At 70.6% G+C, this 57,671-nt stretch carries 27 protein-coding genes and 1 tRNA gene; 10 read left to right on the forward strand and 18 right to left on the reverse strand.

Translation table 11 applies throughout. From position 1 onward, the window contains the following. Positions 1-179: 179 nt before the first annotated feature. The 5 genes from ACFOGJ_RS12205 to ACFOGJ_RS12225 all read right to left on the reverse strand — a co-directional run bounded on the left by ACFOGJ_RS12205 (position 180) and on the right by ACFOGJ_RS12225 (position 30,102). Positions 180-377: a CsbD family protein gene (locus ACFOGJ_RS12205; protein WP_379900696.1), complete on the reverse strand. Its 198-nt coding sequence runs from the start codon at positions 375-377 to the stop codon at positions 180-182. 103 nt (positions 378-480) lie between these two features. Next, entirely contained in the window at positions 481-13,560 is a 13,080-nt protein-coding gene (locus ACFOGJ_RS12210) for a hypothetical protein (protein ID WP_379900698.1), read from the reverse strand. Positions 13,561-13,723: 163 nt separating this feature from the next. Next, positions 13,724-28,942, reverse strand: a complete 15,219-nt coding sequence (locus ACFOGJ_RS12215) for a hypothetical protein (RefSeq protein ID WP_379900700.1) — start codon at positions 28,940-28,942, stop codon at positions 13,724-13,726. A 447-nt stretch (positions 28,943-29,389) separates the two neighbouring features. Beyond that, positions 29,390-29,465: transfer RNA gene (locus ACFOGJ_RS12220), tRNA-Ala, on the reverse strand. Positions 29,466-29,778: 313 nt separating this feature from the next. Beyond that, on the reverse strand, positions 29,779-30,102 hold the full coding sequence (locus ACFOGJ_RS12225; RefSeq protein WP_379900702.1) for a TIGR02300 family protein: 324 nt from the start codon (positions 30,100-30,102) through the stop codon (positions 29,779-29,781). A gap of 317 nt (positions 30,103-30,419) precedes the next feature. Here ACFOGJ_RS12225 and aroA point away from each other — a divergent pair, with 317 nt between their 5' ends. The 6 genes from aroA (at position 30,420) to ACFOGJ_RS12255 (ending at position 37,641) form a co-directional block, all read left to right on the forward strand. Then, entirely contained in the window at positions 30,420-31,823 is a 1,404-nt protein-coding gene (aroA, locus tag ACFOGJ_RS12230) for a 3-phosphoshikimate 1-carboxyvinyltransferase (protein ID WP_379900704.1), read from the forward strand. 10 nt (positions 31,824-31,833) lie between these two features. Continuing rightward, a complete protein-coding gene (locus tag ACFOGJ_RS12235) occupies positions 31,834-32,550 on the forward strand; it encodes a (d)CMP kinase (RefSeq protein ID WP_379900706.1) in 717 nt (238 codons plus the stop codon). 183 nt (positions 32,551-32,733) lie between these two features. Next, complete coding sequence (gene rpsA / locus ACFOGJ_RS12240; protein ID WP_379900708.1) at positions 32,734-34,521, forward strand: 30S ribosomal protein S1; 1,788 nt, start codon at positions 32,734-32,736, stop codon at positions 34,519-34,521. A 170-nt stretch (positions 34,522-34,691) separates the two neighbouring features. Continuing rightward, positions 34,692-35,141, forward strand: a complete 450-nt coding sequence (locus ACFOGJ_RS12245; protein WP_379900711.1) for a hypothetical protein — start codon at positions 34,692-34,694, stop codon at positions 35,139-35,141. An 11-nt stretch (positions 35,142-35,152) separates the two neighbouring features. Next, positions 35,153-35,563 (forward strand): pyridoxamine 5'-phosphate oxidase family protein, encoded by a 411-nt coding sequence (locus tag ACFOGJ_RS12250; protein ID WP_379900713.1) that lies wholly within the window; start codon positions 35,153-35,155, stop codon positions 35,561-35,563. Then, on the forward strand, positions 35,560-37,641 hold the full coding sequence (locus ACFOGJ_RS12255; protein WP_379900715.1) for an adenylate/guanylate cyclase domain-containing protein: 2,082 nt from the start codon (positions 35,560-35,562) through the stop codon (positions 37,639-37,641). Before ACFOGJ_RS12250 ends, ACFOGJ_RS12255 begins: the two co-directional genes overlap by 4 nt. Positions 37,642-37,753: 112 nt before the next feature. Here the strand turns inward: ACFOGJ_RS12255 and ACFOGJ_RS12260 are convergent, their stop codons facing one another. The 8 genes from ACFOGJ_RS12260 to ACFOGJ_RS12295 form a co-directional block, all read right to left on the reverse strand. Beyond that, positions 37,754-39,013 (reverse strand): acyl-CoA dehydrogenase family protein, encoded by a 1,260-nt coding sequence (locus ACFOGJ_RS12260; RefSeq protein ID WP_379900717.1) that lies wholly within the window; start codon positions 39,011-39,013, stop codon positions 37,754-37,756. Between the two features lie 19 nt (positions 39,014-39,032). Beyond that, entirely contained in the window at positions 39,033-40,154 is a 1,122-nt protein-coding gene (locus ACFOGJ_RS12265) for an acyl-CoA dehydrogenase family protein (protein ID WP_379900719.1), read from the reverse strand. A 109-nt stretch (positions 40,155-40,263) separates the two neighbouring features. Beyond that, entirely contained in the window at positions 40,264-40,653 is a 390-nt protein-coding gene (locus ACFOGJ_RS12270) for a VOC family protein (protein WP_379900721.1), read from the reverse strand. 56 nt (positions 40,654-40,709) lie between these two features. Then, positions 40,710-41,450 (reverse strand): haloacid dehalogenase type II, encoded by a 741-nt coding sequence (locus ACFOGJ_RS12275; RefSeq protein ID WP_379900723.1) that lies wholly within the window; start codon positions 41,448-41,450, stop codon positions 40,710-40,712. 55 nt (positions 41,451-41,505) lie between these two features. Beyond that, complete coding sequence (locus tag ACFOGJ_RS12280) at positions 41,506-42,570, reverse strand: energy transducer TonB (protein ID WP_379900725.1); 1,065 nt, start codon at positions 42,568-42,570, stop codon at positions 41,506-41,508. Positions 42,571-42,583: 13 nt separating this feature from the next. After that, complete coding sequence (locus ACFOGJ_RS12285; RefSeq protein ID WP_379900727.1) at positions 42,584-43,090, reverse strand: ExbD/TolR family protein; 507 nt, start codon at positions 43,088-43,090, stop codon at positions 42,584-42,586. Positions 43,091-43,098: 8 nt separating this feature from the next. Continuing rightward, positions 43,099-43,548, reverse strand: a complete 450-nt coding sequence (locus ACFOGJ_RS12290) for an ExbD/TolR family protein (protein WP_379900729.1) — start codon at positions 43,546-43,548, stop codon at positions 43,099-43,101. After that, complete coding sequence (locus ACFOGJ_RS12295; protein ID WP_379900731.1) at positions 43,545-44,162, reverse strand: MotA/TolQ/ExbB proton channel family protein; 618 nt, start codon at positions 44,160-44,162, stop codon at positions 43,545-43,547. Before ACFOGJ_RS12295 ends, ACFOGJ_RS12290 begins: the two co-directional genes overlap by 4 nt. 219 nt (positions 44,163-44,381) lie before the next feature. Here ACFOGJ_RS12295 and ACFOGJ_RS12300 point away from each other — a divergent pair, with 219 nt between their 5' ends. Continuing rightward, the gene (locus ACFOGJ_RS12300; RefSeq protein ID WP_379900733.1) at positions 44,382-44,777 is read left to right on the forward strand and encodes a DUF427 domain-containing protein; all 396 of its coding nucleotides are present in this window, start codon (positions 44,382-44,384) and stop codon (positions 44,775-44,777) included. Between the two features lie 173 nt (positions 44,778-44,950). On the opposite strand, the gene ACFOGJ_RS12305 is transcribed toward ACFOGJ_RS12300, so the two are convergent. Then, positions 44,951-45,607 carry a pyridoxamine 5'-phosphate oxidase family protein gene (locus ACFOGJ_RS12305; protein ID WP_379900735.1) on the reverse strand — a complete coding sequence of 219 codons (657 nt, stop codon included), beginning with the start codon at positions 45,605-45,607 and terminating at the stop codon, positions 44,951-44,953. Positions 45,608-45,732: 125 nt separating this feature from the next. Between ACFOGJ_RS12305 and polA the strand changes: the two genes are divergently transcribed. From polA to ACFOGJ_RS12320, 3 genes are all read left to right on the forward strand, one after another. After that, positions 45,733-48,573 carry a DNA polymerase I gene (gene polA, locus ACFOGJ_RS12310; protein WP_379900737.1) on the forward strand — a complete coding sequence of 947 codons (2,841 nt, stop codon included), beginning with the start codon at positions 45,733-45,735 and terminating at the stop codon, positions 48,571-48,573. A gap of 82 nt (positions 48,574-48,655) precedes the next feature. Continuing rightward, positions 48,656-50,107 (forward strand): adenylate/guanylate cyclase domain-containing protein, encoded by a 1,452-nt coding sequence (locus ACFOGJ_RS12315; protein ID WP_379900739.1) that lies wholly within the window; start codon positions 48,656-48,658, stop codon positions 50,105-50,107. A gap of 55 nt (positions 50,108-50,162) precedes the next feature. After that, positions 50,163-51,206: a helix-turn-helix domain-containing protein gene (locus ACFOGJ_RS12320; RefSeq protein WP_379900741.1), complete on the forward strand. Its 1,044-nt coding sequence runs from the start codon at positions 50,163-50,165 to the stop codon at positions 51,204-51,206. Between the two features lie 13 nt (positions 51,207-51,219). Here the strand turns inward: ACFOGJ_RS12320 and ACFOGJ_RS12325 are convergent, their stop codons facing one another. The 4 genes from ACFOGJ_RS12325 to ACFOGJ_RS12340 form a co-directional block, all read right to left on the reverse strand. Next, a complete protein-coding gene (locus tag ACFOGJ_RS12325; RefSeq protein ID WP_379900742.1) occupies positions 51,220-52,566 on the reverse strand; it encodes an NAD(P)/FAD-dependent oxidoreductase in 1,347 nt (448 codons plus the stop codon). Then, the gene (locus ACFOGJ_RS12330) at positions 52,532-53,887 is read right to left on the reverse strand and encodes a glutamine synthetase family protein (RefSeq protein ID WP_379900744.1); all 1,356 of its coding nucleotides are present in this window, start codon (positions 53,885-53,887) and stop codon (positions 52,532-52,534) included. The genes ACFOGJ_RS12325 and ACFOGJ_RS12330 overlap by 35 nt, the downstream gene beginning before the upstream one ends. Positions 53,888-53,939: 52 nt before the next feature. Next, entirely contained in the window at positions 53,940-55,739 is a 1,800-nt protein-coding gene (locus tag ACFOGJ_RS12335; protein WP_379900746.1) for a hydantoinase B/oxoprolinase family protein, read from the reverse strand. Between the two features lie 159 nt (positions 55,740-55,898). Next, on the reverse strand, positions 55,899-57,632 hold the full coding sequence (locus ACFOGJ_RS12340) for a sensor histidine kinase (RefSeq protein WP_379900748.1): 1,734 nt from the start codon (positions 57,630-57,632) through the stop codon (positions 55,899-55,901). Positions 57,633-57,671: the final 39 nt, after the last annotated feature.

The following is a 57,671-nucleotide window of genomic DNA, read 5'->3' on the forward strand; positions in this document are numbered from 1 at the left end:
GGCCGGGCGCTCGAAAGCGCGCTTCTTTTCGTCCCTTGTGCCGACCTTGCGGGCCACCTCATGGCCGGCGCGGCCGCCCTGGGACACATTGCCCTTCTCGCCCAGCGCCGGATCCTCCTCCAGCACCTCCTGGCGAAAGCCCTTGCGGGCCCGGGTCTCGTTGGGTGCGTCCTTCATGATCACATCCGGGCGAGCCAGAGATCGACGTCGCGCTTCGCGTCCTCGCGCGACTGGCCATAGCGCTCCTGGATCTTGCCCTCCAGCTTCTCGCGGTTGCCGCCGACCTCATGCACTTCGTCGTCGGTGAGCTTGCCCCATTGCTGGCGCACCTCGCCGGTGAACTTCTTCCAATTGCCTTCGACCTGGTCCCAATTCATGACCGTACTCCATATCTGTGCCGCCGGCCTTCCGGCGGTCTGCAGGCAGGGAACGGCACCGACCGGCGCACGGTTCCGAGCGCAGCGGCGGGGAGGGCCGGGATCAGACCAGGAAGTCGTCTTCGGTCAGGATGCCGAGAGCGGTGTTCTCCAGGATCAGGTCGGTCTGGCTGTCACCGTCGAAATCGAAAGTGATGTCGTTGCCGGTCTGCATGGCGAGCGAAAGTGCCTCGGCAGGGGAGGCGAACAGGTTCAACGCGGTCAGGTCGATCGTGTCGTCGCCCTCGTCGCAGAAGTCTGCAATGGCTTCCCCGGTGGCGACGGGATCGCCGTAGAAGTCGAATACCGGATCCGCCAGGCTGGACAGGTCCATGCCATCGATGACGAAGATATCGTCGCCCTCGCCCCCGATCATCCCGTCCCAGCCTGCACCGCCGGAGATCCGGTCGTTCCCTAAGTCTCCGTCGATATAATCTCTGCCCTGACCGCCATCGAGACTGTCGTCGCCATCGCCGCCGTACAGCTTATCGTCGCCGGCACGGCCATCGATCAGATCATTCCCCGACTCGCCCGAAAGCGCATTGTCGAGGCTGTCGCCAAGCAACGTGTCGTCGTGGGAAGTCCCCACGATATTCTCGATGCCTGTGATGGTGTCGCCGGTGGCGCCGCCCCCCGTCGTGCCCGCTTCGAGATCGACAGCGACCCCCTCCAGGAAGTCGGCGAAACGGAGCTGATCGATGCCCGCCCCACCGTCGAAGTAATCCGATCCGTCGCCGGGAACGGGAAGGTAGTCGGCACCGGCCCCCCGCGCTTTCAGATAGTCATCGCCATCGCCGCCGAGCAGCGTATCGTCACCGGCACCTTCGGACAGAAAGTCGTTCCCCGCCCCTCCGTCGAGCAGGTTGTTGCCGGACCCGTCGGACAGCTGATCGGAGAAGTCCGATCCCAACAGGTTCTCGATACCGCTCAGGACGTCGCCCGACGCTTCGGTACCGCTGGGAAACTGCGCACCTGCATTCCCAAGGTCGACATGCACACCGGTCGTACTGCCGGCATATGAGGCGGTGTCGATGCCCTCCCCGCCATCCATCGTGTCGGCGCCCGGTCCACCGACCAGCGTATCGTCGCCGCCCAGCCCGTTCAGCACGTCGTCACCGCCGGAACCGTCCAGAAGATCGGCATCGGCGCTGCCGGTCAGGGTTTCCGGTGTCCAGTCATAGGTCGGCAGCACCACGCCGCTGACAATGAAGTCGGCGGCTGCAAGGGCTTCCAGCACTGTGTCCTTCAGGACCAGGTCGACGATGCCGTCACCCTGGAAGTCGAACACGACGTCCGTCCCCTGTTGGACACCCGTCAGGGCGACATCGGCGGAGGTCGCAAAGTACTTCGCCTCGCGAAGGTCGATGACGTCATCGCCATCCTGGTCGAAGTCGAAGACCGTCATGGCCCCGACCGTCTCGCTCGCGGCGCCGGACCCGCCACGTTCGACTGACGTCCGGCCGTAGACGAACCTGTCGTCGCCCGCCCCGCCGGTCAGGCTGTTGGCGCCGACATCCCCGACCAGAACGTCGTTGCCAGCGCCGCCGGCAAGGGTGTCGTTCCCCGACCCGCCCGACATGGTGTCGTCCCCGCCACCGCCGGAGAGGGAATCGTCGCCGGCATAGCCGATGATCAGATCGTCTGTGGCCGACCCGGCCAGGGTGTCGCCATGCGCGCCGCCGCCGAGCTGCTCGATGGACCTCAGGGTGTCGCCTGCGGCGAAACCGCCCGTGACACCGCTGGTCAGATCGATGAAGACCCCGGCGGTCGCGGAGGCGAAGTAAAGATAGTCCGTCCCCTCGCCGCCGTCGTAGAGATCGTTGCCATTGCCGAACCCGGCGATCTCGTCGTCGCCACTGCCGCCATAGACCCGGTCGTCGCCGTCCATTCCCCAGAGGGTGTCGTTCCAGACCCCGCCGAGAATGGTGTCGTTGCCGTCATGCCCCTTCATGAGGTTGGCGGCCGCACCGCCGACGAGGCTGTCGTCGCCGTCAAGTCCGTAATAGTACCGTCTGTCAGCGGTGAGGGCGGACCCGCCGGGATCGTCATCGCCGATGATCGTATCGCCGAAGTCGGTACCATGGACCTTCTCGATGCCCAGGATCGTGTCGCCCAGTGCGGCACCGCCATGGGCACCGCCCTGCAGGTCGATCGTCACCGCCGCGTCGGCGAACTCGTAGGACAGCTGGTCGCCGCCACCGACCCCGCCGTTGTAGTGGTCGGCGACGCCGTCGCCGGAATCGGCGAAAAGCATGTCATCGGAGCTTTCGCCGCCAAGCAGGGTGTCGCTACCGGCGCCGCCATACAGCCAGTCCCGGCCATATCCGCCCCGGATCACATTGTCCCCGTCATCGCCGGTCAAGGTATCGCGATGGTTCGATCCGATCAGGTTGGAGATCCCAAGGAGGCGATCACCTGCCGCCTCGCCGGTCCCCACCTGGACCGCCAGTTTCAGGTCGACAGCGACGCCTGCCGTTGCATCCGCGTAGGTCGCCGTATCCGTCCCCTCGCCGCCATCCAGCAGATCCGCGCCTGCGCCGCCATTGAGCAGGTCGTCGCCGGACAGGCCGGAGAGGCTGTCATCGCCCGCCAGGCCTTCGAGATAGTCAGCCGCAGAGGTACCGTCGCGCAGGTCGGCCCCGGCCGTCCCCGGCGCACCGAAGTCGTAGACGGCGGAGAGCGGCGCACCGCTGACGATGTAGAAATCCTCCACCTCCAGCGCACCGATGGAGGTGTTCCGGAGGATCAGGTCCGTGCTGCCGTCGCCGTCGAAGTCGAAGGCGACGTCCGCGCCCTGCTGGCTGCCCGCGGCGAGGGCAGCGGCGGAATCCTCCAGATAGCCCAGGGCGATCAGGTCGATGACATCCGTGGCGCCGAAATCCGTGACGATGTCGGTACCGGATGTGTAGACGAACCGGTCGCTGCCTGCGCCACCCGAGAGAATGTCGTCGCCCGCGCCGCCCTCGAGGCAGTCGTCGCCGTCGGCGCCGGACAGGCTGTCATTGCCGTCCCGGCCGCGCAGCGCGTTGTCCAGGCTGTCGCCGGTCAGGGTGTCGGAATGAGCGGAGCCCAGCAGGTTCTCGATCCCGGTCAGGATGTCGCCCGTGGCACCGAGGCCCGTGGTTCCGGCGCCAAGATCGACCTGCACGCCATAGGCATTGTCCGCATAGCTGGCCAGGTCGGTGCCGGCCCCGCCCGTCAGGCTGTCGCCGGCGCCGCCGCCGACCAGGGTGTCGTCGCCGTCGCCGCCATCCAGCAGGTCGGCACCGCCCAGGCCGGCGAGCAGGTTGCCGGCGGCATCGCCGGTCAGCGTGTCGGCATGGCCGGAACCCTCGACATGCTCGATCCCCGACACCGTGTCGCCCGACGCGGCACCGCCGCCCGCGCCGGTTGCCAGGTCCAGGGCGATCCCGGCACCGGCATTGACATAGCTGATCCGGTCGATGCCCGTGCCGCCGTCATAGAGATCGGCACCGCCGCCATTCGCCACCAGGGTGTCGTCGCCGGTGCCGCCGGCCAGGCTGTCATCGCCGTCCCAGGACGACAGCAGGTCGTCGCCGGCGCCGCCCTCCAGGCTGTTGTCCAGGCCGTTCGCCTGCAGGGTGTCGCCATGGTCTGAACCGACCAGGTTCTCGACATCGAAGAACAGGTCGCCCAGCGCGTCCGCGCCGGCCAGCCCGCCCCATTGCAGATGCGCCCGCACCCCTTCCGACGCGCCGGCATAGGACGCGGTGTCCACCCCGTCGCCGCCCCAGAAGCGGTCGGTGCCCGCGCCTCCGACCAGGGTATCGTCGCCGCCCTCGCCATAGAGCCGGTCGATGCCGATGCCGCCGGACAGGATGTCGTTGCCGTCGCCGCCGTCGATGCGGTTGTTCAGGCTGTCGCCGGTCAGGCTGTCGCCATGGGCCGAGCCGACCAGGTCCTCGATCCCGGTGGCCGTGTCGCCGGCTGCGCCGCCGCCGGTGGTGCCGCTGCCCAGGTCCACCGACACGCCTTCCGCCGCGCCGGCCCAGGAGGCGGTGTCGGTGCCGCCGCCGCCGTCGATCAGGTCCGCGCCCGCGCCGCCGTTCAGGGTGTCGTCGCCGCCGGACCCGTCCAGGGTATCGTCGCCGGCGCCGCCCGACAGCAGGTCCGCGCCGCCGATTCCCGAGAGCCTGTTGTCGCCGCCATCGCCGGTCAGGGTGTCGGCCGCGCCTGCGGACCCGACCAGATGCTCGATGCCGGCCAGGGTGTCGCCGGTGGCGCCGCCGCCGGTCGTGCCGGCGCCCAGGTCGACCGCGATCCCGCCGGTGGCATTGTAGTAGCTGACCTCGTCGATCCCGGCGCCGCCGTCATAGAGGTCGCTGCCCGCCCCGTTGGCGGCCATCGTGTCGTCGCCGGCGCCGCCGATCAGGCTGTCATTGCCGGCCCACGACGACAGCAGGTCGTCGCCCGCGCCGCCCTCCAGCCGGTTGTCGGCGGCATCGGCCTGCAGGGTGTCGTCGTGGTCGGAGCCGATCAGGTTCTCGACACTGTTGAAGACGTCGCCCAGCGCTGCCGCGCCGGCCAGGCCGCCATATTGCAGATGCGCCCGCACCCCTTCCGTCGCGCCGGCATAGGAGGCGGTGTCGTTGCCGCCATCGCCGCGCAGGGTATCCGCGCCCAGGCCGCCGATCAGGGTGTCGGCATCACTGCCGCCTTCCAGCCGGTCCGCGCCGTCGCCGCCGTCCAGCAGGTCGCCGCCGCCCAGGCCGCGCAGGGTATTGGCGCCCGCGTCGCCGGTCAGGCTGTCGCCGTGGCTGTTGGAGCCCTCCGCCCGCTCGAAGCCGGACATGCTGTCGCCGGCGGCCCAGCCGCCCAGGCTGCCCGTCGACAGGTCCAGGACCACACCGGCGGCGGCGTTGAAATAGCTGATCTCGTCGATGCCGGCACCGCCGTCATAGCTGTCGGCGCCGCCGCCATTGGCGATCAGGGTGTCGTTGCCGGCACCGCCGGTCAGGGTGTCGTTGCCGTCCCAGGACGAGAGCAGGTCGTTGCCGCCCGCCCCGTCCAGCAGGTTGTCGCCGCTGTCGGCCTGCAGGGTGTCGCCCAGGTTGGAGCCGGTCAGCGCTTCGATGCCGTTATAGACGTCGCCCAGGGCCTCCGCCCCGGCCAGGCCGCCATATTGCAGATGCGCCCGGACCCCTTCCTCCGCCCCGGCGAAGGAGACGGTGTCCCGGCCCGCGCCGCCGATCAGGCTGTCCGCGCCCAGGCCGCCCGACAGCAGGTCGTCGCCGTCGTTACCGGTCAGCCGGTCGTCGCCGTCCAGCCCGGTCAGGACGTTCTCCAGGCTGTCGCCGGCCAGGGTGTCGCCAAAGTCGGAGCCGGTCAGGTTCTCCACCCCGGTCACGGTGTCGCCCGCCGCGCCGCCGTCGGTGCTGTCTGCCGCCAGGTCGACCGTTACGCCGGAGGTGGCGTTTAGGTAGCTCAGCCGGTCGATCCCGTCGCCACCGTCATAGAGGTCCGCGCCGCCGCCGTTCGCCGCCATGGTGTCGTCGCCGGCGCCGCCGAACAGGCTGTCATCGCCGTCCCATGACGACAGCAGGTCGTCGCCGGCGCCGCCCTCCAGCCGGTTGTCGCCGCCATCGGCCTGCAGGGTGTCGCCATGGTCGGAGCCCTGCAGGTTCTCCACCCCGTTGAAGACGTCGCCCAGCGCCTCGGCACCCGCCAGGCCGCCATATTGCAGATGCGCCCGCACCCCTTCCGCTGCGCCGGCATAGGAGGCGGTGTCGATGCCGCCATCGCCGCGCAGGGTGTCGGCGCCCAGCCCGCCGGCCAGGGTATCGTCGCCGGCCCCTCCTTCGAGCCGGTCGGCGCCGCCGCCACCCGACAGCAGGTTGGCGCCGGCATCGCCCACCAGGCTGTCGGCCAGGCCGGAGCCGTCCAGGTTCTCGATCCCGGTCAGGGTATCGCCGGCCGCACCCAGGCCGGTCGCGCCGGTAGCGAGGTTGACCTGCACGCCATAGCCATTGCCGGCATAGGAGGCGGTGTCGACGCCCGCCCCGCCATCCAGGCTGTCGCCATGCCCGCCGCCGGTCAGGGTATCGTCGCCGGCCCCGCCGGACAGGCTGTCGGCGCCGGAGCCGCCCGACAGCCGGTTCCCGCCGGCATCGCCGGCAAGGCTGTCGGCATGGCCGGATCCTTCGAGATCCTCGATCCCGGCCAGGGTGTCACCCGCCGCGGCGCCGCCGGTCGTGCCGGCGCCCAGGTCCACGGCGATCGCGGCGGCGGCGTTCTGGTAGCTGACCAGGTCGGTGCCGGCGCCGCCGTCATAGAGGTCGGCGCCGCCGCCATTGGCGATCAGGCTGTCGTCGCCGGCGCCGCCGGTCAGGCTGTCATTGCCGTCCCAGGACGACAGCAGGTCGTCGCCCGCGCCACCGGCCAGGCTGTTGTCGCCGCCATCGGCCTGCAGGGTGTCGGCATGGTCGGAACCAGTCAGGTTCTCCACGCCGAGGAAGACGTCGCCGAGCGCCTCGTAGCCGGCCAGGCCGCCCCATTGCAGATGCGCACGGACCCCTTCGGCCGCACCGGCATAGCTCGCCGTGTCGACCCCGTCGCCGCCGTCGAGGGTGTCGGCATGGGCACCGCCGACAAGGCTGTCGTCGCCATCCTCGCCCTCCAGCCGGTCCCGCCCGGAGCCGCCGACCAGGGTGTCGTCGCCGGCACCGCCATGAACCGTGTCCCGGCCATCCCCGGCATCGATCAGGTCGGCACCGGTGCCGCCATAGCGTTCCTCGGAGATCCGCGACGGCGCGCCGACCATGAAGTCCGCCGCGGTCAGGTCGCCAAGATCGACATCCTGCAGCACCAGGTCGATGCCGCCGTCGCCATCCAGGTCGAACACCACGTCGGCGCCCTGCTGCATGGCGGTGGACAGCACCTCCGCCGGGTCGTCGAACAGGTCCAGCGGATTCAGGTCGAGCCGGTCGTCGCCATCGCGGTCGAAATCCGTGACGGTGGTGGTGCCGGCGACATAGTCGAAGGCGATCTGCGCGCCATAGTCGCCATAGGCGAATTTCCCGACCACGAAGACATCGTTGCCGGCACCGCCGGTCAGCAGGTCGGACCCGCCGTCGCCGGCCAGGGTGTCGTCGCCCCCCGCCCCGTAAATGCTGTCGTCGCCGCCCAGGCCGATGATCAGGCTGGCCTCGCCGTCGCCGGCCAGGCTGTCGGCATGGTGCCGGGTGCCCCAGATCTCCTCGATCCCGGTCAGGGTGTCGCCGGCGGCGAAGCCGCCATGGATCCCACCGGCCAGGTCGATGGCGATCGCGGAGCCGGCCCAGCCGTAGTTGACAATGTCATGGCCCAGCCCGCCGTCGTACAGGTCGTCGCCGGCGCTGGCGGCATCGATCTCGTCGTCGCCGGCGCCGCCCCACAGGCTGTCGTCGCCGTCCCCGCCATCGAGCTGGTCGTTGCCGTCGCCGCCCTCCAGGCGGTCGTCGCCGCGATAGCCCCACAGGCGGTTGGCACCTGCATCGCCGGTCAGGCTGTCGCCATGGATGCCGCCATGGACGTTCTCGATACCGATGAGCGTGTCGGCGGCTGCCGCGCCGCCGGTCGTGCCGCCGGCCAGGTCGATCGCGACGCCGGCCGCCGCTGCGTAGTAGTAGGCCGCATCGTCGCCGCCGCCGCCATCGACCAGATTGGCCCCGGCGCCTTCGACAAAGAGCGCGTCGTTGCCCTCCCCCCCGAACAGGGAATCATCGCCACCGCCGGAATAGAGTTCGTCGCGGCCCTCCAGGCCGGACAGGTGGTTGTCCCCGGCATCGCCGAACAGCACATCCCAGCCGCTGCTGCCCTCCACCCGCTCGATGCCGGTGAAAGTCACGGCCGGCGCGGTGCTGCCATAGGGGGCGTATTCGTAGACCGCGCTGCCAGCGGTGCCGGACACCGTCAGCGTGACGCCGATAAAACCGCCCAGCGAGAAGGCGATGGTGTCCGTCCCGGCGCCGCCATCGACGGTATCCAGGCCGGTGCCAACATCCAGGTAATCGTCGCCGCCGCCGCCCAGCAGCAGGTCGGCGCCGGCGCCCCCCAGCAGGCTGTCGCCCTGGTCGCTGCCGATCAGGGTGTCGTCATGGTCGGAGCCGGCCAGCCCCTCGATCCCGGCATAGCTGTCGCCGGCGGCATCGCCGCTGCCCGCCGTGGCGCCGGACAGGTCGGCCCGGACGGCAGCGGTGGCGCCGGCATAGCTGGCGATGTCCAGGCCGGCGCCGCCATCGAGGCTGTCGCCGCCGCCGCCGCCGTACAGCGTGTCGTCGCCGCCGCCGCCGGACAGGCTGTCGGCCGCGCCCTCGCCTTCCAGAAGATCGTCGCCGGCGCCGCCCTGCAGGGTGAAGGACAGGTCGCCCGCAAGCAGGATGTCGCCGGCATCCAGGTCGGCCAGGGCGGTGTCGCGCAGCACCAGGTCGGCCGTGCCGTCGCCGTCGAAGTCGAAGACGATGTCGGCGCCCTGCTGCGTGCCGGTCGCCAGCGCCGCGGCACCGTCGGCGAACAGGCCCAGCGCGGACAGGTCGATGACATCGTCGCCGGCCTGGTCGAAATCGGCGATCGTGTCGGTGCCCAGGTCGTAGACGAAGCGGTCGTCGCCGGCACCGCCGGTCAGCAGGTCGGCGCCCGCCCCACCGTCCAGCGTGTCGCGCCCGGCTCCGCCGTCGAGGATATCGTCGCCGGCGCGGCCGAGCAGCAGGTTGCGTCCGCCACCGCCGGTGAGGGTGTCTTCGAAACCGGTCGCCGCGACATGTTCCAGCCCGTCCAGGCTGTCGCCCGCTGCTGCTCCGCCCTGCGTGCCGGCGGCAAGGTCGATGGCGATGCCCTGCGCCGCCGCGCCATAGTCGACCAGGTCGTAGCCTGCGCCGCCGATCAGGGTCGCGGCGCCGCCACCCTGTGCGTACAGCAGGTCATTGCCGTCGCCGCCGTCCAGGCTGTCCTGGGTCGCAGCGGCGCCGGACCCCGATCCGGGCAGCGGACCGGCATGCAGGATATCGTCGCCGCTGCCGCCATGGAGGACGTCGCTTCCGTCCCCGCCGACCAGGAGGTCGGTGCCGAAGCCGCCTTCGAAATTGTCTCTGGCATCGCTGCCCAGCAGGGTGTCGTTGCCGTCATCGCCACGGGCATAGGACAGGCCTGTGCCGGCATCGATGGCGATGCTGTCGTCGCCGGCGCCGCCATAGGCGTAGCTGGCGCTGTCCGGACCGGTGGCGACGATCGCGATGACATCGTCGCCGGCATGACCGTCGACACTGGCATAGCCGCCGGCATTCGCGACATCGATCCGGTCGTCGCCATCGCGGCCATAGACAGAGCCCCCCGCCCCGGAGAGCTCGACGACATCGTCGCCGGCGCCGCCGTCGGCGTAGATGCCGCCGCCGTCCGACGCCAGCCGAAGGGTGTCATCGCCGGCTTCGCCGTACGCGGAGAGACTGCCTGCCGCCGAGGCCTGCGCCTGCACAAGGTCGGCGCCGTCACCGCCACGGAACGATCCATAGCCCGTGTCGGTCATGCCGCCGTCGATGGTGTCGTCGCCGGCACCGCCGACAATCGTATCGCCGCCGCCGCCGCCCTCCAGCCGGTTGGCGCCGGCATCGCCGGTCAGCCTGTCGGCGAAGGCGGATCCGACCAGATGCTCGACATTCGCGATCAGGTCGCCGGTGCCGCCGCCGTGGACACCGTCGACCTGTGTCCCGCTGGCGAGGTCGACCGTGACCCCCGCCGCGCCCGCATAGCTCGCCGTGTCGCTGCCGTCGCCGCCGTCGAGGGTATCGGCCCCGGCGCCGCCCACCAGGGTGTCGTCGCCGTCGCTGCCATCCAGGCTGTCGTCCCCGCCGCCGCCTGCCAGCAGGTTGTCCCCGGCATCGCCGGTCAGGGTGTCGTCGAGGCCTGACCCGATCAGGTTCTCGATATCGTCATAGCCGTCGCCGGCGGCATCGCCCAGGCTGCCGCCAACGGCCAGGTCTGCGACCACACCTTCCGTGGCGCTTTCGTAACTGGCGGCATCGATCCCGTCGCCGCCATGCAGGGCGTCGACGCCGGCGCCGCCATCCAGGACATCGTCGCCGGCATCGCCGAACAGCTGGTCGTTGTTGCCGCCGCCGCTGAGGCTGTCATTGCCGGCCTCGCCCCGCAGCCTGTCATATCCGTCGCGGCCGATGACGATATCGTCGCCGTCGCCGGCATCGATATAGCTGCCCACCACCGGGGTAAGGTCGAATTCGCCGCCATGAATGGTGTCGTCATGGGCGGAGCCGATGAAGAACAGCGGCACCCCTTCGAAGACGTCACCCGCCGCCTCGCCGGCCGTGCCGCCGGTCAGGACATCGAAGGCGACACCTTCCAGCGCGTCGGCGTAGGAGATGATGTTGCTGCCGGCCTGATCGTCGGTCGTGGCGACGAAGGTGTCGGCACCTAGGCCGCCGACCATGGTGGTCCGGCCGTAGCCGCCCAGCAGGCTGTCATCGCCGTCGCCGCCGAGCAGGGTGGAATCGCCGACCAGGCTGATCAGGGTATCCGCGCCGGCACCGCCGGCCAGAAGGTCGCTGCCGGTGCGGCCGTTCAGGGAATCGTCGCCATCGCCGCCGGACAGGGTATTGCCCAGCATGTCGCCTTCCAGGGTGTCGGCGTGCTGGCTGCCGGCGATATTCTCGATCCCGGACAGGGTATCGCCCGCCGCGCCGCCGCCGACGGAACCGTTCGACAGATTGACCAGCACCCCCGCCCCGGCGGTGGCGTAGCTCGCCGTGTCGCTGCCCTCGCCGCCGTCGAGGCTGTCGGCGCCGTCGCCGCCGGCCAGGGTATCGTCACCGCCGCCGCCGCGCAGGGTGTCGTCGCCGGTGCCGCCTTCGATGCGGTTCGCGGCACCGTCGCCGATGACGGTGTCGTCGTAGGTCGAGCCGATCAGGTCCTCGATGCCGTCATAGCTGTCGCCATAGGCATGTCCCCCGGTGCCGCCGGTGGACAGGTCCGCCCCGATGCCGCCGCCGGCGGCAATGTAGGACACGGCGTCCCTGCCATCCCCGCCCACCATCGTTCTGGCGCCGTAATCGCCGGCCACCAGCGTGTCGTCGCCCCCCGCCCCGACAAGGGTGTCATTGCCGAGGAAGGCTTCCAGCACATTGTCCTGGTCGTCGCCGGTCAGGCTGTCGGAATGCCTGGAGCCGCGGATATTCTCGATCGAGGTCAGGGTGTCGCCGGCGGCCCCGCCGCCCACGAAACCGGTGGACAGGTCGACCTGCACCGCCGTCGACGCGCCGGCATAGCTGGCAGTGTCGCTGCCATCGCCACCGTCAATGCTGTCGGCGCCGGCGCCGCCTTCCAGGCGGTTGTCGCCGTCATCGCCCAACAGGGTGTCGTTGAAGCCGGAGCCGGTCAGGTTCTCGATGCCGTCATAGCTGTCGCCGTCCGCCTCGCCGAGGCTGCCGCCCGCGCCCACACTCGCAACCACCGCGCCCCCGGCCGCCGCGTAGGAGGCGGTGTCCGACCCGGCACCGCCGCGCAGGGTATCGGCGCCGGTCCCGCCCGCGAGGGTATCGTCGCCGGCGCCGCCTTCCAGGCTGTCGGCACCGCCGCCGCCATCCAGCAGGTTGGCGCCGGCGTCGCCGCCCAGGGTGTCGTCATGGGCGGACGCGGTCAGACCTTCGACACCGGCGAAACTGTCGCCGTCCGCCTCACCCAGGCTGCCCCCAAGGTCGAGGGAAACCGCCACGCCGTCGGCGGCGGCGGCATAGCTGGCGATATCCGTCCCCGCGCCGCCGACCAGGCTGTCGGCACCGGCGCCGCCATCCAGGGTGTCGTGACCGTCGCCGCCCTGCAGGCTGTCATCGCCATCGCCGCCGGACAGGCTGTCCTGCCAGCGGCCGCCGTCGAGGCTGTCGTCCCCGTCATTGCCGGTCAGGCTGTCATTGCCGTCGCCGCCGGACAGGACGTTGTTGCCGCCATCGCCGCTCAGGGTATCGTGGCTGCGACCGCCGATCAGGCCCTCGATGCCGTCATAGCTGTCGCCGGCCGCATCGCCCTGGAGGCCGCCGGTGGACAGGTCCGCCGCGACCTTGTCCCAGGTGGCGGCATAGGATGCGGCATCCATGCCCGCCCCGCCGACCAGGCTGTCGGCGCCGGCGCCGCCCGCCAGGGTGTCGTCCCCGGCACCGCCGTCGAGGGTATCCGCGCCGGCCAGCCCCTCCAGGACATTGTCGAGGCTGTCGCCGGCCAGGCTGTCGTCATGGGCGGTGCCGGCCAGGTTCTCGATCGCCGTCAGGGTGTCGCCCGCGGCGGCGCCGGCCATGAAACCGGTGGACAGGTCGATCTGCGCCGCCACGCCGGCATCGGCATAGCTGGCGGTATCGCGGCCGGCGCCACCGTCCAGGCTGTCGTTGCCGGCGCCGCCCTGCAGGCGGTTGTCGCCATCGTCGCCGACCAGGGTATCGTCGAAGGCCGAGCCGATGAGATTCTCGATCTCGGTATAGCTGTCGCCGGCGGCATCGCCCTGGCTGCCACCGTTTGCCAGGTCGGCGACCACGGCCGCCGCAGCCGTCACGTAGGACGCCGTGTCGGTTTGGTCGGGCCCGTACTCGGTCGGCCCGTGACCGATCAGCATGTCGGCGCCGGCGCCGCCGATCAGGGTGTCGTTGCCGCTGGTGCCGGAGATATGGCCGGGATCGACCCCGGCATAGAGGGTGTCGTTGCCGGCGCCGCCGATCAGCAGGTCGTCGCCGCTGTCGCCGTCCAGGCTGTCGTCGCCGTCACCGCCCCGCAGCTCGTCGCTTGCCCAGCTGCCGTCGATCGTGTCGGCGAAGGCGCTGCCGATGACCCCTTCGAATCCGTCGAGGTCGTCGCCGGCCGCTTCCCCGCCGAAACTGAAGGAGAACAGGTGCAGGCTGACATCGACGCCGCCCGCGGCATCTTCATAGGAGACGAAGTCGCGACCCGCGCCGCCATCCATGGTGTCCGCGCCGGCGCCGCCGCTCAGGGTGTCGTCGCCGTCGCCGCCGTCCAGGCTGTCGTCGCCGCCATCGCCGTGAAGGAGATCGTCCCCGTCCAGCCCCGACAGGGTATCGTCGCCGGCCAGGCCGTGGAGGGTGTCGTCCAGGGCCGTGCCGTCGAGATCGTCGTTTCCGGGCGTCCCGTCAGACAAGACACGTCCCCTGTTGGTGGCCTGATCAACACTTTCGTCAGTTTATACGGTGCAGGATTGCAGGATCAACCAAGGGTTCAGTAAATCACCAAGTTGCGCGCGCTGGTATTCGGATCCTGATTGCGAGCGATTTCCTGGCGGCGCTTCGCAACTCCTCCCGCCGTCAGATCAGGAAGTCGTCCTCGCCCATCGTGGCGAGCAGGGTGTTCTGCAGAAGCAGGTCGACATGGGCATCGCCGTCGAAGTCGAGGGCAACGTCACTGCCCTGCTGGAAGGCCGTCGCCAGGGCATCGGCCGGGCTGGCGAACAGGTTCAGATCGGTCAGGTCGAGGACGTCGTCGCCCGCCTGGTCGAAATCGACGATCGTATCGGTAGCCACGGCCGAGAGATCGGCTAGGTCGAAAGCAAAGACGTCGTCACCGTCCCCGTCCTCGCCGCCGATCAGCGTATCGGAGCCGCCGCCGCCCTTCAGCGTGTCGCTGCCCGCACCGCCAAGCAGTTCGTCATCGCCGGCACCGCCCTCGAGGGAATCGTCGCCTTCGCCGCCAAGCAGCGTGTCGTCGGCGAAAGCGCCATACAGGATGTCCCGACCGGAACCGCCTTCCAGCAGGTCATTGCCAACATGGCCGGAGAGGCTGTCTTCGCCATCGCCGCCATTCAGGTAGCCCGACGCCGTCAGCGTGTCGTCGCCGGCACCGCCGAGTACCGTCATATCGAAGTAGGCGACATAGGGATCGGAAATGCTGACCGCATCATTGCCCCCGCCCGCGTCGACATAGTCGGCTCCGACATAGACATAAAAGAAATTGTCGCCGTCATTGCCGATCAGAGTGTCGGCACCGAACGTTCCGGCAATGCCTTCGATACCGATCAGCGTATCACCGGCCGCACCGCCGCCGGTTTCACCGCTGGCCAGGTTGACGGCCACGGCACCATATGCCTGGAAGTAGTCGACCAGGTCGATACCATCGCCGCCATCATAGAGATCGCCGTCAGGCGCCGTTTCCCTGTCGGCATAGATCCGATCGTTGCCAGCGCCGCCCAGCACGAGGTCGCTACCTACGCCATCGCGCAGTGAATCGTCGCCATCGCCCCCCACCAGGGTGTCATCGCCCTGATAGCCATAGAGCCTGTCGCCGCCCGCACCGCCTTCCAGCCTGTTGCCCGCCGCGTCGCCCCCGAGGGTATCGTCGTAGTCGGTCCCGGTCAGGTATTCGATACCAATCAGGGTGTCGCCGGAAGCGCTGCCGGACGTCCAGTCGAGGTCCAGATTGACCTCCGCCGCCGCCGACGCGCCGGCATAGCTCGCCGTGTCCGTGCCGTCGCCGCCGTCCAGCAGGTCGGCGCCGGCGCCGCCCGCCAGCACGTCGTCGCCAGCGAAGCCGAAAATCTGGTCGTCGCCGTCGCCGCCCTCGATCCGGTTCTCCTGATAGCTGCCGCGCAGGGTGTCGTCATGCCCGGAACCGGTGAGGTTCTCGATGCTGTAGTAGGTGTCACCGGCAGCGTCACCGGTCGTGCCGCCGTTCTGCAGGCCGATATCGGCATAGACCGCCTCGCCCGCGCCGGCATAGCTGACCGTGTCGTCGCCGGCATCGCCCTTCAGTTCGTCCGCGCCGGCGCCGCCGACGAGGACGTCGTCGCCATCGCCGCCGCGCAGGCTGTCGTCGCCGGCACCGCCGGCGACAAGGTCCGCGCCTGCATCGCCTTCAAGGCTGTTGTCCAGGCTGTCGCCGGTCAGGGTGTCGTCAAAGTCCGACCCGATCAGGTTCTCGACCGCGGTCAGGGTGTCGCCGGCGGCCCAGCCGCCTGTGGTCCCGGCCCCCAGGTCGATCGACAGGCCGGCCTCCGCATTGCGGTAGTCGGCGGTGTCGTTGCCCGCGCCGCCGTCATAGAGGTCGTCGCCGGTGCCGTTGGCGGCGAACAGGTCGTCGCCATCCTCGCCGTACAGGCTGTCATCGCCATCGGCGGATGCCAGCAGGTCGTCGCCCTGCCCGCCCTCCAGCCGATTGTCGCTGCTGTTCGCGGCCTGCAGGGTGTCGTCGTGGCTGGAGCCGCGCAGGTTCTCGATGCTGTTGTAGATGTCGCCCAGGGCGAAGGCGCCGGCCAGGCCGCCATATTGCACATGCGCCTGCACCCCTTCGGTCGCCGCCGCATAGGAGGCGGTGTCGGTGCCGCCATCGCCGCGCAGCACGTCGGCGCCCAGGCCGCCGCGCAGGGTGTCGTCGCCGTCGCCGCCATGCAGGGTATCGTCGCCGGCGCCGCCGATCAGCGCATCCGCGCCGTCGAAGCCCCAGAAGGTGTTGGCCGCGGCGTCGCCGATCAGGGTGTCGCCGGAGGCGGTGCCTTCCAGCTGCTCGATGCCGGAGAGGCTGTCGCCGGCGGCCGCGCCGCCGGTGGTGCCGAGATCGAGATCGACGAACGCCGCCGATCCCTCTTCCGCATAGCTGACCAGGTCGATGCCGCCGCCGCCGGCGATGATGTCGGCGCCGGCACCGCCGGTGAAGCGGTTGTCCAGGCTGTCGCCGGTCAGGGTGTCGTCGAAGGCGGAACCGATCAGGTTCTCCACCCCGGCCAGGCTGTCGCCGGCCGCGCCGCCGGTACCGGCGCTGCCGTCCAGGTTGACCCCGACCCCGGAGCCCGTCGCGGCATAACTGGCGGTGTCGGTGCCGTCGCCGCCGGTCAGCAGGTCCGCACCGCCGCCGCCGGTCAGCAGGTCGTCGCCGGCGCCGCCATTCAGGGTGTCGTCGCCGTCGCCACCGGCAAGCTCGTCATCGCCGGCCAGGCCCCAGAAGATGTTGTCGCCGTCATCGCCGGTCAGGCTGTCGTCATGGCCCGTGCCCTCGACCTGCTCGATCGAGGTCAGGGTATCGCCCGCCCCTGCGCCGGCGATCAGGCCGGCCGCCAGGTTCACCGACAGGGCAGAGGCAGCATTGATATAGCTGACCCGGTCGCTGCCGGTGCCGCCGTCATAGAGGTCGGCGCCGCCGCCATTGGCGGCCATGGTGTCGTCGCCGGCACCGCCGAACAGGCTGTCGTCGCCGTCCCAGGATGACAGCAGGTCGTCACCGTCGCCGCCCTCCAGGCGGTTGTCGCCGCTGTCCGCCTGCAGGGTGTCGCCATGGTCGGAGCCGACCAGGTTCTCCACCCCGATCAGGATGTCGCCCAGGGCATCCGCGCCGGCCAGGCCGCCCCATTGCAGATGCACCCGCACCCCTTCGGCCGCCCCGGCATAGGAGGCGGTGTCGGTGCCGCCCTCGCCGCGCAGGGTGTCGGCATCGGCGCCGCCGGTCAGGGTGTCGTCGCCATCGCCGCCATAGAGCCGGTCGCCGCCGGCGCCGCCGGACAGCAGGTCGGCACCGGCCTGGCCGTACAGGTTGTTGTTCAGGCTGTCGCCGGTCAGGCTGTCGTCGTGGCCTGAGCCGGACAGATGCTCGATCGACTGCAGGGTATCGCCCGCCGCGGCGCCGCCGGTGGTGCCCGCGCCCAGGTCCACCGCCACGCCGCTGCCCGCGCCGGCATAGAGCGCGGTGTCATAGCCGTCGCCGCCGGACAGCAGGTCGCTGCCCAGGCCGCCGGTCAGGCTGTCGTCGCCGCTGTCGCCGGACAGGGTGTCGTCGCCGGCGCCGCCGTCGATCACGTCGGAGCCGCCGATGCCGCCGATCCGGTTCGCCGCCCCGTCGCCGGTCAGGGTATCGGCCGACCCGGCCGCGCCCTCAAGATTCTCGATCCCGGCCAGGGTGTCGCCGGCGGCCGCGCCGCCGGTGGTCCCGCTGCCCAGGTCGATCACGACCCCCGCAGCAGCGTTGTAGTAGCTGACCTCGTCGGTTCCGGCGCCGCCGTCATACCGGTCCGCGCCCGCACCGTTGGCGGCCAGGGTGTCGTCGCCGCTGCCGCCGGCCAGGCTGTCGTCGCCGTCCCAGGAGGACAGCAGGTCGTCGCCCGCGCCGCCCTCCAGGCTGTTGTCCAGGTCGTTCGCCTGCAGGGTGTCGCCATGGTCGGAGCCGACCAGGTTCTCGACATCGAAGAACAGGTCGCCCAGCGCGTCCGCGCCGGCCAGCCCGCCCCATTGCAGATGCGCCCGCACCCCTTCCGCCGAACCGGCATAGGAGGCGGTGTCGACCCCGTCGCCGCCCCAGAAGCGGTCGGTGCCCGCGCCGCCGACCAGGGTGTCGTCGCCGCCCTCGCCATAGAGCCGGTCGATGCCGATGCCGCCGGACAGAATGTCGTTGCCGTCGCCGCCGTCGATGCGGTTGTTCAGGCTGTCCCCGGTCAGGCTGTCGGCATGGGCCGAGCCGACCAGGTCCTCGATCCCGGTGACGGTGTCGCCGGCTGCGCCGCCGCCGGTCGTGCCGCTGCCCAGGTCCACCGAAACGCCTTCGGCCGCGCCGGCCCAGGAGGCGGTGTCGGTGCCGCCGCCGCCGTCGATCAGGTCCGCGCCCGCACCGCCGTTCAGGGTGTCGTCGCCGCCGCCGCCCAGCAGGCTGTCGTCGCCGCCGGCGCCGGACAGGACGTCCGCGCCGCCGATACCGGCGATGCGGTTCGCCGCACCGTCGCCGGCCAGGGTGTCGGCAAAGCCGCTCGCCCCTTCCAGATGCTCGATCCCGGTCAGGGTGTCGCCGGTGGCGCCGCCGCCGGTCGTGCCGGCGCCCAGATCGACCGCGATCCCGCTGCCGGCATTGTAGTAGCTGACCTCGTCCACCCCGGCGCCGCCGTCATAGAGGTCGCTGCCCGCGCCGTTGGCGGCCATCGTGTCGTCGCCGGTGCCGCCGATCAGGCTGTCATTGCCGTCGGCGGAGCTGAGCAGGTCGTCGCCCGCGCCGCCCTCCAGGCGGTTGTCGGCGGCATCCGCCTGCAGGGTGTCGTTATGGTCGGAGCCGATCAGGTTCTCGACGCTGTTGAAGACGTCGCCCAGCGCTTCCGCACCGGCCAGGCCGCCATATTGCAGATGCGCCCGCACCCCTTCCGCCGCACCGGCATAGCTCGCCGTGTCGCTGCCGCCATCGCCGCGCAGGGTGTCGGCGCCCAGGCCGCCGACCAGGGTGTCGGCGAAGCTGCCGCCCTCCAGCCGGTCGGCGCCGTCGCCGCCGTCCAGCAGGTCGGCGCCGCCCAGGCCGCGCAGGGTGTTGGCGCCGCCGTCGCCGGTCAGGGTGTCGCCGTGGCTGTTGGCGCCCTCCAGGTTCTCGATGCCGGTCAGGGTGTCGCCGGTCGCCCAGCCGCCCGCCGTGCCCGCCCCCAGGTCCAGCACGACGCCCGAAGTCGCGTTGTAGTAGCTGACCAGGTCGATGCCCGCGCCGCCCTCCAGCAGGTCGGCGCCGCCACCATTGGCGACCAGGGTGTCGTTGCCGGCACCGCCGGTCAGGGTGTCGTCGCCGTCCCAGGCGGTCAGGCAGTCATTGCCCAGCCCGCCGTCCAGCAGGTTGTCGCCGCTGTCGGCCTGCAGGGTGTCGCCCAGGTTGGAACCGATCAGCACCTCGATGCCGTTATAGACATCGCCCAGGGCCTCCGCCCCGGCCAGGCCGCCATATTGCAGATGCGCCCGAACCCCTTCCTCCGCGCCCGCGAAGGAGACCGTGTCCCGGCCCGCGCCGCCGATCAGGGTGTCGGCGCCCAGGCCGCCCGACAGCAGGTCGTCGCCATCGTTGCCGGTCAGCCGGTCGTCGCCGTCCAGCCCGGTCAGGACATTGTCCAGGCTGTCGCCGGTCAGGGTATCGCCGAAATCCGAGCCGGTCAGGTTCTCCACCCCGGTCACGGTGTCGCCCGCCGCGCCGCCGTCGGTGCTGTCCGCCGCCAGGTCCACCGTCACGCCGGCAGCGGCGTTCAGGTAGCTCAGCTCGTCGATGCCGGCGCCGCCGTCATAGAGGTCCGCGCCGGCGCCGTTGGCCGCCAGGGTGTCGTCGCCGGCACCGCCGAACAGGCTGTCATCGCCGTCCCAGGACGACAGCAGGTCGTCGCCCGCGCCGCCGTCCAGGCTGTTGTCCAGGTCGTTGGCCTGCAGGGTGTCGTCGAAGTCGGAGCCTATCAGGTTCTCCACCCCCGCATAGACATCGCCCAGGGCCTCCGCCCCGGCCAGGCCGCCATATTGCAGATGCGCCCGCACCGCCTCCGCCGCATCGGCGTAGCTGGCCGTGTCGCTGCCGCCGTCGCCGCGCAGGGTGTCGGCGCCCAGCCCGCCCACCAGGGTGTCGTCGCCATCGCCGCCCTCCAGGCGATCGGCGCCGGCGGCCCCTTCGATGCTGTCGGCCCCGGCACCGCCGGTGACGGTGTTGTCCAGGCTGTCGCCCGACAGGGTGTCGTCATGGCCCGAGCCGGACAGATGCTCGATCCCGTCCAGGGTGTCGCTGCCCGCGCCGCCACCGGTCACACCGGTGGCCAGGTCGACCGAAACGCCGGAGGTCGCGTCGCCATAGCTGACGGTGTCGCTGCCATCGCCGCCGGACAGCAGATCGTCACCGGCGCCGCCGTCGAGCACGTCATTGCCAAGGGCGCCCAGCAGGGTGTCGTCGCCATCGCCGCCGGACAGGGTGTCCGCGCCACCCAGGCCGGACAGCGCGTTGTCCAGGCTGTCGCCGGTCAGGCTGTCGGCATGGGCATCGGCGCCGGTCAGGTTCTCGATGCCCGTCAGGGTGTCGCCGGCCGCCCCGCCGCCGGTCGTGCCGGCGCCCAGGTCGACCGCGACCCCGGCGGCCGCATTGATATAGCTGACCCCGTCCGTGCCGAGGCCGCCGTCATAGAGGTCGGCGCCGTCGCCATTGGCGACCAGGCTGTCATTGCCGGCCCCGCCCGTCAGCGTATCGTCGCCGTCGGCCGCCACCAGGCTGTCGTCGCCCTGCCCGCCATCCAGGCGGTTCGCCCCGACAGCGCCCTGCAGGGTGTCGTTATGGTCGGAGCCGGTCAGGTTCTCGATACCGTTGAAGACATCGCCCAGCGCGTCCGCGCCGGCCAGGCCGCCATAGACGATATGCGCCCGCACGCCTTCGCCGGCGCCGGCGTAGGACGCCGTGTCGCTGCCGCCGTCGCCGCGCAGGGTGTCGGCCCCGGCGCCGCCCAGCAGGGTGTCGTCGCCGTCGCCGCCTTCCAGGCGGTCGGCACCGCCGGCCCCGGCCAGCGCATCCGCGCCGGCGCCGCCGGCGATCGTGTTGTCCAGGCTGTCGCCGGACAGGCTGTCGTCATGGTCCGAACCCGCCAGATGCTCCACCCCGGTCAGGGTATCGCCGGCCGCACCGCCGCCGGTCGTGCCGGTGCCCAGGTCCACGGCCACGCCGCTGCCGGCATCGGCATAGCTGACCGTGTCGCTGCCCGCGCCGCCGTCCAGGCTGTCGCTGCCGGCGCCCCCCGCCAGAACGTCGTTGCCGGCCCCGCCCAGCAGGGTGTCGTCGCCATCGCCACCGGACAGGGTATCCGCGGCGCCGAGGCCCGACAGGACATTGTCCAGGCTGTCGCCGGTCAGACTGTCGGCATGGCTGTCCGCGCCGGTCAGGTTCTCGATACCCGTCAGGGTGTCGCCCGCCGCCCCGCCGCCGGTCGTGCCGGCGCCCAGGTCGACCGCGACCCCGGCGGCGGCGTTGATATAGCTGACCCCGTCGGTGCCGGCGCCGCCGTCATAGAGGTCGGCGCCGTCGCCATTGGCGACCAGGCTGTCATTGCCGGCCCCGCCCGTCAGCGTATCGTCGCCGTCGGCCGCCACCAGGCTGTCGTCACCGAGCCCGCCATCCAGGCGGTTCGCCCCGGCAGCGCCCTGCAGGGTGTCGTTCTGGTCGGAGCCGAGCAGGTTCTCGATGCCGTTGAAGACATCGCCCAGCGCGTCCGCACCGGCCAGGCCGCCATAAACCACGTGCGCCCGCACGCCTTCGCCCGCGCCGGCATAGCTCGCCGTGTCGCTGCCGCCATCGCCGCGCAGGGTGTCCGCACCGGCGCCGCCGGTCAGGGTGTCGTCGCCATCGCCGCCTTCCAGGCGGTCGGCGCCGCCGGCCCCGGCCAGCGCATCCGCGCCGGCACCGCCGGTGATCGTGTTGTCCAGGCTGTCGCCGGACAGGCTGTCGTCATGGGCGGAGCCGGACAGATGCTCGACCCCGGCCAGGGTGTCGCCGGCCGCACCGCCGCTGGTCGTGCCGCTGCCCAGGTCCAGGGCCACGCCGCTGCCGGCATCGGCATAGCTGACCGTGTCGCTGCCCGCGCCGCCGTCCAGCAGGTCGGCGCCGGCGCCGGCGCCGGCCAGCAGGTCGTTGCCGGCACCGCCCAGCAGGCTGTCATCGCCCGCGCCGCCGGTCAGGGTGTCGTTGCTGCCGCCGCCGGACAGGCGGGCGGCTTCGCTGCCGGCCGTCAGGCTGTCGGCATAGGCGGAGCCGTTGACCTGCTCGATCCCGGCGAAGCTGTCGCCGGCGGCATAGCCGCCGCCGGTGCCGGCAGCGAGATCGACGGTTACCGGCCCGGTGGCATCGGTGAAGTCGACCAGGTCGGTGCCCGCACCGCCGTCGAAACTGTCGGCGCCGTCGCCCAGGCCGGACAGGGTGTCGTCGCCGGCCCCGCCATCCAGGCTGTCGTCGCCATTGCTGCCGGCCAGGCTGTCATCGCCGTCACCGCCCGACAGGGTGTCCGCACCCTCCGCCCCCAGCAGGGTGTCTGCCCCGGCATCGCCGGCGATCTGGTCGTCGCCATCGCCGCCCAGCAGACTGTCGTCGCCGTCGCCGCCGTCCAAGGTGTCGTCGCCGGCGCCGCCGGTCAGACTGTCCGCACCCGCCGCGCCCGACAGGCTGTCCGCGCCAGCGCCGCCGGTGACACCATTGTCCAGGCTGTCGCCGACGATCGTGTCGTCATGGTCGGAGCCCGCGACGTTCTCGATCCCGGCGACCGTATCGCCGGCGGCGAATCCGCTGCCCGTGCCGGCGGCAAGGTCGATCCCGACCCCGGCATCGGCATTGCCGAAGTCGATCAGGTCGGTACCCGCACCGCCGTCATAGAGGTCCGCCCCGGCGCCGTTCGCCACCAGCGTATCGTCGCCGGCGCCTCCCGACAGGCTGTCGTCGCCGGCGGCCGAGACCAGGGAATCGTTCCCCAGCCCGCCATCCAGGTCGTTGCCGGTGGCATCGCCCGCCTGCAGGGTGTCGTTGTGGTCGGAGCCGAGCAGATTCTCGATGCTGTTATAGACATCGCCCAGCGCCTCCGCCCCCGCCAGCCCGCCGGCGGTGACATGCGCACGGACGGCCTCCGCCGCACCGGCATAGGAGGCGGTGTCGCTGCCCGCGTCGCCGCGCAGGGTATCGGCCCCCAGGCCGCCGTTCAGGATGTCGTCGCCGAGGCCGCCCAGCATCGAGTCGTTGCCGGCGCCACCCACCAGCGTCGCCTCCCCAGGGGTGGCCAGCGGGTCCCGGCCGGCGTCCAGCGTGTCGTCGCCGGCGCCGCCTGTCAGCAGATCGTCGCCGGCTCCGCCGCCGAGCAGATGGTTGGCGCCGTCGTCACCGGTCAGGGTATCGTCGAATTTGGTGCCGACCAGGCTCTCGATGCCGACCAGGGTGTCGCCCGACGCGCCGCCGCCGGTCGTGCCCGCCTGCAGGTCCACAGCCACGCCGGAATGCGCGTAGGTATAGGAGACTGCATCGCTGCCCGACCCGCCGTCGAAATATTCACTTCCGCCGCCGCCATCACCGACAAGGAAGTCGTCCCCGGCACCGCCGAACAGGCTGTTGCTGCCGCCCTCGGCCGTATCGCTGTTGAACACCCCGCTGACGAGGTAGTCGTTGCCGTCGCCCCCGTCCAGGATGTCGTTGCCGGCCCCGCCGAGGATCTGGTCGTCGCCTTCACCACCGGACAGGCTGTCGTCGCCGGCACCGCCGATCCAGTGCTGCGAGCCAACGGTGCCAACAAGCGTGTCGTCGAAGCCGGTCCCGACGATCCGGTCGATATCGATATAGCTGTCGCCGGCCGCAAAACCGCCTGTTGTCCCGGCAGCGAAATCGACGGATATGGCTGCGGTTGCGCCGGTATAGTCGACGACGTCGAAGAAGCCGCCATCCGCGAGCGCGGTGTCGCCGCCATCGTAGATGTCCGCGCCGCCACCGGAGGCGTCGAACCTGTCGTTGCCGGTACCGCCGTACAGGCTGTCGTCGCCATCGCCTCCGGCCAGGCGGTCGTCGCCGGCACCGCCATCCAGTCGGTTGCCAAGGCTGTCGCCGGTCAGGCTGTCGTCATGGTCGGAGCCGACCAGGTTCTCGATCCCGCTCAGCGTGTCGCCGGCGGCCGCGCCGCCTACGGTGCCGGTCTCGAGGTCGACCGTCACCGCGCTCGCCGCGCCGGCATAGCTGGCGGTGTCGATGCCAGCCCCGCCGTCCAGCAGGTCGGCGCCCGCGCCGCCGTTCAGCACGTCGTCGCCGGCACCGCCGGCCAGGCTGTTGTCGCCGCTGTCGCCGGTCAGGCTGTCGGCCTCGGCCGAGCCCTCCAGGTTCTCGATGCCGACCAGGGTATCGCCGGCCGCGCCGAGGCCGGTCGCGCCGGTGGCCAGGTCGACCTGCACGCCATGGGTGTTGGCGGCATAGCTGGCCCAGTCGCTGCCGGCGCCGCCGACCAGGCTGTCGCCGCCGCCGCCGCCGTCCAGGGTGTCGTCGCCGTCGCCGCCCTCCAGGGTATCGAGGAAGGAATTGCCGAACAGCCGGTTCGCCCCGGCATCGCCGACCAGGCTGTCGGCGAAATGCGAGCCCTCCAGGTCCTCGATCCCGGTCAGGGTGTCGCCGGCGGCCGCGCCGCCGGTGGTGCCGGCGCCCAGGTCGACAGTCACCGCCGATGCGGCGTTGATGTAGCTCAGGAAGTCGCTGCCGGCGCCGCCGTCATACAGGTCGTTGCCCGCGCCGTTGGCGGTGATCGTGTCGTCACCGGCGCCGCCGGACAGGCTGTCATTGCCGTCGTCGGAAACCAGGGAATCGTCGCCCAGCCCGCCGTCCAGGCTGTTGTCGCCACTGCCGGCCTGCAGGGTGTCGTCATGGTCGGAGCCGAGCAGGTTCTCGATGCTGTTGAAGACGTCGCCCAGCGCCTCGGCCCCGGCCAAGCCGCCGAAGGTGACATGCGCGCGCACGGCTTCCGAAGCGCCGGCATAGGAGGCCGTGTCGGTCCCGGTATCGCCGCGCAGGGTGTCGGCGCCCAGCCCCCCGGTCAGAGTGTCGTCGCCGGCGCCGCCCTCGAGCCGGTTCGCCGCACTGTCGCCGACAAGGTTGTCGTCATGGCTCGAGCCCGTCAGGTATTCGACCCCGGTCAGGGTATCGCCCTGCGCGGTCCCGCCGCTTCCGCTTCCGGTAGCAAGGTCGATGTCGACGGCTTCCGCCGATCCGGAATAGTCGGCACGGTCGACACCATCGCCGCCGTCCAACAGGTCCCGTCCCGTGCCGCCGATCAGCACGTCGTTGCCGCTCTCGCCAGCCAGTGCATCCGCGCCGCCATTGCCGGACAAGGTGTCGTGACCGCCGCCGCCGACCAGATGCTCGCCGTCATCGCCGCCTTCGAGCGTCTCGCTCAGATCGCTGGAGAGATAGAAATTGTTCAGCGGCTGGTCGGGGGAACCGACCACGAAATCCACGGTGCCGAGAGCCGCCAGGCCGATCCCCTGCAGCACCAGGTCGGTGGCACCGTCGCCATCGAAATCGAAGCGGACATCGGCACCGTCCTGGACCCCGGTGGCCAGCACCGCCGCGGCGTCGTCGAACAGCCCCAGCGCCTTGACGTCGATCACGTCGTCGCCGTCCTGATCGAAGTCGGTGACAGTGGTCAGTCCGACCGCACTGCTTGGACCGACATACCGTCCGTGTACGCCCTCGGCAAACCAGCCGTAGACGAATGTGTCGTTGCCCCCGCCTCCGGTCAGCAGGTCGTCGCCGCTGTGACCGGCCAGCGTGTCGTCGCCGTCGGCGCCGGCGAGGGTGTCATCGCCGCCCAGGCCGATCAGCCGGTTGGCCGCCGCATCCCCGGAGATCTCGTCGGCGTGGTTGTTGCTTCCCCAGACCTCCTCGATCGCGACCAAGGTATCGCCAGAGGCGAAGCCCGCCCCGGTCCCGGCGGCAAGGTCGAGCGTGACCCCGGCACTGGCATAGTCATAGGTCAGGGTATCAAAGCCGCTGCCACCGTCGAACAGGTCGGCACCGGTTCCGTTGCCGTCCAGCCGGTCGTCGCCTTCGCCGCCAAGCAGGCTGTCATCGCCGTCGCCGGCGTAGAGTAAGTCGTCGCCGGCGGCGCCAGACAGGAGGTCGGCGCCGGCATCGCCCCTCAGCTGGTTGGCGCCGGGATCGCCGGCCAGGGTGTCGTCATGCTGGCTGCCTTGGACATCCTCGATTCCAATCAGCGTGTCGCCGGTTGCCCAGCCGGCGGCCGTCCCGGCAGCCAGATCGATACCGACGCCCTGGCTGGCCGCATAGTAGTTGACGCCATCCACACCGTCGCCGCCATCCAGCAGATGATTGCCGGCGCCCTGTACGATCAGGCCGTCATTGCCGCCGCCGCCCAGAAGGGTGTCGTCGCCGCCATCCCCACTTTCCAGTAGATCGCCGCCGTCAAGACCGGAAAGGAAATTGTCCTGGCCGTCGCCGATCAACCTGTCCGAACCGGCCGACCCCTCGACCTGCTCAATGTCGTAGAATTGTACATCGGGCTCGACGACACCGTAGGGGACGACATGCCCGAAGACCGCGATGCCTTCGCCGCCGGAAAGGGTGACAGTCACCGCCCGACCGAGCTGCTCATCGGTTCCGACCAGGGAAAATGCGATGGTATCGGTGCCGGCTCCACCATGGACCGTATCCCTGCCGGCGCCGACGTCCAGATAGTCGTCGCCCGCGCCGCCCTGCATCAGGTCGTCACCATAGCCGCCGAGGAGGCGGTTGCCTTCGTCATCGCCGGTCAGGGTGTCGGCCAGGTCGCTGCCGATCAGGCCCTCCACCGAGACGTAGGTGTCGCCGGCGGCATCGCCGGCGCCGGGACCGCCGGAAAGATCGGCGGCCACGGCAGTGCGGGCGCCGGCATAGCTGGCCAGGTCCAGCCCATCGCCCCCGTCCAGCAGATCCGCGCCGCCGCCGCCCGCAAGCGTGTCGTCGCCCGCGGCCCCCTGCAGGTCGTCGGCGCCATCCTCCCCTTCCAGCAGGTCGCTGCCGGCGCCACCCTGCAGGGTGAAGGAGAGCGGCCCGGAGACGAGAAAATCGTCTGCCGTCAGATCCGCCAGATCCGTGTCCTGCAGGACCAAGTCTACAGTGCCGTCATTGTCGAAGTCGAAGCCGACATCGGCGCCCTGCTGCGTGCCAGTCGCGAGCGCCGCAGCCCCATCGGCAAACAGGGACAGACCGACCAGGTCGATGACGTCGTCGCCGTCCTGGTCGAAATCGGTGATGGTGTCGGTGCCAAGGTTCGGCGCGGTCGGGGAATCTCCCCACGAGCCGTACTGGCCGCCGGCGAAATGGCCATAGATGAAGCGATCGTCGCCGGCACCGCCGGTCAGCAGGTCGGACCCGGCATCGCCGGACAGGCTATCCCGCCCGGCGCCGCCGGCCAGGATGTCCGCGCCGTCCCGCCCGCGCAGAAGGTTGCGTGCGCCGTCGCCGGTTACCGTGTCGTCGAAGCCGGTGGCCGCGACCTCCTCGATGCCGCTCAGGCTGTCGCCGCTGGCGGCGCCGCCCAGGGTGCCCGTGACCAGGTCGACCGATATCGCCGCGGCGGCGGCGCCATAGTCGAGCATATCCCGGCCGTCGCCGCCCTCCAGCTCGTGAATGCCGCCGCCGGGCGCGTGAAGCGTGTCGTTGCCCGCGCCGCCCACAAGGCTGACCCAGTCGGTCAGGCCGGTGCCGCCCGCCGGGCCGGCAAACAATTCGTCGTCCCCGCTATGGCCGAACAGGGTGTCGGCGCCGCCACCGCCGATGACAGTGTCGCGACCGGCGCCGCCTTCGACCAGGTCGGCGGCCGTGCTGCCGGCGATGCTGTCGTCGCCATTGCCGGCATAGATGCCGGTGAGGCCGAAATCGTTATGGACCGTGACGGTGTCGTCGCCGCCACCGCCGGTTACAAAGGTCCATCCCGCCGCGCTGGTAACGGTGACGGTGATCCGGTCGTTGCCGTCCTCGCCATCCGCATAGGCGCCATTGGCGCGCGTGATGATGTCGATGACATCGTCGCCGTCGCCGCCATCGCCGTAGGCAGAGCTGCTATCGGTCGTGATCGAGATGGTATCGTCACCGTCACCGCCATCAGCGTTGGCATGGCCACTGTTGGTCGTAATCGTGACGGAATCGTCGCCATCACCACCATCGCCGCTCGCGTCCCCGGTGTCGGTCGTAATGGAGATCGTGTCGCTGCCGCTCTCTCCGCGCACATTTGCGTTGCCGGTCGCGGTTTCGACAGTGAGGCTGTCATCTCCGGTGCCTCCATAAATCGAGGCAAAGGCCTGATCGGAAAGAATGTCAACCGTATCGTCGCCATCGTCGCCATAAGCGACGACAGTGCCATCAACGGCCGAAATCCCCAGGAGGTCGTCATCCGCACCGCCACGGAGAGAGGCTGAGCCGTCCTGCATCGTCAGGTCGAGCGTATCCTGGCCATTGCCGCCATTACCAGTGACTGTGCCGGCTGCCATCGTCGTGGTGATCAGGTCCGCACCATCACCGCCGTTCAGATATTCCAGCCCGCTGGCGACGACACCGCCGTCGAGCGTGTCATCGCCGTCGCCGCCCGAGAGACTGTCGGCGCCATTGCCCCCTTCGAGCCGATTGGCGCCAGCGTCGCCGGTGAGGGTATCGTCATGGTCGGAGCCGACTAGGTCTTCGATGCCGGCGAGGGTGTCGCCAGCGGCGGCGGCACCTGTGATGCCGGCGCCCAGATTGACCGCCACGGCCGACGCGGCGTTGATGTAGCTCAGGACGTCGGTGCCTGCGCCGCCGTCATAGAGGTCGGCGCCCGCACCGTTGGCGATGATCGTGTCATCACCGGCGCCACCGGACAGGCTGTCATTGCCGTCGTCGGAGACCAGCGAATCGTCGCCCAGCCCGCCGTCCAGGCTGTTGTCGCCGCTGCCGGCCTGTAGGGTATCGTTGTGGTCGGAGCCGAGCAGGTTCTCGATGCTGTTGAAGACATCGCCCAGCGCTTCCGCCCCGGCCAGGCCGCCATGCTGGACATGTGCCCGCACCCCTTCCGACGCGTCCGCATAGGACGCCGTGTCGCTGCCGGCGTCGCCGCGCAGGGTGTCGGCGTCCAGCCCGCCGATCAGGGTGTCGTCGCCGTCGCCGCCTTCCAGGCGGTCATCGCCTTCGTCGCCAAAGAGGACATCGCCACTGCCGAGGCCCGAGAGGGTATCGTTTCCGGCGAGCCCGTGGAGGGTGTCCTCCAGTTCCGTGCCGTCGATAGCGTCGTCGCCGGGCGTGCTCACAGGCGAATTCCCCTGAAAATCTTTCGAATTGCGACCGTATCCGAAGCAGCCTAGTCGCGGCTTCGGCGGCACTCAACCCAGGGATTGCTGAATTTTTCGAGACACGACCATGAGAATATGAATGTATGACTTGGTCGCGCAATGTCCCTGAACGGGACGAATCGTCACCCATCCGCCGCCCCGTCCCTGTCCGGCACAGCGGAGATCACATACAAGCAAGAATTGTACCCGCCCGATCTGATACAGCGAACCGGATATCCCGGCCGCATTGCGAGCGGATCATTCGGAGCATGCAGACAATGCGTGATACGGGGCCGCTATTGCCACCCGCAATGGATCAATACTGCGCGGCATATGCCGGCATTGGACCCGAAGGCCGGGCCGGCGAGATACAGGCCGGCGAGAACCATGACTGCGGCTGAAGCAAGTCCCGCCATGCGGGAAAAGTGGTGGAGCCGAGGGGAATCGAACCCCTGACCTCTACAATGCCATTGTAGCGCTCTCCCAACTGAGCTACGGCCCCATCCGGGTCCCGCTTCGGGCATCGTGACGATGCCCGCCGGGCGGCGCGGCAATCCCTGGCCTGGCCATCGCTGCCCCTGCGCGCTTCCGGGACCGGGTCCCTGGCAGCGGCGGGTAGCGGCGGCCGGCCGGCGGCGCCTTGGGAAGCGCCGCGCGGCAGGGTGCCGGCGAGAGCGGGAACATAAGCAGGTGGCGGGCCGGGTGCAAGCGATTTTCCGCTTGCCCCCGGCCGTTGTGCAACCGCCCCGTCCCGGCATGGGGCGGGGTGCTGCGGCGTCGCGTCCTGGCGGCCAGACCGGGGTCCGGCCGGCCGGTCAGCTGTCCTCTTCCTCGTCGTCGCCGGAGACGACGTCGCCGACATCGCTGTCGTCGTCATCGTCCATGTCGTCTTCCAGGAAATCGTCGACCTCGTCGTCGACTTCCTCGTCATCGTCGTCGCCGGACTTGGCCGTGGTGGCGGCAGCGGCGGGCTTCTCCTTCGGCTCCGCCTCGCGCTTCTTGGCGCGCGGCGCCTTCGGCTGCTCGACAACGAACTCGGTGCCGCATTTCGGGCAGACGATCGGCTCCTTGTTGAGGTCGTAATAGGCCGCGCCGCATCCGGCGCAGCGCCGCTTCGTGCCCAGTTCGGGTTTCGCCATCCTCGCACTCTTCCTTAGTCTTCGGGCCGCCGGCCCGGAAACGGCCCCACCCCGTCCCTGCCGGATCGCCTCGTCCTATCCGGGTCGTCCCGGCCGCGCGACAGGCGGCGTGACGGGCGGCGCGGGATTGTGATAAACGCCGCCCATAAGTCAATCGTCCCGATGGCGCGTTCCTGCGACCGGCCCCCGGACGGGCGTTCCGGCAACCGGTCCAATCCGGTTCCGGCGGCGACCCACGGCGCCCCTTTCTGTCCGGGGCGACCACCGGCAGGCCCCGTGCGGGAGGCGCCGTCACGGACAGACCCGACCGGACCATCATGACCGCCCCTTCCGCGCCCACCCCCTTCGCGACCGACCGCGCTCCCGCCGGCGAAGCGCCGACCGGCCATGACGGGCCGGCCCGCCCCCTTGTCGCGCATCCCGCCACCACCGCCCTGGCCGGCACGATCGCCGTGCCCGGCGACAAGTCGATCTCCCACCGGGCGCTGATGTTCGGTGCCCTGGCGGTGGGCGAGACGGTGGTCGAGGGGCTGCTGGAAGGCGCCGACGTGCTGGCCACCGCCGCGGCGATGCGGGCCCTGGGCGCCCGGGTCGAGCGCCGCGCCGGCCGCTGGCATGTGAACGGCGTCGGGGTCGGCGGCCTGGCGGAGCCGGAGGACGTGCTGGACATGGGCAATGCCGGCACCGCGGCGCGCCTGATCGCCGGCCTGCTGGCGACCCACCCGCTGACCGCCTTCGTCACCGGCGACGCCTCGCTGCGCAAGCGGCCGATGGGCCGGGTGCGCGAGCCTCTGGAACGCTTCGGCGCCCGCTTCGTGCTGCGCCACGGCGACCGGCTGCCGGCGGCGATCATCGGTGCGGAAAACTCGGTGCCGGTCAGCTATACCCTGCCGGTCGCCTCCGCCCAGGTGAAGTCGGCGGTGCTGCTGGCGGGCCTGAACACCCCGGGCGAGACGGTGGTGGTGGAGCCGAAGGCGACCCGCGACCATACCGAGACCATGCTGCAGGCATTCGGCGCGGAGGTAAGGGTGGAGAAGGCCGGCAAGGGCCGCCGCATCGCCCTGACCGGCCAGCCGGAGCTGAAGCCGGTCGCCATCGCGGTGCCGGGCGACCCCTCCTCCGCCGCCTTCCCGGCGGTGGCGGCGGCGATCTGCCGCGGCAGCCAGGTGGCGATCCGGCGGGTCGGCCTGAACAGTCTGCGCACCGGGCTGTACGACTGCCTGCAGGAGATGGGCGCCCATATCGAGATCACCGACCGCCGCACCGAGGGCGGCGAGCCGGTCGGCACGATCCACGTCCAGGGCTCCCGCCTGAAGGGCATCCAGGTGCCGCCGGAGCGGGTGCCGGCGATGATCGACGAATTCCCGATCCTGGCGGTCGCCGCCGCCTGCGCCGAGGGCGAGACCCGGATCACCGGCGCGATGGAGCTGCGGGTGAAGGAGAGCGATCGGATCGGCGCCATGGCCGCCGGCCTGCGCGCCGCCGGGGTGGCGGTGAAGGAACTGCCGGACGGCATGATCGTCACCGGGACCGGCAGGCCGCCGCCGGGCGGCGCCACCATCGCCACCCACCTGGACCATCGCATCGCCATGGCCTTCCTGGTGCTGGGCCTGGCCAGCGCCGCACCGGTCACCATCGACGACGGCGCGATGATCGACACCAGCTTCCCCGGCTTCGCCGGCCTGATGCGCGGCCTGGGTGCGCGGATAGAGGTGGCCTGAGGCGCGGGCGATGGCAACGCGGGATGACAGCGGGGGGCGGGCTGACAGCGGGGCACTGGTGATCGCGGTGGACGGCCCGGTCGCCGCCGGCAAGGGCACCCTGGCCCGCAGCCTCGCGAAGGCGTTCGGCCTGCGCTACCTGGACACCGGCAGCCTGTACCGCGCGGTCGGCGCGCGGGTGCTGGCGGCCGGCGGCGACCCGGCCGACCCGGAGGCCGCCCTGGCTGCCGCAGGCGGCCTGACGGAGGCCGACCAGCGCCGTCCGGAGCTGCGCGACGAGGCGGTCGGCATCGCCGCGTCGCAGGTCGCCGCGCAGCCGGCGGTGCGGGCGGCGCTGCTGGACTATCAGCGCGGCTTCGGCCGCACCCCGCCGGGCGCGGTCCTGGACGGCCGCGACATCGGCACGGTGATCTTTCCCGACGCGCCGGTAAAGCTGTTCGTCACCGCCTCGGTCGAGGCACGGGCCCGCCGCCGCCATGCCGAGCTGCAGGGCCGCGGCGCCGACGTGGACCTGGCGGCCGTGCTGGCCGACCTGGAGGCGCGCGACGCCCGCGACAGCGGCCGGCAGGCGGCGCCGCTGACGGCGGCGGCGGACGCGCGCTTGCTCGACACGACCGACTTGTCTATAGAGGCGGCGCTTGAGACCGCGATCCGCATGGTGGTGGACGCGACGGGGCGGAAGCCCCATCTCGATAGCGGCGGCCAGGTTTCCGGTCCGGCCGCCTGAACGAACCTGCGGCGCTGGCGCGCGCCGCCGATGCAACTTTCGCCCGCGCGATGCGCCGCGCCCGGGCATTTTGAGGCCTTGGACCCGCCGGTCCCGGCAGCGGCACGTTCCGCCCGCCATGCGCAGCAGGAGCTGACGCCCCACCGGCAAGGCCTGATACGGGTCCGGTACTCAGGAGACAATATGGCACAGACTGCTGCGGTAGAGACCGATCTGCCGACCGACGAGGATTTCGAAGCCCTTCTCGAGGAGAGCTACGGCACCGGCGAGGCCATGGAAGGCCGCGTCGTGAAGGGCACCATCATCGCCATCGAGAACGATTTCGCGCTGATCGATGTCGGACTGAAGTGCGAGGGCCGGGTGCCCCTGCGCGAGTTCGGCGAGCGCGGCGGCCCGCAGCCGGAGCTGAAGGCCGGCGACGAGGTCGAGGTGTTCCTGGAGCGGATGGAAAACGCGATGGGCGAGGCGGTGCTGAGCCGCGACCGCGCCCGCCGCGAAGAGGCCTGGGAAAAGCTGGAGAAGGCGTTCGAGAAGAACGAGTGGGTCAACGGCCACATCTTCAACCGGGTCAAGGGCGGCTTCACCGTCGACCTGTCCGGCGCCGTGGCCTTCCTGCCGGGCAGCCAGGTGGACATCCGCCCGGTGCGCGACGCCTCCCACCTGATGGGCGTGCCGCTGCAGTTCCAGATCCTGAAGATGGACCGCCGCCGCGGCAACATCGTCGTCTCCCGCCGCGCCGTGCTGGAGGAGAGCCGCGCCGAGGCCCGCAACGAGCTGGTGCAGAACCTGAAGGAAGGCCAGGTGCTGGAAGGTGTTGTGAAGAACATCACCGACTACGGCGCCTTCGTCGACCTGGGCGGGGTCGACGGCCTGCTGCACGTGACCGACATCGCCTGGCGCCGGGTCAACCACCCGAGCGAGGTGCTGAACATCGGCCAGACGGTGAAGGTGCAGGTGATCCGCGTGAACGCGGAGACGCAGCGCATCAGCCTGGGCATGAAGCAGCTGGAGGCCGACCCCTGGGAGGGTGTCGAGGCCAAGTACCCGCTGAACACCAAGTTCACCGGCCGGGTCACCAACATCACCGACTACGGCGCCTTCGTGGAGCTGGAGCCCGGTGTCGAGGGTCTGGTGCACGTCTCGGAGATGTCCTGGACGAAGAAGAACATCCACCCCGGCAAGATCGTCTCCACCTCCCAGGAGGTCGAGGTGATGGTGCTGGAGGTCGATCCGGTGAAGCGGCGGATCTCGCTGGGCCTGAAGCAGTGCCTGGACAATCCGTGGGAGAGCTTCGCGGACCGCTATCCGCAGGGCACCGTGATCGAGGGCGAGGTCAAGAACATCACCGAGTTCGGCCTCTTCGTCGGCCTGGAGGAAGGCGTGGACGGCATGGTGCACATGTCGGACATCGACTGGGACTCGGCGCCGGAAGACGCGATCGCCCGGTTCAAGAAGGGCGACGTGGTCCGCGCCAAGGTGCTGGACGTCGACACCAACAAGGAGCGGATCAGCCTGGGCATCAAGCAGCTCGAGAGCGATCCGATGGCCTCGTCGGGCATCCGCAAGGGTGACGTGGTCACCTGCACGGTGACCGAGGTCGATGCCCGCGGCATCACGGTGTCGGTCGGCGAGGACGGCCTGTCCGGCTATATCCGCAAGGCCGAGCTCAGCCGCGACCGCGGCGAGCAGCGTCCGGAGCGGTTCCAGGCCGGCGACAAGGTCGACGCCCGGGTCACCGCGATGGACACCAAGACCCGCAAGATCACCCTGTCGATCAAGGCCCGCGAGGTGGCGGAGGAGAAGGAGGCCGTGGCCAATTACGGCTCCATGGACTCCGGCGCCAGCCTCGGCGACATCCTGGGAGCAGCCCTGCGCCGCAAGGAGATGGAGGCCGCCGGCGACGACGAGGATGCCGACGACAGCGACGACGACGAGACGGACGAGGAGGAGGACGAGGACGCGAAGTCCTGATCCTCGCCTTTCCATTCACTACATCGGGGGCGCGGCTTCGGCCGCGCCCCTTTTTTTTGCCCGCAACGGAGGATGGATTTTCCCCCCGCCTTCGGACAGACTCCCGCCGCGCCGGTATGGCACCGGCGCGTTGCCGGGCTTTGGGGGATGAGGTGATTCCGGGAAAGTTCGTGGCGTTCCTGCGGGGGCCCTACGGCATGGTCCTGGCCAGCCGGGATGCCGGCCTGTTCGCAACCTGCACCATGGTGTTCGGCTGTGCGGTCGATGCCGACGAAGACACCGTCACCGCCTTCGTTCCCGACCTGATCGCCGGGCCGCTCTACGACAACCTCGCCACCTCCGGCCGCGCGGCGCTGCTGGTCGGCCACGGCACCCTGCACGAGACCTACCAGTTCAAGGGCGCCTATCTGGGCATCCGCCCCACCACGCAGCGGGAACAGGCGCTGCAGCAGGCGCATCGCGGCCGGGTGATCGAGCATTTCCGCGGCGACTTCGGCGACCGCTCCGACGGCTATTGGGGCGGCTATCCGCTGGCCCCGAGCAGCGCGGTCAGCTTCCGGGTGACCGACATCTTCGACCAGACCCCCGGCCCCGACGCGGGCCGGCGGCTGGGCCTGTAGGAGCGCCGCCCTTGGACGCGGCACCCCGGCTGTCGCCTGAGATCCGGCGGGCCATGGAGGGCGTGCTGCCCGCCATCGTCGCCACCTGCTCCGCCGACGGGGAACCGAACGCGACGGTGATCTCGCAGGTCTATTATGTCGACGACGACCATGTCGCGCTGTCGCACCAGTTCTTCAACAAGACCTACCGCAACGTGCGTGAGAACCCGCAGCTGTTCTGCGTCGTCACCTGCCCTGACAGCATGCGGTTCTGGAGCCTGCGGCTCCGCTACGACCATTCCGAGACCGAAGGCCCGGTGTTCGATGCGATGGACATGCAGATCGAGGCGATCGCCTCGCTGACCGGCATGTCGGGGATCTTCAAGCTGAAGGCGGCCGACATCTACGAGGTGGTGGCGGTGCAGCAGCTGGGCGGATCATGACCGACGGCGGCGGGCTCGCCCTGCCAGCGGAGGAAACGGTGTCGCTCCGCCGCGAGATGGCGGAGAACCAGCGCATCATCGACGAGCTCAACGCCCGCCTCGGCCGGAAGACCGAGGAGGTCCGCATCATCCAGCAGATCGCCGCGGAGCTGAACGCCACCCTGGAGCTGGACGCGGTGCTGTGCATGGTGCTGACCGCCATGGACAATGTGCTGGGCTTCCGCCACTGCATGGTGCTGCTGGCGGACGAGGCGGGGGAGAACCTGGAACTCGCTGCCAGCCACGGCTACGAGGATGCCGCGCCGGGCGCGCGGGTGCCGGTCGGCCAGGGCACGATCGGCGTCGTCGCGCGCCGCCGGCGGATGCTGCGGATCGGCAGCCTGCGCTCGAAGCTGAGCTACCTCGCCAGCGTGCGCCGGCACGTCGAGACCCAGGGTCAGACATGGCCCGGCCAATCGCCGCGGCTGCCCGGCCTGGCCGATGCCGACAGCCAGATCGCGATCCCGCTGGTGGTCAAGGACCGCCTGGTCGGCGTCTTCATGGTCGAGAGCACCGAGCCCAACGCCTTCGACGAGCTGGACGAGCTGCTGCTCTCCATCGTCGGCAACCAGGTCGCCAACGCGATCGACAATGCCCGCCTGCACCGCTCGGTGATCGAGCGCAGCCAGGCGCTGGACCGCGCCAATGCCGCGCTTTCCGGCCTGAATGCGACCCTGGAGAGCCGGGTGGCCGAGCGCACCCGGGCGCTGGAGGAGGCGCTGGGCCATGTCCGCGACGAACAGGGCCGCAGTGCCGCCATGCTGCGCCGCATGGCCCCGCCGGAGGTGATCCCGCTGATGCTGGAGGGCGGCCTGGTCCCCGGCCGGCTGGATGCCACGATCCTGTTCACCGACCTGGAGAACTTCACCGGCTATGCCGCCGACATGGAGCCGGACGAGGTGTTCTCCCTGCTGAACGAGTATTTCAGCTGGGCGGGCGAGATCGTGCAGCGCTACCGCGGTTATGTGAACAAGATCAACGGCGACGGCATGATGGCGGTGTTCGGCGTGCCCTTCGGCAGCCCGACCCATCGCTCCGATGCCGCGATGGCGGCACTGACCATGCAGTGCGAACTGCGGGAGCGCTTTCCCTTCCACATGCGGATCGGCCTGAACTCCGGCCGGATCACCGCCGGCATGCTGGGGCCGGCGAGCAAGAGCCTGTACGACGTGCTCGGCCCGGCCGCCAACCTGGCCAGCCGCATGGAAGCGGTCTGCCCGGTCGACGGCATCGCCCTGCCCGCTTCCGCCGCGGAGCCGCTGCGTCCCTGGTTCGAGATCGCCGCCCTCGGCGACCTGGAGGTGCGCGGCCTCGGGCGGATGGCCTGCGCCACCCTGGACGGCCTGCGCCCGCTGGCAGCCGACCGCCGCCGCATCGCCCCGGACAGCCGCTTCGCTACCGCCTTCGCGGACGTCATCGAGCAGGTCGAGCGGATCGCCGCGGAGCGGATCGACATGGTCGACCTGACCAGCATCCAGGCCCGCGACGCCGCCTTCCTGCACAACGAGGCGGTGGCGTCCTTCGCGCTGGCGCTGCACCGCAGCCTGGCAGCGGCCGGTGCCGCCGAGGCCGCCGCCATCGGCGAGGAGGAGCTGGTGCTGGCGGCGCTGCTGCACGATGTCGGCAAGCATGCGATCGACCCGCGACGGCTGAACGACAAGGCCCTTTCGGCGGAGGCCAGGGCCGGCCTGCGCGAGGAGCTGCGCGACCGCACCCTGGAGGCCCTGGACCGGCTGTCGCTGGGCCGCCTGGCGCCGGTCCTGGCTTCGCTCTATGCGTTCGAGGCCTGCCGCGGCGCCACCGGCACCTACGAGCCCGCGGTGGAGATCCTGGCCGCGGCCGACATCTACGACGCCCTGACCGCGCCGAAGCTGTACGACGGCGCCCCCTGGCGGATCACCGGCGCGCTGGAGGAACTGCTGCGGCTGCCCTGGTGCAGCGGCACCCAGCGCCCGGTCTTCGCCGCCTTCGTCGACCTGATGAAGCCGGCGCAGGCGAAGCTCGCCATTCGCCCCCGTTCGCGGATCCTGCTGCAGTAGCGGCGCGCCACTGACCTGTCCGACATCCTCGGCCCCCGAGCCGAGGATCCAATGGCTGCGCGGAACAAGACCGCGCATGACGCAAGAGGGGCGTGAAGGCCGGCCCCCGCCGCTACCCCTTCCGCCGGCCGCTGGTGGGGATCTCCCGGAACGGCAGGTCCTTGTCGACCCTTATGTCGCCGGGCAGGCCCAGCACCCGCTCGCCGATGATGTTGCGCAGGATCTCGTCCGACCCGCCCTCGATCCGGGTGGCGGGGGAGCGCATCAGCACCGACTGGAAGCGGCCGTTCTGCGGGCTGTCTTCGTCCCACACCACGCCCGCCTCGCCCTGCAGGTCCAGCGCGAACATCGCCAGCTCCTGCATCGTGGCGCCGGCGACCAGCTTGCCGATCGAGTTTTCCGGCCCCGGCGTCTCGCCCTTCGACAAAGCGGAGATCGCCCGCATGCCGGTATAGCGCAGGCCGCTTTCGCGCACCGCGAACTGCGCCAGCTTCGAGCGCACATTGGCATCCTCGACCGCCGGCCGGCCGTCGATCTCCGCCTCCATGCAGTAGCGGAAGACGTCCGGGAAGCCGGTCGACATGCCGGCGCCGATCGACAGCCGCTCGTTCATCAGGGTGGTGAGCGAGACCTGCCAGCCCTGCCCGACCTCGCCCAGGCGCTGTGCGTCGGGAATGCGGACATCGGTGAAATAGACCTCGTTGAAGCCGGAGGCCCCATTGGCCTGCTTGATCGGCACCACCTTCACGCCGGGGGAATGCATCGACAGGAAGAACATGGTCAGGCCGCGATGCTTCGGCACGTCGGGGTCGGTGCGCGCAATCAGCAGGCCCCAGTCGGAATGCTGCGCGCCGCTGGTCCAGATCTTCTGGCCGTTGACGATCCAGTCGCCGGAGCCGTCATCGGCCTTCACCGCCCGGGTGCGCAAGCCCGCCAGGTCGGAGCCGCTGGCCGGTTCGGAGAACAGCTGGCACCAGATCTCCTCGCCGCTGGCCAGCGGCGGCAGGCGCGCCTGCTTCTGGTCTTCCGACGCCCAGGCCATCACGGTGGGGCCGCACATGCCGTGGCCGATGATGAAGATGCCGGAAAGGGAGGCATAGGGGCCTTCCTCCTGGCTCCAGATCACCCGCTCGATCGGCGAGCGGGCGGCGCCGCCATATTCCTTCGGCCAGTGCAGGCAGGCCCAGCCGGCCGCCGCCTTCTTCTTCTGCCAGGCCTTGCCGGCCGTCACCGGGTCCTCGCTGACCAGGCCGCTGGAGGCGAAGCTGGCGCGGCGCAGCTCCGGCTCCAGGTGCTTTGGCGCATTGGCGTCGATCCAGGCCCGCACCTCGGCGCGGAAGGCCGCCTCTTCCGGCGTATCGTTGAAATCCATCTTCCCGTTCCCTGTGCCGTCAGGCCGCCGCTTCGCGGTTTCCCGCGCTCATCCGCTCGATCAGCAGGCTCTCCCAGGTGGAGAGCGAGCCCAGCGCGAGCGCCAGCGCGTTGGCGCGGCGATAGTAGAGATGGCAGTCGAAGTCCCAGGTGAAGCCCATGCCGCCATGCACCTGGATGTTGTTCTTCGCGCAGTGCTGGAAGGCCGTGGTGGCGGAGACCCGCGCGGTGGCGGCCGCCACCGGCAGTTCCGCCGCGGCCGACGACAGCGCCCAGGCGCCGTAATAGCAGTTCGACCGCGCCAGGGTGGCGGCGACGTACATGTCGGCCAGCATATGCTTGATCGCCTGGAAGGAGCCGATCTGGCGGCCGAACGCCATGCGCTCCAGGGCGTAGTCGCGCCCCATCTCCAGCGCCCGGTCGGCGCCGCCCAGCTGTTCGAAGGCCAGCAGGATCGCCGCCCGGTCCATCACCTGGCTCGCGATATGCCAGCCATCGCCGGCGCCGCCGATCCGGTCGGCCGCGGCGCCGTCGAAGTCCAGCCGCGCCTGGCCGCGGGTCGGATCGATGGTCTTCAGCGCGGTGCGGCGCACGCCGGCCGCCGACAGGTCGACCAGGAAGAGGGAGACGCCGTCGCCGTCGCGCGCGGCCACGATGCAGAAGTCGGCGATGCCGCCGTCGGCGACCGGGGCCTTGGCGCCGGACAACCGGTCCCCCTCGACACGGGCCTGCACCTTTTCGGCGGACATCCGTCCCCGGCCTTCCGCGATGGCGAAACAGCCGATCGCCTCGCCGGCCGCGAGCTTCGGCAGCCAGGCCGCCTTCTGTGCCTCGGAGCCGGCCTGCATCAGGCATTCGGCGGCGAGGTAGATCGACGAGGCGACGGGCACCGGCGCCAGCGCCCGCCCCAGTTCCTCGGCCAGGACGCAAAGCTCCAGATGGCCCAGGCCGACCCCGCCATATTCCTCCGGGATCGCCGAACCCAGCACGCCGAGTTCGGCCAGGCCCGCATAGAGCGCGGCGTGGTATTCGGCCTCGCCCTCCAGCACCGCGCGTACCGCGGCCGGCGGGCAGCGCTGCTCCAGGAAGCGGCGCACCTGGTCGCGCAGCAGCTTCTGCTCGTCGGAAAAATCGAGGTTCATCTTTGCGTCATCCTCCCACTCGTCGCGGCGCCTGCGCACGGCCGGCTGCCGGACGGCCGGATTCTAGCCGGCTCCGCCCAGGGTGTCCCGGCAACACTCTCTGCGGGCGTCAGATCTCCGCATAGATCTCCAGCAGGTTGCCGTCCGGGTCGTGGAAAAAGATCGTCCGGTGCCCGAAGGCGTGGTCGGTCGGCGGCGCCACCAGGGCAACCCCCTTGCCTTCCAGCGCGGCGGCACAGTCGGCGACCCCCTGCGGCGAGACGCGGAAGGCCAGCTGCAGCAGCGGGCCGGCCTGCGCCGGCGGCGGGTCGCCGAAGCGGCCGCCATGCACCGCCAGCGCCAGGGTGTTGTCGCCGACCCGGAATTCGACCCAATGGTCGCTGAGGACCCGCAGCAGCGGGAATTCCATTACCGTCTCGTAGAAATGACGCATCGCCGCCATGTCGCGGACGAAGATCACGCTGTAGTCGATCTGCCGGATCTCGCGCAGGGCCTGCATACCGTCTTTCCCCTTGTCCCCCGTCCTTTCCCCTCGTCCCCCGTCGCGGCACCGGCTCAGCCGGCGGCCCGCTCCGCCTTGTGGGCCGCCACCAGGGCGGCGAGGCTGTCGAACCGGAAGGCCAGGCGCGGCATCTCCGCCGGCGCGCCGGTGGCGCCGGCGCCGTCCTGGCCGTGGCGGCGGTCGATCCAGCAATTGGCCAGGCCGATCTCGTTCGCCGGCCCGTGGTCATGCACCAGGCTCTGCGCCACATGCAGGATCTCGCCGGCGCCGAAACCGCGTCGCTCCAGTGCGGCCAGCATGTAGCGGAAATTGCGCAGGTCGGGCTTGTAGCTGCCGATATCCTCCGCGGTGTAGACCGCGTCGAAGGCGATGCCCATGCGCCGCAGGGAACCGGTCAGGCTCTCATTGTCGACATTGCTCAGCACCGCCAGGCGGTAATGGTCCGCCAGGTAGCGCAGCGCAGCCGGCACGTCGTCGAAGGCCGGCCAGTGCTTCACCGAGCGGCCGAAGGCCAGGCATTCCTCCCAGCTGGCATGGACACCCCATTCCTCGGTGACCCGCTTGGCCACCACCGCCAGCAGGTCGGCATAGCGGGCCGCCGGCGTGGTGCGCTGCTGCACGATCTCCCAGGCGGCGAAGCGGTCGAGCACCGCTTCGCGCGGGATCTCCCGGCCGGCACGTGCCGCCAAAGGCGCCAGGGCTGCATGCAGGCCGGTCTCCCAGTCGATGAGGGTGCCGTACATGTCGAAGGTCAGCACCTTGAACTCGCCCAGATGCATTCGGTCCTCCCGCATCCTGCCCGCCCCATCGCCCGCCGCCCTGCCCCAAGCCTGCCGGTCGGAACCGCCCCTACCGGTCGAAACGGATGGGCACTTCCAGGTCCAGCCGCTCTGCCGCGATCCCGGGCGGGAAGGGCGGCAGCGGTGCCACCCGATACAAGAGATCCAGCGCCTCCCTGTCCAGGATCTCGTGGCCGGAGGAGCGGATGACCCGGCCGCCCAGGACGCGGCCGCTGCGATGCAGGCTGAACCCCAGGAGAACGACCCCCTGCAGGCGGTCCGCCAGCGCCGCCGCCGGATAGCGGCGGCTGCGCTGAAGGATGCCCTGCAGCCGCGACAGGTAGCCGTCCAGCAGGGCCCGCCCTTCGCCGCTGCCCCCAAGGCCCGGAACGGCGGGGGCGGAAGCGGCGGGGCCTGGAACGGCGGGGGCCGCGGATGGCGATGCCGGCAGGTCCTGCAGCCCGCCGGGCCGCGGCGCCAGGCCGGAGATCGAGCCGGCTGCGGAGCCGCCGGCATCGCGGTCGCCGGCCGGCACCGCCGCAACGGGCGAATCCGCCTGTTCCAGATGCTGCGGTCGCGCCCGGGGGCGCGGGGCCGGGCCGGCAATGCCGGCGGATGTCGCCCCCTCCGCCGCCCGGCCCGCCGGGTCCGCCGCCGGCGCGCCCGAAGCGTTGGCGTGAGGAGCGTTGGTCGCGGGGGCGACAGTGTCAGGCGCAGCGGGGTCGGGCGCGGCGGGGTCGGGCGCGGCGGGTTCAGGCGCGATGCTCGGCGCCGGTCGCACCTCCGCCATCGGCGCCGTGACCGGCGGTGCGGGCAGCGGACCGGCCCCGCCCTCTGGCGGGGCCGTAGGAGAGGCCGGGAGGGCGGAGGATGGGGCTGACGGGGGGTCCAAAGCTCGATCCGCGGAAACGCCCGGCCGCGCCAGGGTCACCGGGCTACCACGCCCCAGGGTTGCGAGCGAGATCCGCATCTCCGGCTGGCCGGCATCCGAAGCCGGCAGCAGCGGCAGGTCCCATGACAGGCCCAGCACGCCCAGATGGATGGCCGTGGCCAGGACCGCGGCCGCCAGCCAGCCGGCCGTACCGAACCGGGCCGGCAGCGCGGCTTCGCCCCCGCTGGCGGACACGGTCGTCATGCGACGGGCGCTGTCATCGTGCGGAAGCGGGTGCGGCAGCGGGCGCGGCGGCGCGCGTGACCAGCACCACCTCTCCGACCCCGGCGGTCCGCAGCCGCTCCAGCAGCCGCATCAGGCCACCGGCATCGGCTCCGCCGTCGACCCGCAGGCGCAGTACCGCCGGCGGTTCGGTAAGCGCGGCCAGGGCCGCCTCCAGGTCGCGGCTGGTCGTGACGGGCGCGCCACCGGCGGCGACACCCGGGGCCGCGACATCCGGGGCGACGGCGACCGGACTGCCGTCCAGCGCCATGCGGCCGTCAGCGGCGATCAGCAGTTCCGGTATCTCGCTCTCCGCCAGGGGCGGCGCCATGCCGGGAGGCGGCGAGACCGGGAAGGGATCCGCGGCGCTGATCGCCCCCGCCATGACGAAGAAGGCCAGCAGGAGGAAGGCGATATTGACCAGGGACAGGCTGCCATCGTCGCCGCCGGTTCCGTCGCCGGTGGCGGCCGCGTCCTCCGTGCCGCGCCGCAGGCTTCGCATGGTCCGGCTCAGCGCGTTGCGCCGCCGGCCGAAGGGGCCAGCAGGATGTCTGCCGCGCCGGCGGCCTTCAGGTCTTCCAGCAGCGCGACCAGGGCGGCCACCTTGGCCCCCTGTTCTGCGGCAACTGAAAACCGTAGCGAACGATCGGTCGTGACTTTCTGTGCATCCGTTACGAAGGCACGCAGTTCCGCCGCCGTCGCGCGGCGTCCATCGAGGGAAATGTCGTTGTTTGCCAGAAGGATAATCGAAATGTCCGACCGGTCGTTTTTTTCTCCTGCCCGATCTCCGTCCACCTGACTCCCGGCGGCTTCCGCCGGCCCCAGCGCCAGATTGAAGCCGTTCCACAGGTCGAAACGGCTGGCCAGCATGAAGAAGATCAGCAGGATGAAGACCACGTCGATCAGCGGGGTCAGCGCGATCGCCGCCCCGGGCAGGGGGGCCGGCCGGCGCAGCCTCACCGGCCCGGCTCCGGCGGCAGCAGCGCGGCGGCGACATCCTCCAGCGCCCGCGCGGTGCGTTCCGTGACCGACTGGAACAGGGCCAGGAAGGCGGAGGCCGGGATCGCCACCGCCAGGCCGGCGGCGGTGGTCAGCAGCGCCGCCCAGATGCCGCCCGACAGCTGCCCGGGATCGATCTGGCGACCCGAGGCTTCCAGTTCCTGGAACGCCTCGATCATGCCCAGCACCGTGCCGAACAGGCCGAGCAGCGGCGCCGTCGCGGTGACGAAGGCGAGGAGCCGCAGGCCGCCGCGCACCCGGTCGAGCGCCGCCTGCGCCCGGCGCTCCGCCGCCACATGCAGCTCCGCCGCGCCGGCCGGCTGTTTCTGGCCCCGCATCCGACAGATCCAGGCGGCCAGCGCCGCCGCAGGATGGGGCACGGCGGCGGCGGCCTCGGCGGCGTCCAGCCAGCGGCCCTTCGCCGCCAGTGCCACCGCGGGCGCGGCCGGATCGCTGCGCCACAGACGCCATGCCGCCAGCTGCCAGAGCTTCGCCAGGACCACCGTGAGAGCCAGCACCGACAGGACGGCCAGCACGATGACGACCGGCCCGCCGGCGGAGATCAGCCCCTGCATGACCGTCCCTCCCGGTTCCCGGCCCCGCAGCGGTACCTGAGGATGCCGTCCGGATGGCCACCCTTGCATTGGCGTCCGCGGCGCGCACATGTATTAAGGAGAGACACCAGCCCAGATATCCCCTTTGGGAACCGGCTGCCCGACGGCATGCGGCGCATGCGTCCGGCGGACCGGGACGTTTTTGTTTGTGTTTGACCAACCGATACAGGAGGGAAAGTCATGGCTTCCAGCAATCCCGGCCCCGGCTATGCCAAGGATCCGGAGCATAAGGTGGCGCTGTCGCCGAGCAACAAGCGGGTGCGCGCCATGCTCAACGGCCTCACCATCGCCGACACCACCAACGCGCTGGTGATGGAAGAGAGCGGCTACGATCCGGTCTACTATGTGCCGATCGGCGATGTCCGCATGGAGCTGGCGACCGAGACCGAGCATCACACCTACTGCCCCTACAAGGGCGAGGCCTCCTACTGGAGCTTTGCCGCGATCGGGGTCAGCGCCGAGAACGCCGCCTGGGGCTACAAGCTGCCCTATGACGAGGTGAGCGCCCTGAAGGGCCATCTGGCGTTCTATCCGGCGAAGGTCGACAAGCTCGAGGTCCTGGACGCGGCCGCCTGAACGGGCGCGCCGGACCACGACGCCGTCGCGACGGACCCGCGGCGCACCAAGGCGCCGGTGGCTAGCCTGCCACCCGGTATGCTGCCTTGGGCTGCCCTGCCGCAGGTCCCGCGGCCGGCCAGGCGCCTGCCGCGCCCGGCGCGCCCCTTCCGGGCGCGCCGGGCGGGCGCCGATCAGTACAATTCCTCGCGGTAGTTCGTTTCCAGCCGCTCGTTGACCGCCGCCGGATCGGCGGTCCTGTCCTTCATCGCGAACAGCTGGCCCGGTGTCGGCATGTCGCCCTTCGTCACCTGGCTCTCCGCCGCCCAGAGCTTCGAGCGGATCAGAGCCTTGCCGCAATGGATGAAGGCTTCCTCCACGTCCACCAGGGTCACCGTGACCGGCGCCTTGCCCTGCACCGCGAAGCGGGCACAGAGGTCCGGGTCGGTGGTGATCCGCGCCTTGCCGTTCACCCGCAGGGTTTCCCGGTAGCCGGGGATGATGAACAGCAGCCCGATATTCGGGTTCTGCAGCAGGTTCTCCAGCCCGTCGAGCCGGTTGTTGCCCTTGCGGTCGGGGATCGCCAGCGTCTTCTCGTCCAGGATCGCCACGAAGCCCGGCGCATCGCCCTTGGGCGAGACATCCTGCCGGCCGTCGGCATGGGCGGTGGAGATCACCACGAACGGCGCCCGCTCGATCATCGTGGCGCACATCTCGTCGATCCGGGTCACCACCTTCTCCAGCGCGAGCTTCATTGGCTCGCCGTACAGTGCCCGCAAGGCGGCCCTGTCGGTGATCTGGTGCTTGTCCGGGGACCGGTTGTCGGCGGGAATCGTCTGGCTTTGTGACATGGTGCCTCGCTCAGGGCTGCACCCGCGGCGCGGCCGGGCAGCGGCCCGGCGCGGCGGGACGAAAGTGCGTGCCGCTGGCAGAAACTTGCGTTTCGCCATCCCGGCGGCTGGGGCATAGTAGCGCCATGGCCGACAACGCGACACTCTCCCCCGCAGCGCAGCGCGATGGCGCGACCCGCCACCGCCTCTACCTGGTGGACGGTTCCGGATACATCTTCCGGGCCTATCACGCCCTGCCGCCGCTGACCCGCAAGAGCGACGGCGCCCCCGTCGGCGCCGTCTCCGGCTTCTGCAACATGCTGAACAAGCTGCTGGAGGATGCCGCCGCCGACGGACGGGTCAGCCATATCGCGGTGATCTTCGACGCCGCCCGCGCCACCTTCCGCAACGACATCTATCCCGACTACAAGGCCAACCGCGACGAACCGCCGGAGGACCTGGTGCCGCAGTTCGCCATGATCCGGGAGGCCTGCGGCGCCTTCTCCCTGCCGGCGATCGAGATGGAGGGGTTCGAGGCCGACGACCTGATCGCCACTTTTGCGAAGCGGGCCCGGGCGGAAGGCGCGGACGTGGTCATCGTCTCCTCCGACAAGGACCTGATGCAGCTGGTGGGCGACGGGGTCTGGCTGCTGGATCCGCTGAAGAACAGGGAACTGCGCGAAAAGGAGGTGCTGGAGAAGTTCGGCGTCGCCCCCGACAGGGTGGTCGACGTGCAGTCGCTGGCCGGCGATTCCACCGACAATGTGCCCGGTGTGCCCGGCATCGGCATCAAGACCGCGGCGCAGCTGATCGGCGAATATGGCGACCTGGACGCCCTGCTGGAACGGGCGGCGGAGATCAAGCAGCCGAAGCGGCGGGAGAACCTGATCCAGTTCGCCGAACAGGCGCGGATCAGCCGCGAGCTGGTGCGCCTGCGCGACGACGTGCCGGTGACGGAACGCCTGGACGACTTCGCGATCCGGCGGGTCGACGAAACGAAGCTGATCGGCTTCCTGGACGAGATGGAATTCCGCACCCTGAAGGCCAGGGTGATCAAGGCGCATGGCCTGGAGGCCGCGCAGCCGGAAGAGGTCGTCGGCCGCGGCGTCGTGCAGGGCGACGGCCATGGCGAGCCGCTGTCCGCGCAGGCACCGGCGGTGGCGAAGACCGACTACCGCCTGGTGCAGGACATGGCGGCGCTGCAGGACTGGATCGACCGCGCCACGTCCGCCGGACGGGTCGCGGTGGATACCGAGACGACCGACCTGTCGCCGCGGCGCGCGCGGCTGTGCGGGGTTTCCCTGGCGGTGGAGCCGGGGGAGGCCTGCTACATTCCCCTGGGTCATGTCTCCGCCGGCGACCTGGCGGACGACCCGACGCCGCCGAAACAGATCCCGGAGGCGGAGGCGCTGGCCGCGCTGAAGCCGCTGCTGGAGGATCCGGCGGTCCTGAAGGTCGGCCAGAACATCAAGTACGACATGGTGATGTTCCTGAAGGCCGGCATCCGGGTGGCGCCGATCGACGACACCATGCTGCTGTCCTATACCGCCGATCCGGGCCATGGCCATGGCATGGACGAGCTGTCGGAACTGCATCTGGGCCACAGGCCGATCCCCTATGCGGAGGTCTGCGGCAAGGGCAAGGCGCAGATCACCTTCGACCGGGTCGCCCTGGACGCCGCCTGCGCCTATGCGGCGGAGGATGCCGACATCACCCTGCGCCTGCACCATGTGCTGCGGCCGATGCTGCTGCGGTCCCGCCGGGTCGCGCTGTACGAGACCCTGGACCGGCCGCTGGCCACGGTGATCGCCGACATGGAGTTCGCCGGCATCAAGGTCGATCCCGCCGCGCTGCAGCGGCTGTCGGCGGATTTCGCCGAACGCATGACCGCGCTGGAGGCGGAGATCCAGGAACTGGCCGGGGAACGGTTCAACGTCGGTTCGCCCAAGCAGCTGGGCGAGATCCTGTTCGAGAAGATGAGCCTGCCCGGCGGCAGGAAGGGCAAGAACGGCGCCTGGGGCACCGGCGCCGACGTGCTGGAGCGGCTGTCGGCGGAAGGCCACGACCTGCCGCGGCGGGTACTGGACTGGCGCCAGCTGGCGAAGCTGAAAAGCACCTATACCGATACCCTGCAGGCGGAGATCAACGCCGAGACGGGGCGGGTGCATACCTCATTCGCCCTGGCCGCGACCTCCACCGGGCGGCTGTCATCGTCGGAACCGAACCTGCAGAACATCCCGGTCCGCACCGAGGAGGGGCGCAAGATCCGCGCCGCCTTCGTCGCCGAACCGGGGCACAAGCTGGTCAGCGCCGACTATTCCCAGATCGAGCTGCGCATCCTGGCCGACATCGCCGACATCCCGCAGCTGAAGCAGGCCTTCCACGACGGCATCGACATCCATGCGCTGACCGCGTCGGAGGTATTCGGCGTGCCGATCGAGGGGATGGACCCGATGGTCCGGCGGTCGGCCAAGGCGATCAACTTCGGCATCATCTACGGCATCTCCGCCTTCGGCCTGGCGAACAATCTGGGCATCCCGCAGGGTGAGGCGAAGCGCTTCATCGACGCCTATTTCGAGCGCTATCCCGGGGTGAAGACCTATATGGACGCCAAGCGCCGGGAGGCGCACGAGCAGGGCTTCGTCACCACCCTCTGGGGGCGGCGCTGCGTGCTGCCGGGGATCAATTCCAAGAACCCGGCGGAGCGCGCCTTCAACGAGCGCGCGGCGATCAACGCGCCGATCCAGGGCACCGCCGCCGACATCATCAAGCGCGCCATGGTCGCGCTGCCGCCGGCGATCGCCGAAGCCGGCCTGGCCGCGCGGATGCTGCTGCAGGTGCATGACGAACTGCTGTTCGAGGTGCCGGAGGGCGAGGTCGACAGGACCAAGACCCTGGTGGCGAAGGTGATGCAGGGGGCCGCCGACCTCAGCGTGCCGCTGGAGGTCGAGGCCGGCGCCGGCGACAGCTGGGGCCAGGCGCACTGATCCGGCCGGGCCCCGCCCTCGACATTTCGGCGCCGCGGCCGATCTTCTGGGTGTGGGCGGTCGAAGCAGGGCGGCGCAGCGGATGGTAGACGGGGACGTCGTGGCACAGGCCGGCGCAGGGGCAGTGGCGGCGCCAGGCCGCAATCTGCCGGACGGCGCGAACGCGGATCTGGACCGCGCCGAACGCAACGGCATGCGGCTGGCGCAATGGGGACGCACCGCCGCCATCGGGCTGTTCGCCGTCTACGGCGCCAGCTTTCCGCCCTTCCCGACCAATGCCCTGTTCGTCGGCGCCGCCGCCCTGTTCCTGCTGCCGGGCCTGTGGCACCTGCACTCCCTCTATCGCGGCACCGAACGGCGCTGGCAGCGCTTCTTCTTCCTGACCCTGGATGTCGCCGCCCTGGCCCTGGTCGGCGCGCTGGTGCCGCCGGACCTGGGTGGCGAGGTGCCGGTGATCGTCAACTACCAGGTCATCGGCATCTATTACGTCTTCCCCTTCATCGCCATCGCCGCCCTGGCCCTGTCCCCGGCCCTGGTGCTGTGGACGGCCGGCATCGGCGTGCTCGGCTGGGTGGCAGGCTGGGCCCATGCCGCCAGCCAGCTGGAGAACCCGCTGCACTGGTCGGATCTGCCGCCCACGCCTTCCGCCGCGGAGTATCTGGCGGTGGTGAAGTCGGTGAACTTCGCCGCCGCGGAAAGCCGGGTGACCGAGGTCTTCTTCATCCTGGTCACCGCCGGCATCCTTGCCCTGGCGGTGAAGCGGGCGCGCCGGGTGGTGCGCGACCGCGCTGCCCTGGACCGGGAACGGGCGAACGCGCTGGCGGTGTTCGGTCAGTACGTGCCGTCTGAGATCGCCACCCGGCTGATGCGCGACCCGACGGCGCTGGCACCGCAGACCCGGGAGGCGACGGTGATGTTCGTCGATATCGCCGGCTTCACCCACCTGTCGGAGCGGCTGCCCCCGGCGGAGCTGATCGCCCTGCTGAACGGCTATTTCGAACGCGCCACCGCGATGGTGGCCGATGCCGGCGGCGTGGTGGTCGGTTTCGCCGGCGACGGCTTCCTGGCCGCCTTCAACGCGCCGCGCTTGCTGGACCAGCATGCCGCCTGCGCGCTGCGCGCGGCCCGCGACCTGCAGGAGCTGGTCCGCAACCACCGCTTCGGCGGCGAGAGGGTGCGCATCCGCATCGGCATTGCCACCGGCCCCGTCGCCGCCGGCATCGTCGGCGGGTCGAGCCACCAGACCTTCACCGTCTACGGCGACACGGTGAACCTGGCGCAGCGCCTGGAAAGCATGTGCAAGGCCCATGACACCTACCTGCTGGTGGCGGAAACCAGCTGGTCCGCCGCCGGGCGGCCGCCCGGCCTGCTGGAGATCGGGCCGGTGGAGGTGCGCGGCCGCGACAGCCGGGTCCGCGCCTATGCGGCGGCGCGGCAGGCGGCGCAGCAGACAGCGGCACAGCAGGCGGGATCCCAACCGGCCCCGATACCGGCAGCCGCGGACGGGGTTTCGACCGGCGGCAGCGGACTGTGATAGCCTGACCGGGCCCGCGGAGATGGAGACGGGCAGGCGCAACGACAGGCCGTCGATGCAGCGTGCAGCACAGGATGGAACGGAGATCGGCACCCGGCCGCAGGGGGCGGACACGGACCTGCTGTTCGACGTGGCGTCGGTCCCCACGCCAGGGCGCCGCGCCGGCGCCTGGGCCGAGGCGCTGTGCGAGCATTATTATCCGCTGGAATTGGCGACCCGGCCCGGCGACTTCGCCGTGGGGCGCATGTTCATCCGGGACATCGCCGCCCTGCGGGTCGGCACCCTGGAATGCGACCCGATGGAGGTCCGCCTCCGGCCGGAGCATGTCCGGAAGCAGGTCGACGAGTTCTACATGATCCCGCTGACCGGCCGCAGCCCGCTGACCCTCACCCAGTTCGGCCGCACCGGCGACCTGCGGCCCGGCGACCTGGGCTTCGTCTGCACCGGCGCGCCCTATGTCTACAGCCAGCCCGAACGCGACCGCTTCACGGCGCTGCGCATGCCCGCCGGCCCTGTCCGCGACCGGATTCCCTTCGCCGACGACCTGACCGCAAGGACCTTCGCCGGCGACACGGCGATGGTCGCGATCTTCCTGGACTATCTGCGGTCATGTCTGGCCCACGGCCATGCCCTGGACCGCGGCCAGCCGTCGGAGCAGTCCGGCGTGCTGAAATGCCTGGCCGACCTGCTGGCGCTGGCGATTTCCGCCCCGGCTGCGGCCGACAGCGGCGAAAGCGCCGTGCGCACCGCGCACCGCCAGCGCGCCCTGCGTTTCATCGACGCCAATCTGGCCCGGCCCGAACTGCGCCCGGGACTGGTGGCCCGCAGCCTGGGCCTGTCGCCGCGCTACCTGCAGCGGCTGTTCGCGGAGCAGGGGCTGCAGCTGTCGGGCCTGATTCGTGGCCGCCGCATCGCGGAGGCGCGCCAGCGCCTGGCCGCAGCGGGCCCTGCCCGCCCGTCGGTCACCCAGCTCGCATTCGACGTCGGCTTCACCGACCCTGCCCATTTCAGCCGCGCCTTCCGGGCAGAGACCGGGATGTCGCCCAGTGCCTTTATCGAGGCCTCGCGGGAGGCCGCACGGGAAGCGCCCGGCGGCTGAGCGGCGCGGGCCCTCAGATGCCCAGCCGGTCGCGCAGGCCGAACCACCAGGCGCCAAGCACCGTCAGCGGCACCCGGAAAGCGCGGCCGCCCGGGAAGGGCATGTTCGGAAGCGCGCTCCAGACCGCATAGCGGGCGCTCTCTCCCGCCACGGCTTCCGCCAGGATGCGGCCCAGAAGGTGGGTGGTGGTGACGCCATGGCCGCTGTCGCCGTGGGAGAACCAGACGCCGTCCGGCAGCCGCCCGACATGCGGGATCCGGCTGAAGGTCAGCGCGAAATTGCCGCTCCAGGCATAGTCGATCCGGACATCGGCGAGGCCGGGAAAGGTCTTCAGCATGTTCGGCCGCAGCAGCCCCACGATGTCGGACGGGTCGCGCCCGCCATAGCCGATGCCGCCGCCATAGAGCAGGCGGTGGTCGGCGGTGCGCCGGTAATAGTCCAGCACATAGTTCGCATCCTCGACGCAGAAGTCGGCGGGCAGCAGCGCCTTGGCCCGTGCCTCCCCCAGCGGCTCGGTCGCCATAACATGGCTGGACACCGGCATCATGTGGCGGCCGATCTCCGGCAGCAGGCTGCCCAGATAGGCGTTGCCGCAGACCAGGACATCGCGGCAGCGCACCCTGCCGGCGGCGGTATGGACGGCAGGCGCGGCGCCGCCTTCCACCCGCACCGCGCGGGAGCGTTCGTGGATCGCCGCGCCCAGTCCTTCCGCTGCCGCGGCCTGGCCCAGCACCAGGTTCAGCGGATGGATATGGCCGCCGTGACGGTCGATCATGCCCCCGGCATAGCGGTCGCTGGCCACGTAGCGCCCGACCTCTGCCCGGCTGACCATCTCCAGGCCGTCATGGCCATAGGCCTGCCAGGTGGTGCGCACCGCATCCAGCTCGCGCATCTGCCGCGCGGTGAAGGCGGCGAAGAAGCCGCCGTCGCGCAGGTCGCAGTCGATGCGATAGCGCGCGATGCGGTCGCGGATGATGCGGCCGCCCTCCAGCGACATGGCGGCCAAGGCCGCCGCCTTCTCCGGGCCGTAGCGGCCGGCGATGGTGTCCAGGTCGCGGCTGTAGCCGTTGACGATCTGCCCGCCATTGCGCCCCGACGCGCCGAAGCCGATCCGTTCCGCCTCCAGGACGACCACCCGGAAGCCGCGCTCCGCCAGCTCCAGGGCGGCGGAGATGCCGGTGAAGCCGGCACCGATGATGCAGGCATCCGCCTCGACCTCACCCTCCAGCGGCGGCCGCAGGCGACGGTCGCGAGCGGAGGCCGCGTACCATGACGGGGCATGGCCGGGATTGCCGCCACCGGCACCGTCCGCAGCAGGCGCCGCGTCAGGCGGTGCGGATATAGGCGTCGTATTCGACATCGGTGACCCGGATGGAGAATTCGGCAAGCTCCTGCTCCTTGCAGGCGGTGTAGAGCGACAGATAGTCCATGCCGAAATTGCCCTGGGCGAAGTCCGATTCCGAAAAGCGGCGCAGGGCATAGTCCCAGTTCGTCGGCAGCGGGTCGTGCGCAGGCGTATGGCTGTCGCCGGCGATCGGCGCCCCCGGGTCGGTGCCCGCCGTCATGCCGTCCAGCGCCGCGCCCAGGATCATCGCCAGGACCAGGTAGGGATTGCTGTCCGCGCCGGCCACCCGGTGCTCGATACGGGTCGCCGCGCCGGCGGAGATCACCCGCACCGCGGCGGAGCGGTTGTCATGGCCCCAGGAGGCAAAGGTGGGCGCATGCTCACTGGGCCGCAGGCGGCGGTAGGAATTCGCATGCGGCGCGAACACGGCGATGCTGTCGGCCATATGCGCCAGCATGCCGCCGACGCTGTGCATCAGGGCCGGCGACGGCCCGCCCTCGCCAACGAAGACGTTGCGCCCGACCGCATCCAGCAGCGAGAAATGCACATGCATGCCGCTGCCGGCCTGGATGCCGTAGGGCTTTGCCATGAAGGTGGCGTCCAGGTCGTGGCGGCGGGCGACCCCCTTCACGATGCGCTTCAGCAGCACCGCATGGTCGGCCGCCTTCAGGCCGTCCGCGACATGGTTCAGGTTGATCTCGTACTGGCCGGGGCCGTTCTCCCGCAGGGTGGTGTCGGCCGGCACGCCCTGCGCCCGGCAGGCCACCGCGATGTCGTGGAAGACCTCCTCGTAGTCCTGCAGTTCGGCGATGGAGAGCACCTGGGTCTGGCCGCTCTGCCAGCGGCCATCGCGGGAGTTCGGCGGCCGCACCGGGTCCAGCGCACTGCGCACCGGATCGATCAGGTAGAACTCCAGCTCCGTCGCCAGGACCGGGGTCAGGCCCTGCGCGGCAAAACGCGCCAGTACCGCGGCCAGGACGTTGCGCGGGTCGCTGGAGATGCCGCCGCCATGGCCGTCGGTCATCTGCAGCATCACCTGGGCGGTCGGCCGCTGCAGCCAGGTCACCCGCGACAGGGTGCCCGGGATCGGCAGGCAGAGGCCGTCCGGATCGCCGGTTCCCTTCGCCAGGCCGGCGGCGGCGACGTCGCGGCCCCAGACGTCGAGGGCATAGACCGAACGCGGGATCGCCATCCCGTCGGTCAGCACGTCCAGCGCCCGCTCCCGCGGGATCCACTTGCCGCGGGGCACGGCGTTCACATCGACGACATAGGCTTCCAGCACCTCGACATCGGGGTTGGCCTCCAGGAACCGGGCCGCCTCTTCCTTGTCCGTCATCTCCTGCCTTCCGGTCCCGCCTTCGGGTGCGCAGCCGCCGCGCGGCCGCCGCTCAGGCCGGAACGGCGTCAGCGAGCTGCCGGCGCAGCGCCGCCGTGGCCTCCGCATCGATGGAGAGGGCATCGTAGCCGTCGTCCTGCCGCAGAGCCACGCCATAAACATCGCGCGCGCGCTCCGCGGTCTCATAGCCCTCCAGCACGTCGCGCAGCACCCGTTCCGGATCGCGCTCCAGCGGCGAGCCGTAACCGCCGCCGCCGGCCTGGTTGCCGCGCACCGCCTCGCCCGGCCGCAGGGTGATCGCCCCGACGCTGGGCAGTTCCTCCTCGTTGCCGTTGGCGGACACCTTCCAGTGGCGGCAGGGCAGGCCGTCGAGCCCGCCGCGCACGCCGCGCGGCGGATAGACCGTGCCGTCGCAGGGCCAGAGCACTTCCATGCTGTCCGCGGTGGGTCCGTAGGCCATCTCCATCGCCGGCGCGCCGCGATGCCGGCCGGCGCCGCCGGTGCCCGACATGATCCGCAGGTAGCGCACCTGCATCGGGTGCTTCAGTTCGTCGATCTCCACCGAGTCGCGCAGCATCAGGCCGGCCGCGACCGGCAGGCCGTAGGTGACCCAGCCGTCGGCGGACGGCCCGCCCGGACCGCCGGAATTCGACAGGAAGAGCTGGTTGATAAAGGGCTCGCCGCCGGCACGGGGGTCGTCACCGGAAATCACCGCACAGCCCGCGCCCAGCCCCATGCCGCCTTCCGCCAGGCCATAGCCGTCACTGATCTGCGCGAAGGCGGACTGCACCATGTTGACCAGCCGGTCCGCGACATTGGTGGTCGCGACCGAGCAGGAATGCGGGAATTTCGGCCGGCCGCAGACCGAGCCGTCGCGCAGGTGCAGGCGGATCCGCCGGAACGAGCCGGCATTGCGCGGCACCGACCGGTCCAGGGAGTTGAAGACGCCGGCGACGACGGAAGACGAGGTGCAGGCCTCGCTCTCGTTGAAGCCGCAATCGACATTGTCGACATTGTCCGTCAGGTCGACGTCGATATAGGCCGTCTCCGGGTCGATGCGGAGCTCGACGTTCAACGGGATGCCGTCGGGCAGCAGGTCGCCGAACGGGTCGTGGCGGCCGGTGTTGCGCAGGGTGACGGCGGGCAGCTTGCGGATCGCGTTCACCATCCGCTGCTCCGAATAGGCGAACCAGTGGCCGACAAAGGCCTTGATCGTCTCCGCGCCGTACTTCTCGCACAGCTCCTTCAGCCGCCGTTCGGCGATCCGGGCGGCGCCGATGCCGGCCAGGAAGTCGCCATACCACTGTCCCGGCACCCGGATCCGCGACCGGCACATGCGCACCACATCGTCGACCATCTTGTAGTCGCGCTGGATTCGCACTGCGGGAAAGATCAGCGCGCCCTCTTCGTACTGATCCTTCGCCCCGGCCATGTAGGTGGTCGGCAACGCATTGCCGATATCGGCCTGGTGCGCCTTCGCCACCGCGGTGAACAGGTGCTCGCCGCCGACGAAGACGGGGACCAGGTAGGTATGGTCGGCGGCATGGGTATTGCCGGAATAGGGGTCGTTGTGCAGGTAGCAGTCGCCCTCCGCCATGTCCGGATTGAAGTCGGTCATCGCCCGGGTCTGCAGGTGGCTGCCGAAGATGTGGATCGGCAGTCCCTCGGCGGAGAACAGCAGCCGGTTGTCGCCGGTGCAGATCGAGCAGGAGAAGTCGCGCGCGCTGTTGATGACACCGGACCGCGCCGCGCGCAGCAGGGTGTTGGTCATCTCCCGGATGATGCCCTCGATCCGGTTGGAGAGGACGGCGGTCATGAAGGGATCGAAATCGTCGCTGCGCTCGGTCGTCATGGCTGCGGCTCCTGCTGGGGCGGCGGATGCATCGCGGCAGGATAGCCGGCCGGTCGCGACGGGGCTTGCCGGCAAGCGAACGAACCGCTGCCGCATCGCGACATCCGGGACAGGCCGCCGGCCCGAACGCCGCCGCCGGCCCGAACGCCGCTGCCGCCCCTAGGCGACCGCGGTCGCCCGCCTGAGGCGTGCGGCCGGGAAGTCGATGTAGAAGGCGGCCCCCTGTCCCAGCTCGCTCTCGATCCGCAGGCCGCCGTCATGCAGTTCCGCGAAGCGCTTCACGATGCTCAGCCCCAGGCCGTGGCCGGCGGCCCGGCGGGTCTGTTCGGCATGGCGGCCATGATCGCTGCCGCCCTGGTAGAACGGCTCCACCAGGCTGGGGATCTGATCGGCCGGGATGCCGGCCCCGTCATCGACCACGCCGAGGCAGGCATCGCCGGCCTTGCCTGGGGTCCAGAGGATCAGGATGGTGGCCTCGTCGCCGGCATAGTGCTGAGCGTTCGACAGCAGGTTCTCCAGGATCCGGCGGACCGCCAGGGGGTCGCCCTGAAGGATGACAGGCGCGTCAGGAGCCAGGCGCAGCTCCACCCTGTGCTTGCCCAGCCGGGCCTGCCAGCTGGTCGCGATCTCGCGCAGCAGGGCCGGCACGTCGATGTCGGACACCTGCATGCGGTAGTCCTCGGTCTCGATCTTCGCGAGGTCGAGGATGTCGTTGATCATCGCCACCAGCGACTGGCCGCAGTCATGGATATGGCCGACATATTCGCCGTATTTCGGATGCCAGCCGGGCCCGAACACTTCGCGGCGGATCATTTCCGAGAAGCCGATGATGGAGTTCAGGGGCGTGCGCAGGTCGTGGCTCATGTTCGCCAGGAAGTGCGACTTGGCCGCGCTTGCCCGTTCCGCCGCGATGCGTGATGCCACCGCCTCGTTGCGCGCCGTCTCCAGCAGACGGCCGGTCCGCGCCTGCGCCAGTTCCGTCCGCATCTGCAGCAGCACGACCGCCACCGCCAGCAGGAACAGGGTGCCGGTCAGCCCGCCGATCAGCAGGATGTGCCGCGACCATGATGGCCAGCCGTCGACCGGCACCGCAGCCAGCATCCATTCGCCGGAGACCAGGGCGATGGTGAGGGTGACGGGGTTCTGCGACAGCACCGCCGCGGCCCCCCAGAACGGGTCCCCCGCGGCGCCGGTGCCATCGCGCCCTACCAGCACCAGACTGTAGTGCTCCCGCAGGGCGGGCAGGCCGACGCTGTCCAGGAAGGCGGGGAAGTCGATCACCGTGGAGACGAGGCCCCAGAGCGGCGGGTCCGCACGGTTGCGGTTGGGGCGGCCGGTGATCGAGGCCGGCATGTCGAGGAAGATCGGGAAGCGGCTGATCAGTCCGACCCCGCCCTGCACCAGGTCCAGCGGCCCGGCCATCATGACCCGCTTCTCCCGGATCGACTGTTCCACCATCGGCCATTGCGCCGGCAGCCTGCGATAGTCCAGGCCCAGCGCGGTCTCGTTGCCGGCGATCGGATAGACATGGCTGATCACCAGGTTGCGGGCGAGGCCGATATTGCGGATATGGCTCTGGCCGCTGGCGATCAGGTCGCCGGCCAGCAACTCGAACTCCTGCTGGTCCAGATCGGGATGCACCTTTATGTAGCTGATCAGCCCGCGGGTCAGCTGCACGTCGGCATTCAGCCGGCTTTCCATCAGGGCGCGGACGCCGCCGAGATCCGCGATCGCGTCCGCCCGGGCATCCGATGTCGTGGCCCGGTAGGCCATCGTCTCGGCAAAGCCGGCGCCGATCAGCCCCAGCAGGGCGATGGCGACGATCTGCGCCATCGCCTTGAGGCGGATGCCCCGGTCGGACGGTCCTGCATGTCCCTGGCTCTGTTCAGCCATCGAACGCCATCGGTTGGCCCAAGAATGGGAAAGCCCGGG

The organism is Marinibaculum pumilum, from assembly GCF_042646425.1.
In the GTDB taxonomy this organism is placed as follows: domain Bacteria; phylum Pseudomonadota; class Alphaproteobacteria; order Ferrovibrionales; family Ferrovibrionaceae; genus Marinibaculum; species Marinibaculum pumilum.

What these genes read in the sequence shown, in the direction of transcription:
- ACFOGJ_RS12235 (WP_379900706.1), top strand. Translation starts at nt 31,834, where the DNA reads ATGGCAACGCGGGATGACAGCGGGGGGCGGGCTGACAGCGGGGCACTG.
- ACFOGJ_RS12305 (WP_379900735.1), bottom strand. Translation starts at nt 45,607, where the DNA reads ATGTCACAAAGCCAGACGATTCCCGCCGACAACCGGTCCCCGGACAAG.
- ACFOGJ_RS12300 (WP_379900733.1), top strand. Translation starts at nt 44,382, where the DNA reads ATGGCTTCCAGCAATCCCGGCCCCGGCTATGCCAAGGATCCGGAGCAT.
- ACFOGJ_RS12335 (WP_379900746.1), bottom strand. Translation starts at nt 55,739, where the DNA reads ATGACGACCGAGCGCAGCGACGATTTCGATCCCTTCATGACCGCCGTC.
- ACFOGJ_RS12295 (WP_379900731.1), bottom strand. Translation starts at nt 44,162, where the DNA reads ATGCAGGGGCTGATCTCCGCCGGCGGGCCGGTCGTCATCGTGCTGGCC.
- ACFOGJ_RS12270 (WP_379900721.1), bottom strand. Translation starts at nt 40,653, where the DNA reads ATGCAGGCCCTGCGCGAGATCCGGCAGATCGACTACAGCGTGATCTTC.
- ACFOGJ_RS12255 (WP_379900715.1), top strand. Translation starts at nt 35,560, where the DNA reads ATGACCGACGGCGGCGGGCTCGCCCTGCCAGCGGAGGAAACGGTGTCG.
- ACFOGJ_RS12315 (WP_379900739.1), top strand. Translation starts at nt 48,656, where the DNA reads ATGGTAGACGGGGACGTCGTGGCACAGGCCGGCGCAGGGGCAGTGGCG.
- ACFOGJ_RS12225 (WP_379900702.1), bottom strand. Translation starts at nt 30,102, where the DNA reads ATGGCGAAACCCGAACTGGGCACGAAGCGGCGCTGCGCCGGATGCGGC.
- polA (WP_379900737.1), top strand. Translation starts at nt 45,733, where the DNA reads ATGGCCGACAACGCGACACTCTCCCCCGCAGCGCAGCGCGATGGCGCG.
- aroA (WP_379900704.1), top strand. Translation starts at nt 30,420, where the DNA reads ATGACCGCCCCTTCCGCGCCCACCCCCTTCGCGACCGACCGCGCTCCC.
- ACFOGJ_RS12330 (WP_379900744.1), bottom strand. Translation starts at nt 53,887, where the DNA reads ATGACGGACAAGGAAGAGGCGGCCCGGTTCCTGGAGGCCAACCCCGAT.
- ACFOGJ_RS12320 (WP_379900741.1), top strand. Translation starts at nt 50,163, where the DNA reads ATGCAGCGTGCAGCACAGGATGGAACGGAGATCGGCACCCGGCCGCAG.
- ACFOGJ_RS12260 (WP_379900717.1), bottom strand. Translation starts at nt 39,013, where the DNA reads ATGGATTTCAACGATACGCCGGAAGAGGCGGCCTTCCGCGCCGAGGTG.
- ACFOGJ_RS12285 (WP_379900727.1), bottom strand. Translation starts at nt 43,090, where the DNA reads ATGCGAAGCCTGCGGCGCGGCACGGAGGACGCGGCCGCCACCGGCGAC.
- ACFOGJ_RS12275 (WP_379900723.1), bottom strand. Translation starts at nt 41,450, where the DNA reads ATGCGGGAGGACCGAATGCATCTGGGCGAGTTCAAGGTGCTGACCTTC.
- ACFOGJ_RS12205 (WP_379900696.1), bottom strand. Translation starts at nt 377, where the DNA reads ATGAATTGGGACCAGGTCGAAGGCAATTGGAAGAAGTTCACCGGCGAG.
- ACFOGJ_RS12265 (WP_379900719.1), bottom strand. Translation starts at nt 40,154, where the DNA reads ATGAACCTCGATTTTTCCGACGAGCAGAAGCTGCTGCGCGACCAGGTG.
- ACFOGJ_RS12340 (WP_379900748.1), bottom strand. Translation starts at nt 57,632, where the DNA reads ATGGCTGAACAGAGCCAGGGACATGCAGGACCGTCCGACCGGGGCATC.
- rpsA (WP_379900708.1), top strand. Translation starts at nt 32,734, where the DNA reads ATGGCACAGACTGCTGCGGTAGAGACCGATCTGCCGACCGACGAGGAT.
- ACFOGJ_RS12280 (WP_379900725.1), bottom strand. Translation starts at nt 42,570, where the DNA reads ATGACGACCGTGTCCGCCAGCGGGGGCGAAGCCGCGCTGCCGGCCCGG.
- ACFOGJ_RS12325 (WP_379900742.1), bottom strand. Translation starts at nt 52,566, where the DNA reads ATGTCGAATACGACGCCTATATCCGCACCGCCTGACGCGGCGCCTGCT.